The sequence below is a fragment of the Microcoleus sp. B6-A1 genome, from assembly GCF_036705085.1.
In the GTDB taxonomy this organism is placed as follows: Bacteria; Cyanobacteriota; Cyanobacteriia; order Cyanobacteriales; family Microcoleaceae; genus Microcoleus.
In genome coordinates this window covers 1,585-47,348 of the sequence record NZ_JAUBTU010000055.1, presented here as the reverse complement: position 1 = coordinate 47,348, position 45,764 = coordinate 1,585, and the positions used below count along the sequence as shown (strand labels likewise).

General features: G+C 45.5%; 38 protein-coding genes, 2 tRNA genes and 3 pseudogenes. 25 read left to right on the top strand and 18 right to left on the bottom strand.

The genetic code is table 11. The annotated features are described in order from the left end of the window. Positions 1-94: 94 nt before the first annotated feature. The 4 genes and pseudogenes from QUB11_RS20075 to QUB11_RS20060 all read right to left on the bottom strand — a co-directional run. Positions 95-384 (bottom strand): annotated as a pseudogene (locus QUB11_RS20075) (transposase family protein); the annotation flags it as partial. A gap of 497 nt (positions 385-881) precedes the next feature. Continuing rightward, positions 882-1,136, bottom strand: coding sequence for an ISAzo13-like element transposase-related protein (locus QUB11_RS20070; protein ID WP_333205668.1), 255 nt, complete (start codon positions 1,134-1,136; stop codon positions 882-884). Positions 1,137-1,154: 18 nt separating this feature from the next. Beyond that, positions 1,155-2,222 (bottom strand): annotated as a pseudogene (locus tag QUB11_RS20065) (ISKra4 family transposase). A 283-nt stretch (positions 2,223-2,505) separates the two neighbouring features. Further along, positions 2,506-2,814, bottom strand: a complete 309-nt coding sequence (locus QUB11_RS20060) for a hypothetical protein (protein ID WP_333205667.1) — start codon at positions 2,812-2,814, stop codon at positions 2,506-2,508. 273 nt (positions 2,815-3,087) lie between these two features. On the opposite strand from QUB11_RS20060, the gene QUB11_RS20055 reads away from it, so the two are divergent. Next, a complete protein-coding gene (locus QUB11_RS20055; RefSeq protein WP_333205666.1) occupies positions 3,088-4,191 on the top strand; it encodes an IS630 family transposase in 1,104 nt (367 codons plus the stop codon). Positions 4,192-4,292: 101 nt separating this feature from the next. Here QUB11_RS20055 and QUB11_RS20050 read toward each other — a convergent pair whose 3' ends face one another. Further along, the gene (locus QUB11_RS20050; RefSeq protein WP_333205665.1) at positions 4,293-5,009 is read right to left on the bottom strand and encodes a GUN4 N-terminal ARM-like repeat domain-containing protein; all 717 of its coding nucleotides are present in this window, start codon (positions 5,007-5,009) and stop codon (positions 4,293-4,295) included. Here QUB11_RS20050 and QUB11_RS20045 point away from each other — a divergent pair. Further along, complete coding sequence (locus tag QUB11_RS20045) at positions 5,008-5,205, top strand: hypothetical protein (RefSeq protein WP_333205664.1); 198 nt, start codon at positions 5,008-5,010, stop codon at positions 5,203-5,205. The two genes, QUB11_RS20050 and QUB11_RS20045, sit on opposite strands and share 2 nt — an antisense overlap. Before the next feature lie 40 nt (positions 5,206-5,245). Here QUB11_RS20045 and QUB11_RS20040 read toward each other — a convergent pair whose 3' ends face one another. Together QUB11_RS20040 and QUB11_RS20035 are read right to left on the bottom strand one after the other, a co-directional pair. Beyond that, entirely contained in the window at positions 5,246-5,818 is a 573-nt protein-coding gene (locus tag QUB11_RS20040) for a hypothetical protein (RefSeq protein WP_333066315.1), read from the bottom strand. 281 nt (positions 5,819-6,099) lie between these two features. Further along, entirely contained in the window at positions 6,100-6,309 is a 210-nt protein-coding gene (locus tag QUB11_RS20035; protein WP_333205663.1) for a hypothetical protein, read from the bottom strand. Between the two features lie 970 nt (positions 6,310-7,279). Between QUB11_RS20035 and QUB11_RS20030 the strand changes: the two genes are divergently transcribed. The 8 genes from QUB11_RS20030 to QUB11_RS19995 all read left to right on the top strand — a co-directional run bounded on the left by QUB11_RS20030 (position 7,280) and on the right by QUB11_RS19995 (position 14,324). Continuing rightward, positions 7,280-9,916 carry an AAA-like domain-containing protein gene (locus QUB11_RS20030; protein ID WP_333205662.1) on the top strand — a complete coding sequence of 879 codons (2,637 nt, stop codon included), beginning with the start codon at positions 7,280-7,282 and terminating at the stop codon, positions 9,914-9,916. A 72-nt stretch (positions 9,917-9,988) separates the two neighbouring features. Then, entirely contained in the window at positions 9,989-10,243 is a 255-nt protein-coding gene (locus tag QUB11_RS20025; RefSeq protein WP_333205661.1) for a type II toxin-antitoxin system RelN family antitoxin, read from the top strand. Next, entirely contained in the window at positions 10,233-10,598 is a 366-nt protein-coding gene (locus QUB11_RS20020) for a type II toxin-antitoxin system RelE/ParE family toxin (protein ID WP_333205660.1), read from the top strand. The genes QUB11_RS20025 and QUB11_RS20020 overlap by 11 nt, the downstream gene beginning before the upstream one ends. Before the next feature lie 21 nt (positions 10,599-10,619). Then, complete coding sequence (gene ruvA / locus QUB11_RS20015) at positions 10,620-11,243, top strand: Holliday junction branch migration protein RuvA (RefSeq protein WP_333156680.1); 624 nt, start codon at positions 10,620-10,622, stop codon at positions 11,241-11,243. A gap of 233 nt (positions 11,244-11,476) precedes the next feature. After that, positions 11,477-11,746 carry a 30S ribosomal protein S15 gene (gene rpsO, locus QUB11_RS20010; protein WP_333205659.1) on the top strand — a complete coding sequence of 90 codons (270 nt, stop codon included), beginning with the start codon at positions 11,477-11,479 and terminating at the stop codon, positions 11,744-11,746. A 95-nt stretch (positions 11,747-11,841) separates the two neighbouring features. After that, a complete protein-coding gene (locus QUB11_RS20005) occupies positions 11,842-12,315 on the top strand; it encodes a PAM68 family protein (protein ID WP_333205658.1) in 474 nt (157 codons plus the stop codon). A 206-nt stretch (positions 12,316-12,521) separates the two neighbouring features. Further along, positions 12,522-13,583, top strand: coding sequence for a 3-deoxy-7-phosphoheptulonate synthase (gene aroF, locus QUB11_RS20000; RefSeq protein WP_333205657.1), 1,062 nt, complete (start codon positions 12,522-12,524; stop codon positions 13,581-13,583). 180 nt (positions 13,584-13,763) lie between these two features. After that, positions 13,764-14,324 (top strand): Uma2 family endonuclease, encoded by a 561-nt coding sequence (locus tag QUB11_RS19995; RefSeq protein ID WP_333205656.1) that lies wholly within the window; start codon positions 13,764-13,766, stop codon positions 14,322-14,324. A 148-nt stretch (positions 14,325-14,472) separates the two neighbouring features. Here QUB11_RS19995 and QUB11_RS19990 read toward each other — a convergent pair whose 3' ends face one another. Continuing rightward, the gene (locus QUB11_RS19990; protein ID WP_333175392.1) at positions 14,473-14,790 is read right to left on the bottom strand and encodes a hypothetical protein; all 318 of its coding nucleotides are present in this window, start codon (positions 14,788-14,790) and stop codon (positions 14,473-14,475) included. A 218-nt stretch (positions 14,791-15,008) separates the two neighbouring features. Here QUB11_RS19990 and QUB11_RS19985 point away from each other — a divergent pair, with 218 nt between their 5' ends. Genes QUB11_RS19985 through QUB11_RS19975 form a run of 3 tightly spaced genes read left to right on the top strand, consistent with a single transcriptional unit; the run spans position 15,009 to position 18,295 of the window. Continuing rightward, complete coding sequence (locus QUB11_RS19985; RefSeq protein ID WP_333205655.1) at positions 15,009-16,403, top strand: NB-ARC domain-containing protein; 1,395 nt, start codon at positions 15,009-15,011, stop codon at positions 16,401-16,403. An 8-nt stretch (positions 16,404-16,411) separates the two neighbouring features. Further along, positions 16,412-17,020, top strand: coding sequence for a tetratricopeptide repeat protein (locus QUB11_RS19980; RefSeq protein ID WP_333205654.1), 609 nt, complete (start codon positions 16,412-16,414; stop codon positions 17,018-17,020). Between the two features lie 36 nt (positions 17,021-17,056). Continuing rightward, the gene (locus QUB11_RS19975) at positions 17,057-18,295 is read left to right on the top strand and encodes a tetratricopeptide repeat protein (protein ID WP_333205653.1); all 1,239 of its coding nucleotides are present in this window, start codon (positions 17,057-17,059) and stop codon (positions 18,293-18,295) included. Between the two features lie 91 nt (positions 18,296-18,386). Here the strand turns inward: QUB11_RS19975 and QUB11_RS19970 are convergent, their stop codons facing one another. From QUB11_RS19970 to QUB11_RS19945, 6 genes are all read right to left on the bottom strand, one after another. After that, positions 18,387-19,106 (bottom strand): DUF2786 domain-containing protein, encoded by a 720-nt coding sequence (locus tag QUB11_RS19970; RefSeq protein ID WP_333205652.1) that lies wholly within the window; start codon positions 19,104-19,106, stop codon positions 18,387-18,389. Positions 19,107-19,280: 174 nt separating this feature from the next. Next, on the bottom strand, positions 19,281-20,498 hold the full coding sequence (locus QUB11_RS19965) for a DUF790 family protein (protein WP_333205651.1): 1,218 nt from the start codon (positions 20,496-20,498) through the stop codon (positions 19,281-19,283). A gap of 15 nt (positions 20,499-20,513) precedes the next feature. Continuing rightward, positions 20,514-20,975 carry a DUF3598 family protein gene (locus tag QUB11_RS19960; protein ID WP_333205650.1) on the bottom strand — a complete coding sequence of 154 codons (462 nt, stop codon included), beginning with the start codon at positions 20,973-20,975 and terminating at the stop codon, positions 20,514-20,516. Positions 20,976-21,245: 270 nt separating this feature from the next. After that, a complete protein-coding gene (locus QUB11_RS19955) occupies positions 21,246-23,948 on the bottom strand; it encodes a C2 family cysteine protease (RefSeq protein WP_333205649.1) in 2,703 nt (900 codons plus the stop codon). Positions 23,949-25,138: 1,190 nt separating this feature from the next. After that, on the bottom strand, positions 25,139-25,315 hold the full coding sequence (locus tag QUB11_RS19950; RefSeq protein ID WP_333205648.1) for a hypothetical protein: 177 nt from the start codon (positions 25,313-25,315) through the stop codon (positions 25,139-25,141). Positions 25,316-25,404: 89 nt separating this feature from the next. After that, positions 25,405-26,943: a DEAD/DEAH box helicase family protein gene (locus QUB11_RS19945; protein ID WP_333205647.1), complete on the bottom strand. Its 1,539-nt coding sequence runs from the start codon at positions 26,941-26,943 to the stop codon at positions 25,405-25,407. Between the two features lie 308 nt (positions 26,944-27,251). Here QUB11_RS19945 and ald point away from each other — a divergent pair, with 308 nt between their 5' ends. Next, complete coding sequence (gene ald, locus QUB11_RS19940) at positions 27,252-28,340, top strand: alanine dehydrogenase (RefSeq protein WP_333205646.1); 1,089 nt, start codon at positions 27,252-27,254, stop codon at positions 28,338-28,340. A gap of 277 nt (positions 28,341-28,617) precedes the next feature. Here ald and QUB11_RS19935 read toward each other — a convergent pair whose 3' ends face one another. Then, entirely contained in the window at positions 28,618-29,514 is an 897-nt protein-coding gene (locus QUB11_RS19935; RefSeq protein ID WP_333391544.1) for a Uma2 family endonuclease, read from the bottom strand. Between the two features lie 255 nt (positions 29,515-29,769). On the opposite strand from QUB11_RS19935, the gene QUB11_RS19930 reads away from it, so the two are divergent. The 5 genes from QUB11_RS19930 (at position 29,770) to mutT (ending at position 33,452) form a co-directional block, all read left to right on the top strand. Next, positions 29,770-29,851: transfer RNA gene (locus QUB11_RS19930), tRNA-Leu, on the top strand. 73 nt (positions 29,852-29,924) lie between these two features. Continuing rightward, complete coding sequence (locus QUB11_RS19925) at positions 29,925-30,722, top strand: RNA methyltransferase (RefSeq protein WP_333391543.1); 798 nt, start codon at positions 29,925-29,927, stop codon at positions 30,720-30,722. Between the two features lie 600 nt (positions 30,723-31,322). After that, the gene (locus QUB11_RS19920) at positions 31,323-32,282 is read left to right on the top strand and encodes an RNA polymerase sigma factor, RpoD/SigA family (RefSeq protein WP_333342007.1); all 960 of its coding nucleotides are present in this window, start codon (positions 31,323-31,325) and stop codon (positions 32,280-32,282) included. 221 nt (positions 32,283-32,503) lie between these two features. Next, positions 32,504-32,845, top strand: coding sequence for a DUF760 domain-containing protein (locus tag QUB11_RS19915; protein WP_172187001.1), 342 nt, complete (start codon positions 32,504-32,506; stop codon positions 32,843-32,845). A gap of 202 nt (positions 32,846-33,047) precedes the next feature. Further along, positions 33,048-33,452 (top strand): 8-oxo-dGTP diphosphatase MutT, encoded by a 405-nt coding sequence (gene mutT, locus QUB11_RS19910; RefSeq protein ID WP_333156657.1) that lies wholly within the window; start codon positions 33,048-33,050, stop codon positions 33,450-33,452. A gap of 49 nt (positions 33,453-33,501) precedes the next feature. Here the strand turns inward: mutT and QUB11_RS19905 are convergent, their stop codons facing one another. Beyond that, on the bottom strand, positions 33,502-34,740 hold the full coding sequence (locus QUB11_RS19905) for a histidine kinase (protein WP_333156656.1): 1,239 nt from the start codon (positions 34,738-34,740) through the stop codon (positions 33,502-33,504). An 88-nt stretch (positions 34,741-34,828) separates the two neighbouring features. Between QUB11_RS19905 and QUB11_RS19900 the strand changes: the two genes are divergently transcribed. From QUB11_RS19900 to QUB11_RS19890, 3 genes are all read left to right on the top strand, one after another. Beyond that, positions 34,829-36,517 (top strand): DUF2079 domain-containing protein, encoded by a 1,689-nt coding sequence (locus QUB11_RS19900; protein ID WP_333391541.1) that lies wholly within the window; start codon positions 34,829-34,831, stop codon positions 36,515-36,517. A gap of 250 nt (positions 36,518-36,767) precedes the next feature. After that, positions 36,768-37,955, top strand: coding sequence for a glycosyltransferase family 4 protein (locus tag QUB11_RS19895; RefSeq protein WP_333391539.1), 1,188 nt, complete (start codon positions 36,768-36,770; stop codon positions 37,953-37,955). Positions 37,956-38,267: 312 nt separating this feature from the next. Continuing rightward, the gene (locus QUB11_RS19890) at positions 38,268-39,512 is read left to right on the top strand and encodes an MFS transporter (RefSeq protein ID WP_333391546.1); all 1,245 of its coding nucleotides are present in this window, start codon (positions 38,268-38,270) and stop codon (positions 39,510-39,512) included. A gap of 270 nt (positions 39,513-39,782) precedes the next feature. Here QUB11_RS19890 and QUB11_RS19885 read toward each other — a convergent pair. Next, a tRNA-Arg gene (locus tag QUB11_RS19885) sits at positions 39,783-39,856 on the bottom strand. A gap of 78 nt (positions 39,857-39,934) precedes the next feature. Between QUB11_RS19885 and moaC the strand changes: the two genes are divergently transcribed. The 3 genes from moaC (at position 39,935) to QUB11_RS19870 (ending at position 41,169) form a co-directional block, all read left to right on the top strand. Beyond that, complete coding sequence (gene moaC, locus QUB11_RS19880) at positions 39,935-40,456, top strand: cyclic pyranopterin monophosphate synthase MoaC (protein WP_333391537.1); 522 nt, start codon at positions 39,935-39,937, stop codon at positions 40,454-40,456. An 88-nt stretch (positions 40,457-40,544) separates the two neighbouring features. Further along, positions 40,545-40,802, top strand: coding sequence for a 2TM domain-containing protein (locus QUB11_RS19875; RefSeq protein ID WP_006633890.1), 258 nt, complete (start codon positions 40,545-40,547; stop codon positions 40,800-40,802). A 64-nt stretch (positions 40,803-40,866) separates the two neighbouring features. After that, positions 40,867-41,169 carry a DUF3181 family protein gene (locus QUB11_RS19870; RefSeq protein ID WP_006633891.1) on the top strand — a complete coding sequence of 101 codons (303 nt, stop codon included), beginning with the start codon at positions 40,867-40,869 and terminating at the stop codon, positions 41,167-41,169. 65 nt (positions 41,170-41,234) lie between these two features. Here the strand turns inward: QUB11_RS19870 and QUB11_RS19865 are convergent. After that, positions 41,235-45,764: pseudogene (locus tag QUB11_RS19865) on the bottom strand (hypothetical protein); the annotation flags it as partial.

The window sequence follows — 45,764 nt, the reverse complement described above, 5'->3', positions numbered from 1 at the left end:
TCTTATTTTTGCGGGTTCGGTGGCCCAATCTTTGAAAAATACTCGCTCGCGCGATCGCACCTGCGGAATGTGGGATAACTTCTCAAGAAAAAACTTTCGGGTCTAGCTTTTCAAACACCCGGCGAAATGTATCATCACGCTTGGATGCCATTGGGTAACTCTAAAAATTATTCACGCCCATTGCTGCTTGCTGAGTCCATAATTTTCGATGTCTTCCCACCCCTGGGCACCGGCGATCGTAGCTAATATGGTAATGACCAGAATGTCTTTAAGTAAATGTTGTTTTGTTCGGTCTACTCTCGGATCTGGTATGTCATCAAAATAAGTTGAAGGCGCAGTAAGTGTTGCAGGGAGAGGGGTTGAGACCTGTCGGGTTTCGGTGATGATTTTGCCTCATTCACAACACGCTCGAATCCTTTCTCCATTGATTTTTCCTCACCATTCGTGACACAGATGAAGCAGTATTATAGAACCAATTTGACATCTTTGAGGCTGCGAGTCGATCGCCCGTTGTCTGTCGGGCGTTGCTTAATCAGGGATGGGTTCAAAGAGCCGCTATTGACAGGATGCTCTTTTATATCTTGCCCTTTTTGTCAAGTACAATTTATACCAAATTAGATGAGCTTACCCTGAAAAAAACGCTTAGCTATTGCTTTTTGTGAGATGGGTTCAGTATGATAAGTATCTAGGATTTTTGGCAGAAAATCAATCGAGTAAGCTTTCATTTTTAACAAGGTATGATGTTTGGTACAAGTAAACGTGTTGTGAGTCAAGCATCGCGTACTTTCAAAAAAATGTTATGATGTGTGGTATCGCTTTCGCGTGGCTTTACTCAACCATATAATTATAGTTCATTTGATCCGATATTCTCTGTTTTACCCTCACGAGTGAGGGTCAGTAACATTATACCTCATCTTTCTGAGAAAGGCTGTATATCGTCGGTTTTGTTGAGAATCATAAACCCCATGCGGAATCACTTTCCCGTGACCTAAACTCCAAAAATCATGATCGAAAGTAGTGACAGGTTCCTTTGTATAGAGAGTTCCCGGACGATACAATTTTCCTAAAACTTCTTTCTTTTTGGTGTCAAGACTAATAATAGGATTGCTGGGTTCTCTATACTCTGTAGGGTGCATCTCACTTTGGCAAATACATCAAATTGAAAGTTGACCGTTGAGATAAGCACAGCGAAGAGAAAGGATAGAGGGAACGCTCTCAATTTTCCATTGCGCTCCTGATATTTTTACCCTGAACCCAATTCGTTTAATAATTGATTCAACTGTTCCCGAACCTATCGAACTTATGGACTCTTCTTTATAGTATTGGTAGTTGACTATTCGGCACCGATGGGTCTCTAAATAGTTACAAAATATTTTGAATCCTTTTTTTTTCATCTCTTTAAATAGATTAATAACTTCATCTATTTTACCTTGCCACAACATATTTTCGGCTAGTTTTAAACGTTTTAGCGAACCTCCTACCTTGTAAAGATTTTCTTTCAGATGATACCAATCTAAGATTTCTTGTCTTTGTTCAGTATCTCCTATTTCTTGAAATATTTTCCAAATTCCCGCATGACCATCTCAACCGTCAATACATAGGATGTAGTAAGTTTTGGCTATTAGTCCAATCAATTAAATCTTGATTATTTTGAAAAAAGGCTCCCGAATAAACATTATCTAAACAAATGGCTTTATAGTCTTTCCAGTAACAGCCCTCGCCTTTGGTGTCGTTGCGTAGCCTGACTTTCCCGCCATCTAATGTAATTTCTTGAACTCCTTGTTTAGATGTAGGTAATTCAAATTCTTGTCGTTTGACTAATCTTTGTAATGTACTATGAGAGACTTTGATCCCCGTGAAAATCTCTAAATCTTTTTCTGCCATTTGATAAGATTCGTTGGCACTGATTAAAAGACAGCACTTTTCCATCATTGGACTGAATTGACTATACGCTTTCAATCCAAAATATTTCGCTTGATTGTCTGTAATTTCGAGCGAACCGACTATTGATTTTATTTTTCTGGATTTTCCTGTTTGAATCCCTGATACTGCTGAAAAAAAAAGCTACCTAGTTCTGGTCCCACTTGTTCTAGCATTTTCTGACGGAGAGATTTTTCTATGCTATCAAAACTTTCTAACTCGGTTGGATCTGTATTTCTGTAAAGAATGGATGCTGCCGCTTTTAAGTAGGCTTTTAGCTGTTCTTGGTCTGAGGGTGTCATTTTCTTTACCTCATATTTTTTGGCAATTTTACTAGCTTTTCCATTTTAACCCTTTTGCGACATATTCGCCAAAGCGAGATGCACCCTACTCTGTACTCTGTATCCAGTCGCGCAATATTTTTAAATTGAGCGTCCCGATTTTTGTTAATTCCTATTGTTTGTTTTTTTGGGCTTTTCTTTTCACATATCCATGCTTTTTTAATAGCTTGGCAACTCAGGGTAGACTAATGGTGAAACCTGCCGTTCGTAGTCCAGAAGCTATTTCTTTATGCGTCAAATTAGTTTATTTGATTAACTCATTCATTGGGTCTCCGGCTGTGTGATTTTTTAAAACTTCTAAAAAGGCTGCCTCAATACCGATTTGAGTAGACCCAATACTTTTTCTTCCCCCTCCTTTCTTTCTGATCCTGGAACTATTTAGTGTCTCTGAGTCCATTTTCTCTAATTCTTCCAATCCCTTGATTATGGTATTTCGGCTGCAGCCCAAAAGTTGCATTACATAGCTAATTCCACCCCATCCTAATTTTTGAGATTCTATAGCTGCATACCTTCTTTTATCCTTTTCTGATAAGGATTTATAAAAAATTTTCATTTCTGACTCAATTGAACTCGAATAAAACATGGATTTAAAAGTAAATTAGAATAGTTAAGTAGAAAAATCCTTTGTGAGTTGATCTCTGTAGGAGCCAAAATTGCAATAAGCGCACTTTTTTCATTATAACCGATAACTCATCAACTTATTTATTTTTCATTCCTTATTCAGCAAGCCCTATCTATGTTCTGACGGGGTTGTTACTGTCATAAGCTGTTCAGCATCTAAAACGCATATTGCATAGTATAATATGATGATATTTATAAAAAGTCAATGCCTACTAAAAACTTCCTCAGTTCCGAGACAAGGGAAAATCTTCAACAAGTATTAAAGGAGCATGAGCATCCAGACATTCGGCAAAGAGCCTTAATTTTTTTATTGCTAAATAGCGGAAATACACAAGCTCAAACTGCTGAACTAATAGGATGCTCTCTGAGAAAGATTGCTTATTGGAGCATTCATGGTGATCCTGATAATTTAGACACTTTTAAAGATAATAGGATGAAGGGTAATTACCGAAAAGCCACAGAAGAATACATTAATTTACTTTTAGAAACAGTTGAAGTAGAACCTGAGAAATATGGCTATGAATTCGGGAAATGGACAACAGCTAGACTTGCCATATATCTAGGAGAGAAAACAGGAATCGAGTTGAGTAGTACCCAAGTAAGGAGAATTTTAAAATCAAAAAAGTATGTTTACCTTTGGGCTAAATACAGCTTGAAGGATAAGCAAGATGCCGTAGAAAGGGGTTTATTTAAAGATAAATTAGCTGAGTATTTAAAAGTAGAAAAAGAATCTCCAAACCTATTGCAGGTATGGTTTTGGGACGAAAGTGGATTTAGTTTAAGAGTAATTAGACGGAAAACCTGGTGTAAAAAGGGGACTAGAAGTAATAAAAGAGGAGACCGACGAAAAGGTCGTATTAATGTTATGGGTGGAGTGAGATACTCAGACAAAAAAAGATGGGTAGATTTTATTCCATCTGGTAATTCTGCTAATTTTTATGCTGTGCTGAAAACTTTTTATGAAGATTTAAAATCCGAGTGGATATTGCAAGGAAATTTAGCGGAAGAATTTGAAGATAAAGGCTGTAAATTTGTGATAATCTTGGACAACGCTAGTTTTCATAAAAAAGCAGCGACTTTGCAGAAAATAGCGTCAGAGATGCCGAATCTAATCATAGAGTTTTTGCCCAAGTATAGCCCGGACTATAACTTAGTTGAATTAGTCTGGCATTCTGCCAAGGAATATGTTGCTAATAGATTATTTGAATCCATTGAAAAATTAGAAGCACTGTTACATAAACTGTTAAATGAAGGAGGACTAATTATGAAATGGAACCGAAAAATAAAAAATAAAGGTAACGCGAGTTAATGCAGTTTAGATGTTTGACAGCTTATCCAACACCCCCTCACTAACAAATGTCGGGCCGAACATCCCGCCGGCCCCGCCTTCTCCAAAAGCCCGAAAACCATTCACTTCAACCAGGCACGGTGAGCCATCAAAGCTGCAAAAGGCTGCACTCCCCGCAACTGATTCGACAGCGGCAAATGACCCCTAGGCGCGCTCAAATCCCAAATAAACTCTTGCGGATACCGCGTCCAATTATTCCCCTTCTTCCAGCCAATTAGCGGCCACAACTTATCCCAATTCTTGCCCGAACTCAGCCAAATTTCCCGCTGCACCGAAAAGCCAAATTTGCCTTCGGAATGAACTTTCCACAGCGTATTAATTGTTTGCAAATCCGCCACTGGCAAACTCTCAACTTGCGTAAAATACAGCCACTTTCTCATGGAAGCTGTCTCACCCGCTAATTCACAAAGCTTGTCTAAAGTCAAGCGATCGGCTTCTTGAAATTCCTGTAACGCCAATAATTGTTGCAGTGGAGTGTAATCAATGTTAGAGTCCGATCGCAGCGGCACAACCCCAGTGGGAAAATTCGCTTGCAAAAACTCCGCCGCTCTCGGAGAATTAGCACTGTAAAGAATTTGGTAAGCCTTACCCATTACCGCAGTCGGTGCTTCTGACTTGCGCTCTAATAAAAATTCCATCAATACATCCCAACCGGAATCTGCTATTTGTTGTTGTAGCAGTTGCAGTTGAGCTTTTTCCGAACCCGACCTCAACTGAGAGCGGAGTTCGGCTGTATCGGCCGCCGAGTCTAGAGGAGAAGTAGAAATCGAGTCAGTCATGAGAAACTATCAGCTATCAGCTATCAGCTATCAGCTATTAGCTGAAGCCCTGGTTTTCCTCCATTGTACAATGGTACTGACTCCGATTCACTTCTCTGTACTCGGATGCCTGCGCGCCACGCTGCCTAGTTTAGCCTCAAGCCCGCACGCACCCTCTTCGCCAATGGCAGCAATAGCAAATCAGTCTACCATCTGAAATTTACGATCGATGCCATGTCAAAGAGTTTTTCTTGAACCTAGTCGTCCACGATCGAAACCCATGCAGAGAAGGAAGGCGGAAAAAAGTTTATGTCATATTCCGAGTCTTCCCATTCTTTGACCCAAAGCGGTACCGCGCCGGGGCGAGGAGTAGCAGAAAATGTGCGTTCTTTGACTTCGATCGAGTGAAATAGCTGTTTTAAAGTATCTCCCCGATCCAAAGCTTCGCTAAGGATGTCGTCCAACTCAGGATCGACCCGTTTGACACGGTTTTTGTCCTCCTCCAGCCACAGAAGTTTCAAAGACTTCAGATCTCTCGGACTGAGGATGCTCTTGTAGTACACGCGCTTAAGGGTCGCTACGGGCTCCAATGAACGTTCGATCCGGCGAATTTGCTGAACTCGCAGGTAGTGCCATTCTGCTAAACGCTTGCTTTCCGAAGGCGGGAGAGTACCCTTGCCCGCTGCGTGTTTGTAGTCGTATTTAATCAAACTGCAAGCCATATTGGCTAGCAGGTGAATCAACTGTTTTTCTTTGGGTGTTGCCTGACGCCGTTCCTGGGTTCTTGTCAATACGCGCTGTCTGCGGGTAGTTTCGAGAGTATTTTCCATTGGGTTTTTACGAGATGAAATACGATTGTGCCAGATCCAAATCCCGAACATCAGAAGGTAAGGAAGTTGATAGGCGGGGAAACTCCACCGACAGACTCGCCTTACCTGTTTATTTTCCCATTCACCGTTCTCTGAAACTGACCCCCACCCCCGGGATTAGGTAGACTGATATTGGGATCTAGTTTTAACCACCTCGATTAGAGGCCCTTGCGACAACAAATACCACCACAACTACAACCACAACCACAACCGCACAAGAGCGAACCACACAAGAGCGCCAATTATTTCCTGCCTTTACCCGTTTTTACCTCTTCTTGCTCCCCATCCTCATTCGTTCCAGTGTAGTTAAAGTCGGGATTAATCTCCCAAGCCGTCAAACTGCTGGCTGATGAATGTTGTGGGGTGATCGCTAAAGCGCTGGCGCTGCCTGCCTGGAAAAAGCCGAAGCCAGCCGAGGCAATTACCCCTAATACTAAGATGCTGTTTTTCATGTTCGATGACCCTGATTTCCGTAGATAGACACTTTTTGGCTAACCCGATCTGTCAGAAATGGGTTGATGCAATAGCCCACTTGTCTTCTGATAAATCTGCCTGCCATAATCAATTCAGACAGGCACACCCGCTTGCGATCGGAAACGCCGGAAGTGACGTGTTACTAATGTCCACGATCATCCACCAACCCGAATTTTTTGGGTAGTGGAGCGAAAGCCATCAGGGCGTCGATCCATCAGGGAGTTATGCCATCAGGGTGCTAATCCATCGGGTAGTTAAGCCATCAGGGCGCATCTTCTACAATTAGCCACCGACTTAACTTTTATAGTTGAGTGAGTGGTTAGCCTGGTACTGACAAAGCCTTTAAGAATTAAACTTTTTGTGGATGCATCCTGAAAAGTTTGTTCTTAGGAATCCCCGAACGCGAAAGCCCGGGGAAAGTCAGCAGCATGGAATTCCATGCAATCTAAGTCAATTAAAAAAACGCAGATTAACGATATCTCCCACTCAAGCAGTCCTCAGCTAAACGCTGGGGTTTTTTATTGGCAGCCATTCCGAGCGCGTTTTTCTCCGGCATCCGGGAGGCGGATCAGAAGGCAGAAGGTTGACGGCGTTCTGTGGTTAGGAGTTTCCCTGCCCACATCATACCACCGGGTGAAATTTAAAGTATTATTGTAAAAAAATGTGAAAAAATGGGCGTTTTAGCGTTCTAAATCCGATCGAGTGAAAATTCATCTAATTATGTGAACGAGTGTAAAAAATCCAGGGGCGGGCTACAATTGGGCCGAGCGTAGGATTTGGGGCGAACGCTTGCAAAGATACGGTAAAGATTGACGAGAAGAAAGCTGAGCTAGTAGACAATAGAGAAAGAGGAAGAAAAATTTTCCACCATAGTAAGCGGGCAATAATTGTAATTTGTAACCTTTCGATCGCACAGCATAGGGGCGTAGGATCTTGATGAATTCCCAGATGAGAGCAGAAGTCAACTCAACGTACCAATATCAAGTTGGAGGATATTTGCCTGCCGGGGCGCCCACCTATGTCAGGCGATCGGCAGACAGCGAACTCTACGAAGGACTCAAAGCCCGAGACTTCTGCTACGTGTTGAGTTCGCCACAAATGGGAAAGTCCAGCCTGCTAGTGCAAACGGCCAAAAGGTTGCAAGCCGAAGGTACAGTTTTTACCGCCATCAACTTGAGAAGCATCAGTAGCCGAGATATCTCCCCCCAGAAGTGGTATGGCGCAATCATGTACCGCATGGCAAGCAGTTTACACATCACAAACAGGTTTGATGCCATGAAGTGGTGGAACGATCGCGAACTGCTATCGCCGGTGCAGCGATTGGAGATATTTATCGAAAAAGTTTTGCTCAAGTCACTTCAGCAAAATCTGGTAATTTTCCTAGATGACATTGACAGCATCAGCAGCCTAAATTTCAGTACCAGCGATTTTTTTGCTTTGATCCGGGCTTGTTACTCCAAGCGGGCAGAGCAACCGGAATACGATCGCCTGACTTTTGCTGTTATGGGAGTAGCAGCCCCCTCAGAATTGATCCGAGATCCAAGATGCAACCCTTTTAATATTGGACGGCAGATTCATTTAAGTCGATTCCAACTGCACGAAAGTTTGCCGCTAGCAAAAGGATTAGCCCTGAAAGCTTTTCGCCCCCAAAAAGTGCTCCAAGAAATATTAGCTTGGACGGGCGGCCAACCGTTTCTAACTCAAAAAGTTTGTCACTTGGTACTTGAATACGGGCCTTTTATTGGCCGAAATTCCGAAGCTCAGCAAGTTGAAAAACTGGTCAAACACAGAATTATTAAAAATTGGGAAGAAGAAGACGAACCCCAACATTTGATAGCAATTCGCGATCGCATTTTCCATAACCCCTGTGACCTCACGCGGCTGTTAACGCTGTACCAGCAAGCTTTGCAACCCGCCAAGGCAACAAAACGGGGGGAACTGCAGGCAGTACCAGCAGATTACTCTCCCGAAAAACTCGAATTGCAACTGTCAGGACTGGTTGTTAAATCTCACGGTAAATTAATAGTTTCCAACCTAATTTATCAGTCAGTTTTTAATCAATTTTGGGTAGAAAAAGAGCTGGGAAAATTGGCTCCGTACCGATCCGCCCTAGCAGCATGGCTGGCTTCAGACCGCGAAGATGAATCGCTGTTATTGACAGGAGAAAGTTTGCAGTCAGCTTTGGATTGGGCTGCGGACAAACAATTAAGCCAAGAACACTATTGGTTCTTGAATCCCGATCGAACTTTTCGGGAAAAACCGACAGTCGTTGTCGCACAAGTTGCAGACAGCAGCGTAGACACAGATGCAGACAGCAGCATCCTCACCCCGCCCTCAGATAGTGTTCCAACAGGCAGCAACGAACAGAGATTGTACGATCACATCGTCTCCTGCGTGGAAACAGAATCCCCCGCACAGGTGATCGAGCGGTTCCGAAAGCTATTTATCGACGGCATGGGCTATCCCGATCGAGAGATTGAAGCAACTTTGTACAGTATAGTCTCCGTCAAGCGATCGGATCAGGACTTTAAATATCTCCTCCACCGCTGCTGCTACATCCCGATCAACCGCTGGCAATTGCAATCACAAAATCAGTTCGCGATCGCCAAGTTGGTAGCTTTATTTAAGCAGACTTCTCCCCGATTCGGGATGGAATTTTACATAGTCAAGCGCTTACAAGAACAAATAAATTTCTTTACTAAAAGTGAAGAATTCCAGACCATAGAGCGCTTAGTAAAAGCCTTAGATAGAGAGGCGGAACAGCAGAAACAAGATACAGATTCTCCTTTGGGCGAATTGATATGTCGGTATCCTTATTTGTACGGCTATTCTCTACTGAGCAAGGACAGCATTGAGGAAGACCAACAAACCATCCAAAAACTGGCATTTCAAAGACAGCGACAATTTGAAACACATTTGTCTAAATATTTGAATTATATGGTTGAACCGAGAAATACAGAAATAGGAATTGTGCAGCGGGCTGCTAATCCCACACTTTTGAACGATGCAGAACTGCACTTAGCGGTGAGGGAATTTGCGGGAAAAGTAGCAGGCGATCGCAGCTACAAAGAAGCGGCTCAATTTTTTCTAAGAGATTCCCGACAAACTCCATCTTACGCATCATTTAAAGGAGATTTATATGAATATTTAATATCCTCGGTAGAACCAGAATACGGGGGGCGTCAATTTAATGACCGTTTGTACAAACAAATCAAAAATACATTGCGAGAAAATGACTCGGTGAAATTCAATAATCGCTTGTTAGTTCGTACTTGCAGCCAGTTGTTCAACTTCTTAGTAGTGGAAAATTCTCAACATCCCAGCCACTACGTTTTTTACGACTTGGTGTACAACCTCGGCGCTAGTAGGACAATGGGCTTACTGCTGAAACTTGTGCTGCTTTCGGGCAAAGTCAAACCAGAGTTGGAAAAGCGATTTTCTATTTTGTTCAATCACTATGAAGGTAAAGCTTCTAATGAAATTATGTGGTTTGTCAAATCGTTGGAAAATTTCAATGTGGCTTTGGTTGTGAATTTTGGTAAGACGGATTTGTCTTTGGTTAAACAGCAGCTTATTTTGACTTGAGAATAACAAAATCGCTCGAACTCGAACAGGGTTATATAATAGTATTAATTGAAAAAAATACAGGAGAAACAAATGAAAGCCTTTGAAGTCACAGGAACGATCGACGAAAAAGGTCAATTAATTCTCGATCGACCTTTAACCGCAGAAACTCCCGGCCGCGTGCGAATCATCGTTCTTCTTCCCGAACCTACAGATGAAGATGAAGACGACCCCGACGATACTCCAGTTGCAGAAATAAAAGCCAGTCTCAAAAGAGCGTTGCAGGAAGCTAAAACAGGGCAGCGAATACCTCTTTCTCAAATGTGGGAGGGCATCGATGTCGAATGAATCCGATGATCTAGTTCAAATCGATTTAACGCCTGAGTATAAACGAAATTTGCGTGAATTATCCAAAAAGTATCGACAAATCCGGCTAGATACTCAGCCCGTAATAGAACAAATACAGGCTGGCAATTTTATTGGCGATCGCATTCCCGGAATGGGCGAAGATTATATCATCTTAAAAGTCCGGGTGAAAAACAGCAACATCCAAAAAGGAAAAAGTGCAGGGTATCGCATGATTTATCAAGTCGAATCGCCCGTCAGCGTACTTTTGTTAACCATTTACTCAAAATCAGATCGAACAGATATTAGTCTCAACGAAATCCGCAACATCATCGCCGAGTTTGATGAAAACGAATAGCGGTGTATTATTATTAATTTTATGATTAGCTATCTCAAAGGCACAGTCGCCGATATCGCCAAAGGCAGCAACCGCGTCATATTGACTCTCGAAGTCAATCAAATTGGCTATGAAATCCAAATTTTGCCCCGCGTGACCGGTCAATTGCCAGCATCCGGCGAAGTCGCCCAAATTTTTACCCACCAGCAAGTTAAGGAAGACCAAATCGTATTGTACGGTTTTGGCAGCGCGGCCGAACGCGATTTGTTTCGGCAGTTGACGAGTGTTAGCGGTGTCGGTGCTCAACTGGCGATCGCACTTCTCGATACTTTAGGATTGCAAGATTTAGTCCAGGCGATCGTCGGCGGTAACACCCGCATCCTCGCCAAAACACCGGGCGTGGGTACCAAAACCGCAGAACGTCTCGCCCTGGAACTCAAAAGCAAACTCTCGGAATGGCGACAGCAAGCAGGTTTGACAACTTCAGTCGCCGCCGGAGTCCCCCCAGCTATTCAAGAAGAAGTCGAGATGATCCTGCTGGCGATGGGATACACTGGGGCGGAAGTTTTGCAAGCGCTGCAAACCCTCAGTCAAGACAGCACTTTGTCCGCCAAAGGTGATGCGGATGATTGGATACGTGAGGCGATCGCCTATTTGAGCCGATAATCCCCTACAATATCTAGCCGCCGGGAATAAACACCCAGGACGGGCGGGACGCCCATCCCACAATTTTTTTCCTGTGGGATGGGCGTCCCGCCCGTCCTAAGTATGTTTACAATTCAAGTCTATTCTGCTCAAAAAACAAACCCATCCTTGGCAAAAATTTTATCGTTGTTATGCTTCCCCTGTGATAACATTGGAGATTGTGACAATCGTACAAAAAAAACTAAAATCAATTCATGGCTCTTACACAACAGCGCAAACAAGAAATCATGGGCGACTTCCAAACCCATGAAACCGATACCGGTTCAGCAGATCTCCAAGTCGCCATGCTGACCGATCGCATCACCAAACTCAGCGCCCACCTGAAAATCAACCAAAAAGACTTCGCCTCCCGGCGCGGTTTGATGATGATGATCAGCCGCCGCAAGCGCCTGCTGGCATACATCCAAAAGCAAAATGTCGATCGCTACAAAGCATTGATTGCCCGTCTAGGCATTCGCGGCTAAACACCTAAGCCAAAATTTGCGACAATATTCTTTAATCTTGGGCAAACACCAAGACTTATTGAAAAATGTTCGAGATTTCAGGTTAGAGATAAAATATGTCCTCCGAACCACCCCGCAAGCGCTTGCCCTTTGAACCGGCAACGAATCGTAAAAAAACGCCTAAAAAGCCCCCAGAGCCCCAAGCAAGCATAGCCTTAGAGTCGGATTCTGCCGACAAGCAGCCGAAAGCTAACAAAACCGGAAAACAGGCGCAATCCATCCCAGAAGTAGTCAGCCAACGCATGATATCCCGTATAGCGGTATTCTGTGGCATACCGACAATCCTGGGAATTTCCACATTTTTTGTCAGCTATTTGGTAGTCAGCAAGGGCTTGTTTGATCTGCCCAACACAGCAGTATTGCTGGTAAGCATGGGCTGTTTTGGTCTAGGCGTTCTGGGATTAAGCTACGGAGTCCTCTCGGCTTCCTGGGATGAAGAAGTTTCAGGAAGCACTCTGGGGTGGGAAGAATTTAATACAAATTTTGGACGGATGCGAGAAGCGTGGCGCGCCGCGAAGCCAAAAAGTTAGTCATTAGTTATGAGTTATAAGTCATTAGCTAAAAACTAAGCTGTTAACCATTAGCGAGTTTGTATTTGGGGAGGGAACAAGAACCCGCCCCACAAAAATGCTAATAATACTGATATAAATAGATTCTCGATCGCCATTGCATCTATTTTTCTCAGTGCATCAGAGTCATGATCCGTTTCTAGCCCAACTAAAAAGGCAAAAAAAATATGATTATAGTAATGAAAGCCGGCACTCCAGAAGCCGAGATCGATCGACTAGACGAAGAGCTCCGCACTAACTGGGGTTTGATACCAGAAAAAATCGTCGGCCGTTACAAAACCGTCATGGGTTTGGTGGGCGACACCGTTGAGCTCGAACCGATGCAACTGCGCGAAATGAGCACCTGGATTGAGGAAGTGCTGCGGGTGGAAAAACCCTACAAACGCGCTTCTCTCGAATATCGCCAAGGTGAACCCAGCGAAGTAGCGGTTGCTACTCCTTTAGGAACTGTAATGATCGGCTTGCATCACCCGATCGCGATCGTAGCAGGCCCTTGCTCGGTCGAAAACGAAGAAATGATTGTCGAAACGGCAATGCGCGTCAAAGCTGCTGGAGCTCATTTTCTCCGTGGTGGCGCGTACAAACCGAGAACTTCCCCCTACGCTTTCCAAGGCCACGGCGAGAGTGCTTTGGGATTGCTAGCGGCGGCGCGGGAAGCTAGCGGTTTGGGAATTATTACGGAAGTTATGGATGCGGCCGACTTAAGTGCGATCGTAGAAGTAGCCGACGTAATCCAAGTCGGGGCGAGAAATATGCAGAATTTCTCACTATTGAAGAAAGTTGGAGCTCAAGACAAACCTGTTTTGCTGAAGCGCGGCATCTCCGCCACCATTGAAGAATGGTTGATGGCTGCTGAGTATATCATGGCTTCTGGCAATCCGAACGTGATTTTGTGTGAGCGCGGAATTCGCGGGTATGACAGGCAATATACACGCAATACTCTCGATTTGTCGGCGGTTCCAGTGTTGCGGACTCTGACTCACTTACCGATTATGGTTGACCCCAGTCACGGCACCGGTTGGGCGCAGTTTGTACCGTCAATGGCGTTTGCTTCGATCGCCTCTGGTACAGATTCGCTGATGATTGAAGTGCACCCGAATCCCAAAAAAGCTTTGTCTGACGGGCCGCAATCTTTAACACCGGATCAGTTCGACAAGTTGATGGAAGAATTGGCGGTGATTGGTAAAGTCATGGGACGTTGGCCGCAGCCCGTGCCAGTTTTGGCATAAAAACAGGCGAAACGCCTAACCTAAAATGCAATCGCGGTTAAATCCCCGACTTCTTTAAGAAGTTGGGGATTTTGTTATTGTGTTTTTGGAATAGAGACCCAGGGGCGATCGTACTTCTAGGAATATTGGGAAATTTTGTATAATTGATATTTGAGTTAATTAGCGAGAGGGCTGGGAGTCATGGTAGGCATCGGAACCAAACTCACTTTAGCAGAATTTCTAGCTTTGCCCGACGGAGATATATATTGTGAGTTTGTAGATGGTGAAGCAGTTCCGAAAGTGTCTCCAAAATTTTTTCATTCCAGTTTACAGGGAGCTTTGTGTCGCCTGATTCGTGTATGGTGTAAAGGACGCGGGCGAGTGCTTCCAGAATGGGCAATTTTGTTAAAACGTCAGGATAAAGATTGGGTACCTGTTCCTGCTTTGACCTATATTTCTTATGAACGTCTGGCGAAAAGCTGGCGGCAAAATGAAGCTTGTCCTGCAATTCCTGAACTGGTGATTGAGATTATCTCTCCTGGTCAAACGATGCAGGGATTTGAAGAGAAGGCGAAAGATTATTTGGCGGCGGGCGTTCCGCGAGTTTGGGTAATTGATCCACAAGCTATTTTAATAAGAAGCTTTTTCCCCGATGGTTTGAGTCAAGTTTATACGGATAATACACTAATTTTGGATGAGTTGCTGCCTGGTTTGGAGTTGACGACTAGACTGATTTTTGAAGAAGCGGAATTGATTGATTAATTGAGGGCGATCGTACTCTGTGCAAGATATCAGTCGTAGGGTGCGTGACAACGGGAAACTTTAACTCGCGGCGGTGGGACTATTGACTGTCACGCACCGCACGCGGGCCAAGCATTAAATAATACGCTCTCACCGGAAACGAGATCACTTACACTTCGAGACGGATTTTGACTGTTGTGCCAAACGCTTTTCTGAAAGCTGATTCAACATCGGGAAGTTTTTGAATTGCCATTAGCAAAAGTGGTGTTGAGGAAACTTTAATTCTTGCTTCTCTATCATTGAGAGCCATCAGTTTTCCATGCTGTCGCATCAGTTCTTTAGTGCTGCGTGGTGATATCTGAAGCAGCACAGTTTTCCATGTTAGGTCTAGTATTCCTTGCATTGCTTCTTCTATTTGTTTGAGGGTGTCGTTTTTTTGAGGTAAAACGCCTGGTAGTTCCAGTTGAACGAAATTTTGTGCTTGCATAGTCTTACTCATGATGAAGAAATGATTGTTTTAACTGGGAAATGAGCGATATCGCCTAACTTGCTTCCCATCTCTATATTCCTTGAACAGCAAAGGTTTGACGGCTCTCTTTCAACGCAAATCTGGCGCTGTATCCAAAAGTGAGCCAAAATAGAGCCGCGCCACAAATTGGCAGATGTTATAAGTTAAATATGGTTACTGAAGGTTAAAAAATCAGCATGGCAGCTAGTCTAAGAGCATCTGAATCTGGGTTGGAAATAGTCGATCGGGCTAGGCGAAAGAAAGGCTTGGAAAAACAAGCTTCTAGCTGGTGCGGAGATGCCCAAACTTCAGTCGCAACTTTAAAGCGGTTTTGGCGGCGGAAGCCTATTCAGCATGAGGTTTTTGTCAAGATTTGCAAGGCTGTAGAATTGGAGAACTGGGAAGATATTGTGGATGATAGTCCCTTATGTCAGACTGATTCGAGAGCAGAGTTTTTTGCTTGTGACGATGCTTGGGTTGGTCGAAAAGACCTGATTAGTCAACTCGCCCAGAAGGTTCAGGGTTCGTGCCACTTGTTAATTCTTCTTGGCATCGCGGGAATTGGCAAAACGGCTTTAGCTGAAAGATTGGCGGTGGAGTTGCAAGACGACGGTCGTAAGTTTCATCAGGAGAATTTTGAAAACCAGCAGCAAGCTTCGGATTTTGCTAGTGTGGCGATTCGATGGTTGGAAAAGTGGGGAGAACGCATTACGCCAGATGACCGCAAAGATACACAGCGGCTGCTGAATCGATTAGTCGAGCGATTGCGAGAAAATCGGTATTTGGTCGTGATAGATTCTCTGGAACTGATTTTAAAAGGAAATGAAGAAGCGGGCTGGAATGGTTTTCAGGATGAGTTGTGGGCAAAATTTTTTGATGGTTTTTTGGCAGTAGGATCTTGCCAAAGTCGTATCATCGTAACATCGCAGGATTTGCCAGAGCAAATTCCGGCCCGTTATAAAAATTTTTGGTATTGTCAAGAATTGAAGGGACTGACAGCATCAGAACAGTTAGACTTGTTCGATAAAACTGGACTAGAGGTGGAAATAGATTCACCAAACAAACCTTATTTAGAACGAATCGGGACTGCTTATGAAGGGCATCCATTGGCTTTGCGGGTGATTGCTGGGGAAATTGGCAGTAAGCCTTTTTATGGCAACGTGGCTGGTTATTGGAATAAATACGGGCATGAAATTGAAGAAGTGGAGAAGGCAATTGAGGAAGCTAAGACCAAAGGAATAACGGCATCAGCAGATGACGACTGGCGACTGGATCGATATACTCGCGAACTGCGAAAAAATGTGCGATTCCGGCTGGAAAAGACGTTTGAGAGATTGAAAAAAGATGTTTTGAATGCCTATCGATTGCTTTGCGAAGCTTCTGTGTATCGCTGTGCCGTACCGGAAGAGTTTTGGCTGAGTCATTTGGAAGATTGGGATTGCGATGACCAGAAGCAAGAGTTAGCGTTGGATGCGTTGCGCGATCGCTTTTTGGTAGAAGAAGAATTAATTGACGATGAGATACACTTGCGACAGCACAATTTAATTCGCAGTGTAGCATTAGAGCATTTGAAAAATTTGACAGTGAGGTAGTGGACAATATGAAGAGTGATTTTGCTGAATTTGATTTTAAAAGTCAAAATAGTTTGGAAGTTGACATCACGCCGCCGGGAGAGTGGATGCTGGCTAATCTGGGAATTGATCTAGCAGCACCGGAGTTTAGGGAAATGCCCCCTTGTAAACGCGCTCAGTACAGAGCGGTTAAAAATTGGCTGACGAGGTACAAACTGAAGCCGGATGCTTCCAATCTTGAGAAAGTTCGGGGATACTTGGAAGCATTTCACCATCTCTGCGAAGTCGAAGACTGGCAAAGAGCTTGGGAAACCCTTGTGATTCGCCTCAATACTCCTATTAAAGAACAATTACACAATCAATTTGGTATTTGGGGGTACTATCGCGAACAAATTGAAATTTATGACCGAATATTAGGTAAATTAAACCAGACAGAAAACACTATTTTATTCAATGTTTTCGCTAATGCTTATCAAGCATTAGGAGACCATGAAACAGCGAGGAAATACTACCAACAAAGTTTGAATAGTGTAATGGAATTCCCAAACCGTAAGCTAGAAGCCACGGTTTTGGGAAATATTGCAAATACTTATTTATCTCAGAGAAAGTTTTCCAAAGCCCTAAAGTGCTATCAATAAAGTTTAGAAATTAGCCAAAAAATAGCAGACAGATATGTGGAATGCTCGACGCTAGCAAATTTAGGTGATTTTTACCGTATTCAGGGCAATTATATTAAAGCAACAGAGTATTTAAAGCAAAGTTTACTTATTGCACAAGAAATTTCAAACCGCCAGCTTGAGGGAGCAGTATTGGGAAAGTTAGGCGTAGTTTACCGCTGTTGTGAAGAGTATACAAAAGCTATGCAATACCAGCAGTATAGCTTAAATATTATGGAAGAGATTCAATACTCTAAAGGTGTAGAAGCATCTCTAATGAATGTGGGCGCAATTTACCGTCGCCTCAAAGATTATACTAACGCAGTTGAGTGTCACAGGCAGCACTTAGCAATAGCGCAGGAGATTCAAGATCCATTGGGTAAGAGACAGGCGCTAGCAGATTTGGGAAGAATTTATTATCTCCAAGAATACTACTCTCAAGCTATTGACTATTACCAGCAAAGTTTAACCATTGCACGAGAACTAAAAAGTGACGTTGTAGGAGAGTTTTTTGCCATTTTGGGTTTAGGATTAGGTTACGCAGGATCAAAAGATTATGTCAAAGCAATTGATTGCTATCAGCAAGCTTTACTCCTTGCCCCACAAATGGGAAACCAGCAAGAAATAGCTGTTTTATTGGGTATTGCAGAAGCTTATAATTTACTAAAAAGCTATTCTCAATCTATCGAATATTATCAGCTAATATTAATATTCTTAAGTAGGCTTAGTAACCGTGAAGCAGAAATGTTTACTCTGGTTAATTTGGGCAGTGTTTATTCGCAGCAAAAAGATTACTCAAAAGCAAAAGATTGTTACGAGCAGATTGTATTACTGGCACAACAAACTGGCACTCGTCACATGGAAATGGTAGCATTGGCTCGTTTAGGATCTACCAATGCTAAACTAGGATGCAAACCACAAGCTGTTGAATTATACGAGCAGACATTACCAATTGCTAAAGAACTTGGGGAATATGGACGAGAGATAGCAATACTGATTAGTTTGGTTCTTTTGTATTTAGAACAGCAAAGATATTCCAAGTTATTTAAATCTTTAATTCGACTTGCATTTAAACATTGGTTGGTTATACCAATCTTTATTGGATTATTATTTTCCTTAGCCTTAATAGGAATATTTTCTGTTATTCTATCAGTGATAATTTGGGGATTGGCTGCACTTTTTCTCAGCGTAATTGTTACATTTATCTTGTGGGAAGTTTTCAAAACTCTTAAGAATAGTCAGGATCAAGGTGCATGATCCTCAACTTTTCAGTACGCCAACTGACCTAATTTGTAATTTGCTTTAATTTTATCCCAGTTTGGATTATCCATCAATTACTATCGAGAACTCAAAGACATTCATTAAGTTGCTTCATATCCCCTTGCGGCTGCACTTGCTTGTGCAAACTAATTTTATCGCCCACTTCATACCCCGAATTAAAACCCGCCGCGCTGCTGACTTGAGAATCTGTTCTAGTTCTAATTTTAACCCCTCGGCCCTCTAGATAATCCGCGATCGCCTGTTGATTTTTCTCAAACATCGATCGTACTACAATCCCTGGAGTCGCCGCCACATCCCCCGAACCCGGAATCCCCGACTCTTCCATCTGCTGTTTTTGTTCCAACAATCTTTGTCTCAACCTTGTCGCGCATCCCACCCGAAAAGCATTCAGATACGCCAATCCCCTCCCGTTTCCTTTGCGGTATTTAGCCCTTTTTTCAATCGCCGAACTCAAATACTCGTACAGATGTTTGCAAACAATCAGGTTTGTAGAAGTTCCCACCAAAAACATACTGCCATTATAAGTGTTTCGCATGGCAGTGCAACCGTTAGCGTCGGCAATTCCCGAAAGCAGCATCATTTTCCAAGTTACAAATTTCGATGTTGTTTCAACAGAGTTTTCGTCAATCTCTTCTTGGTGATTTGGCCCTAAATCCGCGAGGCTGAGATTGTACTGTGCCAGTAAAAGGGAAGCTTTTTCGGCCGCAGCAGTCGATTCGTTTTCATTGGATGAGGTGGCGAGGGCTAACAGCTTTTTGATTCTTTCGACAATACTTGTGTCTGGCATTTTTCAATCGATTTTAGGGTGAGAGTATGCGGTGGCAAGGATTTGGGTGAATTCCTATTTTAGTATAGCGTGCAAGGTGGGAGGTTTTTTGAGGAGGATTTTTTTGAACCGCAGAGGGCGCAGAGGCCGCAGAGAGAGAGAAAGAAAGGAGTTTGCAACTGATGCGCGGATTGGTTACTCTTCGAGGACTTCCAGGACTGATTTGGGCAGCAATTTATCTTTAAACCAGACTACTTTTGCTGGCACATCATTTACATTCACCCCGGCTTTTTCTAAATTCAGCCGTTCGGAAATAGCTAAAATCAAGTGATCGCATTCAGACTTCTGTACTTGTGAAAATTTCTTTTGCAAATACTCCGGCCGCCAATAACCAACTATTTCTAATAAAAACACTCGCCCGTCGGGATGCACCAACCGAAAATCGGGAATCATCACACTACCTGGAATCGGAATTAAATCAACTTCTCGCTCTAGTTGCCACTCGGTTTTTGTGGAATTCCATCTTTCAGCAAAGGCGGCTTCTAACATACTATCATAAGGCTTGCCAGGGGGATAGTGGCTGACTAAACCGCAATCGGAATTTAGGGTGAATTTACCTGTTTTCAAAACGCCACTAAAAGGGTCTTTTGTGTGCAGTGTCGAGTGCATACTCCATTTGGTAACGTGCAGCAGTGCGGGCAGCATTTTCGCCAGGGCTAAGCCGTAGCGGGTGCTGGGTTTGAATAAGCTTGTAGGGCCGTCTATTGTCAGTGTAAAACCGTGGTCTGCATCGCCTTCGATGTAAGTCATTAATTGAAATAGTTTCAGATAGCGAAATAAGAGTTTGTATTCTCCTGGATCGTTGCGGTGCGCGGTTAATTGGACTTGACTTGCTCGGTAAAATATGCCTTGAACTTGAGAAAGATTGTATTTGTGAAGCAAGTTTTCGGGTGTTGGTGCATTAAACTCAGTGAGGATTTTGTTTTCGTTTAAATCCGCGTATAAACCTGTAGTGATTTCGTGAGGCAAAACTTCTCTGTTTAACTCTTGGCTGAGTTCACTTGCTACTTTTTCCAGGGTTAATTGGGTGGATTGAGGGCTGGGAGTCGATCGCGCGGACAATGCAAAAACCCGCTGTCTCAACTCTGAGGGTTCTAGGGGACTGATGACTTCTAAGGTGCAGAAACCGCCTTTCAGCAGGTGCGCTAATCCCCGTTTCAGCCGATAATCGGGGCTGTCGCCTTCTAATTCTAGCAAGCGTCCGTCGAGTTCGCCTTGGGTTTTGCCGATCGCACTTTGAAAGCAATCAATCATTTCGGTAGCTGCTTCTAAGTTTTTAGCATCTATCTTGAGGCGGAGAGGAATAATTGATTCTCCGTTTTGGCGGTGACTTAATAAATCAGTGGGTAACATAAGCAGTGAAAAGTTTTACTCAATTCTTCGTTCAACAATCACCAGAACTCCCCTAAGTTTTCCCTCTTCTGTCAAGCTTTGGGTAGTCCGAATTCGCCGATCTGAACTGACAAGATGGATGGTTTCAACAGCCCTCATAAAGCCAGTTGCTTTGTCCCATACTTGAAAAATTATCAAATCCTCTCCAACTTCTGTCGCTAGTGTATTGTAGTTGGAAAAAACCGAGTCCAGACCTTCAATTTGCACTTGCCCTTCGCCGACAACATAACCCACAAAATTTTGGGTTTCACTCTGACCATTGGCATAAGTTTGAAGGTTAGTTTGCCTCCACTCGTTATTAACTATTTTCTGAGTTACCACTGCTGTAAAACGCCGGGTTTCTTTGCAGTCGCCATCGAGTATTGTCCAGTCTCCCTCCCAAACTCCTGTATGTTTGGGGAAAATTTTAAAGTTAGTTAGTTGTGCAGTTTCGCTCATTTTTAGGCAATGTAAATTAGTTGTTGATGATATTTTATTCCAGCTTCCTCTAATTTTACTGTAGCCAAAATCATAGAAGAGGATATTACTCAAAGACCTCTAATTGAGGTGCAGCCCAAAATTGCGTGTCGGTAGGAGTTGGAACCAATTGCGTAGATTGGGTTGACAATAAGAAACCGAACAGCCCTTTACTAGGTTGGGTCTCGCGAAATGAGACCCAACCTACATCTGTTCCAGCTTAACAGTTGGGTTGTGAAGAAGCGATCGGTACTATGCCTGGGACAGACTCACCCCCTGAAAGTTCTTCAAAAACGCATCAAATGTGATGGTTATAAACCCATCATTATCGTTACTCGGATCTTCTGCTGCCTTCACGAGACTACGGTTCTCGCCATTAGTATTATCGATCCCGTGGGGATTCCGCAGCAAGATCAGCTTTTGCCCATCTTCTCGTTCATAGGCATTGTGGATGCTGTAGGCATGGCTTTGGTATAAGACCCCACCATATAATAGCTTTGAGTCATCCCCGCCGCCGGGTGTCCCAGCAGCGACGTAGCCTCCATTGTCCAACGCAGTTTTAATGCTGTCAAAGACTTGATCGGTCTCAATAGGGTCTCCTGGTGTGACAAAAAACCTACTCTCAATTGTTGCATCGGGTGTAATCGTGCTCGGTGTAGTCTTCTCTGTAAGATTAGAGGGATTCCATTTAATGAAGTCGATCGATTTGTTCGTGAGCCGGCTGAGGGCATTTCCGTAAAAACCACCATTCCCTATGGCATCATAGCCACCCCGAAACTTTGCATAGGCTCGTTCAAAAATGGGAGCCCAGATGGGTTGACCATTTGCGTCTGTTGCCCCGACATTGTTATTGGTCCATTTGGCTCCAAACAACTTACCTTCAGAGGTAACCACCTGATTGTCCACGACGATATCCTGGGTTTGTTTCTTGTCGAAGAACTTGATGCTGTAGTTCGTGTCCTCGGTAGAAATCGCACTTTTGAGCACCGTACTCTCCTTGGATTTAGCATCGGAAAGGTCTTCCTTGATTTTGCCGAACGTAGCCGTCATGGCTGCCAAAAAGTAGCAATCGCCAAATAGATTCTGGTTCAATTGGTCGATTCGGATTGAACCAGGGTCGATCTGACCATTATCAAGAGGGGCATAGGTAAAATTAGTAGTGTTGCCCTTATAAGTAAAGACCGGTAGTGGTAACGGAGTGTCAGCACTCGCACTGCGTAACGCGTTTGCAATCGGCGTTCCCGTCACCGTCGCATTCAGAGTATAGTCACCCAAGCCCGGAGCATCCACACTGGAGGCAAACACCACATATTGAACCCCTGGCTCCGTGGTGAAACTCACCCTGGCATTGAAGTCTCCACCGTTGGTGTTGATATCATCGTTTTCAGCCACCACTTCGCCCGTGAGCTGATCCACCACTGTTAGAGAAGCATCGAAATCCTGTGATTCTTGAGTCACAGTCACCGTTAACCCAGCCCCCAGTTCCGACAGCAGATAGGGATCGGCGTAGTTTTCCTGATCGTTGGGATCGAAGTTATCGTTTTGAGTCAGGGTGCCTGTCGTGGGGATACCGGGGAAGAGCGGGTCATAGTTTTCAATGTCTACCCGGCTGCCCGGTTCGGAGATGGCAGCAATTTCGTAGGGCGTTGGAGCACCGGGCGCGCTGACATTGACGTAATAGGTACCGGGGTTGATGTTATCCTCCTGGATTTCATTTGTCCCCTGGGCAACAATCTCATCCGCATCCAACTGATCGTTGCTATTACGATCGCTCCATACAGTAAGGTTTAGATCCGCCTTCCGGTTCTCGGTAAACAGATCCAAATACCCCGCGTTGAGCACTTCCAGGCGATAGGCATCCACTGCATCAGTCCCGCCCACATAATCGTGCAATTCCACTTCACCGTCTGGCGACAGCAGGCGTGCCGTGCTGGCTCGATCGCCCGCCAAATCTTTTGCTACAGTTCCGGCAACACCTGCCAAACTCAGGCTGTAGTTGGTGTTTCCTTCATATGCCTCCACCGATAGGAAATATTTACCCGGATCTAAGGTGACGTTCTCAATGGTTTCATTCGCAGCGCCCGATTTTGTGGATGCGGAGATGATTTCATCTCCCCCCAATTCCCCATCATCGTTCAGATCCTTATATAGTGCCACATCCGCATCTGCGCTCATCCCACTCAAGCCCAAGTTAACAATGCTCGTTTCCGTTACCTGGAATTGGAAAAAGTCGGCATAATCTTCATCGCCCACTGCCCCCTGAAGGTTAGCTCCTCCCGGTATCGAACCCAGCACTGTAGCCCCCGGTTCCGTATCGTCCAGTGTCGCTTTGACGGTACTGAATAAGCCTGTCAGGCTAGCAGGGCTGACTCCCTGCACCCGCGCCAAAATCCCACCAGTTGCTTTCAGCCGAATGAATGTATCGGTGCCATTCGCTTCCAGCGTTACGTCGGCTTCGGTGAGGGCATCGCCTGCTCCATCCGTCAGAGCAATGACATCGCCCTCTTCATCGCTGAAGTCGGCGATCGTATCGGCGAGAGCCGGATTAGTTAGAGCATCAGCGACATTCAAAACAAAAGCATCGGAACCGTCGCTGCCAATTAGACTATCAACTCCAGCACCCCCGGCTAGGAAATCGTCTCCCTCTTGACCGATTAATGTATCGTTGTCTTCACCGCCATAGATAACATCATTACCGCGTTCTCCCTGGAGATAATCATCTCCAGCATTGCCCAACAGCAGATCGGCTCCGCGTCCGCCTTGTAGGCTGTCGTTCCCGATTCCACCGGAGATCGAGTCCGCTCCGTCATTCCCATAGACCAAATCCGGGCGATCGGAGCCCACAATGGAATCTGCTCCTGCGAGCGAGCGAATCCCAAAACCGGCCGGAACTTTGGAGTCGATCGTAAAAATATCGACACCGCTGGTCAAATCAAACAAGTTATTGGATGACATTAGTATATGAACCCTGAAAGATGAATGTACGAAGACATGAAAAATCCCACCCGCAATACCTAGGAATTAGTTAGAGCGGTGAATTAGTTGTTGAGCCCAAATCCGGCTGAAATACCCCCTCGATCTCTTAGTCTGTCCCTGACTACGTTCGAGGATAAAGTTCGGCAGACGTTGTAGTTGGCTCTCGTGAGTTTTAGGTGATCCTAAAAATAAAACTTCCCGTGGTACAGCCCGGAAAGCCTGCGTGAGCGAGACGCTCACACTACCGTTTCCACCACAAATCCAGAACAGCCAATTTATTCGTCTACTATAGAGTGCTAAGGATAATATTGATGAGCTATTGCATCTTTATTAACTCTTATCTTACAAAAATATCATACCTTAGATAGATGACAAAGCAATACTTTTTATAACCGCTTGGTTAATCAGTGGGAAAACTAAACACTGTATGGGTTCACCGAAAAACGAGCCCGGCGTGCCCCTGGCTTTAGACACGGGGAGGAAGTCGGCTGCGGTTTCAACCGCCTTCAATATTTCTTTACACAACTGATTGAAAGGTTGTATTAGAATTAGATTGCAAGTAAAACAACCATCTACGTGTTGAAACACGCCTTGTATCGGAGAAATCCCGGCGAGCGTGAGCCACCACACTCTTGAGGAGTAGTAAGCCTGTACAACTGACAAGTAATGACAGAGTGTGAAGCGTACCTATCTCGCAAAAGTGATGGATTATGAAAGCAAACACAATTTAAAAGTAAGCGCAATTGCAATACCCTTCGTACTGGTAGTTGTTTTGAGCGTATAGAGGTGCTTTGATAACGCCTTTGAGAGTTTTCGGATTCATTCAAGAATCCCCGTGGCTTCAGCCGTGGGGAGTATCAAGAGGTGACAACCCCATCAAACTCATCAGCTTCCCAAAAATCGGTGTAGCAGATGGCACAAGGGCGGTAAACTGCCTTTAAGGATTGCCAAAGCCCCGCCTTTCCTGAGTTTTAGGTGATAATCAAAATAAAACTTTCCGTGGTACAGGCCCGAAAGCCTGCGTGAGCCAGAGGCTGACACTACCGTTTCCACTACAAATCCAGAACAGTCGTGTAGTTTGAGATCAAAATTTTTCAAGCCCCTTTTCCATAAAGGGGGTAACGGAGCCGAAGTTGGCATTCTAAGGCTATACACTAAGTTGGCAATATTCAATCTTTATTTTCTTCGTCATAATTTTCTCCCCATTTGGCTGGTGATTCGGCTGCTTTTTTGGTTGTCTCCCGGTTGACTCCGTAAATGGGTGTCGGTTTGACAGTTTCTAATTTCTGATATTCAGGCTTTGGCGGTTCTATTTGTGTTTGTGGTTGGGGTTTGTGAGGCTGCATTCCTCCTCAGCGGCGTTGGGATGTTCTTCGTCGCGAAGAACGCGAAGGGAAGAGAGAGAAAGAAAGTGTTTAGAAATAGTTTAGGCTTGCTACCAGGGAATTTCATCATTGTCTTCTCCCCATTTTGCGGGTGATTCTGCTGCTTTTTTGGTTATCTCTCGGTTGACTCCGTAAATGGGTGTCGGTTTGACTATTTCTAATTTCTGATATTCTGGTTTTGGCGGTTCTATTTGTGTTTGTGGTTGGGATTTGTGAGGCTGCATTCCTCCTCGGCGGCGTTGAGAAGTTCTTTCTTCGCTAGTGTCTTCGGTGACGACTTCGTAGAGAATTGCTAACTTATTTACATCGCTGCTTTTGCGGAGAACTCGACCCAATCGCTGGATGTATTCGCGTTCGCTGCCGGTACCTGACAATATGATAGCAATTCTGGCGTCGGGAACGTCCACTCCTTCGTTGAGGACGTGGGAGGCGACGAGGGTTTTGTATTCGCCGCTGCGAAAGCGATCGAGGATTTCGTGGCGTTCTTTGACAGGGGTTTGGTGGGTAATTGTGGGGATGAGAAATTCTTGGGAAATTCGGTAAACTGTGGCGTTGTCTCCGGTGAAAATTAGCGTGCGCTGGGGAGAGTGTTCTGCTAGTATGTTGGCTAAAATTCGCAGTTTTCCTTCGGTACAAAGGGCGATTTCTTTGGCTTGACGGTGGGCTAGCATGGCGCGCCGTCCCAGGGGCGATCGCGCGCTTGCCATGATAAACTGTTTCCAACCTTCGAGGCTGGATATTTTGATGTTAGACTGTTTTAAGAAGTCGTTGCGAATGTTGATTAATTCGGCGTAGCGAGATGCTTCTTCTTGTGACAGTTTTACCATAATTTGAACTATTTTATGGTCGGCTAAAGCATCCCCCGCCAAATCTTCTGGTCTTTTGCTAAATACTGTCGGGCCGATGAGAAAATGTAAATCACTGTGGCGGCCATCGGTGCGATCGGGTGTAGCTGTCAGTCCGAGTCGAAAAGGCGCGATCGCATATTCGGAAATTACTCGATAAAAGTCCGTTGGCAAATGGTGGCATTCGTCAAAAACCAGCAAACCGTATTTATTGCCCAAGGTTTCTGCATGAATACTTGCACTGTCGTAAGTGGCGACTAAAATTGGCGTTTTGTCCCGCGAACCTCCGCCCAACAATCCGATTTCGATGTCGGGAAAAGCTGCCTTTAAATTAGCATACCACTGGTGCATTAAATCGAGAGTTGGTACTACAATTAATGTACTGCGACCAGTGACTTGCATGGCTAATTGTGCCAGATAAGTTTTGCCGGAAGCTGTGGGGAGGACGACTACTCCTTGGCTTCCTGCTTCTTGCCAAGCTACGAGGGCCTGTTCTTGATGTGGGTAAGGCTGCATTTCCACGCTGGGTACCAGTTCGAGTAGTTCGTATGCCCTAGCTTCGTCGGTAAAGTGAATGCACTCGGCTTGGAGGCATTCTACCAGCGGGCGGTAGTGAATTGCTCGAATGCGGTATTTTTCCACGCGATCATCCCATGTCGCAAAGTCCACCCAGTCTCTGCCTTTGGGCGGCGGGTGCAGCAAGAGAGTTCCGCGATCGAATGTTAAAGTAGGTATGCGTGGCATTTGTTTAGATAGGGGGCGAGTTATGCCTGTTAAATTATAAGTGACAGATCAAATATATTGACTCTTCTTGAAATTATCTGCGTTACTCTGCGTTAATCGGCCCTACATCTGCGGTCGATCTATCAATCAAAAAATTATGTAATTCAAGTCTCAATTGAGGAAATTGCGATCAATCTGGCGAAAAATCCAACAAAAATTCTTCTAGCCCAGCCGGATTGCCAAATCTAAAATCTACAAGAGTATTGTCCCCCTGGGGATTGTTTTTAGGTTAGATTCGATCTACGTATGCCTGAGATTAGAGGTTATAGATGGAAATAGGCGTCCCCAAGGAAATCAAGGATTTAGAGTTTCGAGTCGGGCTTAGCCCCACAAGTGTCCGGGCTTGTTCGGACAAAGGCCACACAGTTTTTGTAGAAACGAATGCTGGTGCTGGGGCCGGTTTTGCGGACGAGGACTACGTTGAAGCAGGGGCTAAGATTGTTTTAAAGGCTTCAGATGTCTGGAATCGCGAACTAATTGTTAAAGTTAAAGAACCGCTGCCTGCTGAGTATCCGCTGATTCAAAAAGAGCAGTTGCTGTTTACATATTTGCACTTGGCGGCCGATCGCACATTAACGGAACATTTAATTAGCAGCGGAGTCCAGGCCATCGCCTACGAAACCGTCGAACTCCCGGACAGAAAATTGCCGCTGCTGACGCCGATGAGTATTATTGCAGGGCGTTTGGCCGTGCAGTTCGGAGCTCGGTTTCTGGAACGACAGCAAGGTGGCAGGGGCGTACTTTTGGGTGGCGTACCGGGGGTAAGACCGGGTAAAGTTGTGATTTTGGGCGGCGGAATTGTCGGCACAGAAGCAGCCAGAATTGCTGTAGGAATGGGCGCCAGAGTGCAGATATTAGACGTAAATGTCGATCGCCTAGCTTATTTAGAAACTCTGTTCGGTTCCCGAGTAGAATACCTCTACAGCAGTCCTTTGCAAATTGAAGCAGTTGTTCCCGATGCTGATTTGTTAATCGGTGCGGTTTTGGTCTTAGGTAAAAAAGCTCCAGTGCTGGTTTCTCGCGAATTTGTTGCGAAGATGCACCCAGGTTCTGTGATTGTTGATGTCGCTGTCGATCAAGGCGGCTGCGTCGAAACTTTGCGGGTAACTTCTCACACAAATCCCACTTATGTTGAGGAAGGAGTTGTGCATTACGGCGTGCCGAATATGCCCGGTGCCGTGCCTTGGACTGCGACTCAAGCTTTGAATAACAGCACTTTGCCTTATGTTTTGCAGTTGGCAAATAACGGGATTAAAGCTTTGGAAATGAATCCGAGTTTGGCGAAGGGATTGAACGTGCAGAATCACCGATTGGTGCATCCGGCCGTGCGCGAGGTTTTCCCCGATTTGGCCGATTAGATTCCCATTTTTTTAAAGTAAGCTATCCCGCATCTAAATTGTATTTTGGTGCGGGCGCGGCGCCCACTCCACAAGCAACTTGATGTGTTGTGGAATGGGCCGGAGAGCCCGTTCCTAAGAAGATCACAAGATGTGAGTTATATCAAATCCGTTAGCATCGGAATAGTAAATTCGAGTTCACTGTTCACTGTTCACGGCGTCAACCGTCAACCGTCAACCGTCAACATCACCTGACGGTGTAACCGGAAATGATATTACTACGAACCTTGTTGTAAAATTAGGGTTGATAGATTTGCCGGATTTCATCGAGGTTGTTGGCTGCTTGCATATAAGATGCGATCGCCTGCAAAACACCAACATCAGAAATTCCCGAAATCTCCTCAAGCAGCAGCAATCCTTCGTCTCCGAATTTGAGCTTTAAACCGAGTTCGATCGCCTGGATAAATGCTTGTTTAGTGCGCGCCTGTTCCTCCAGTAACTGAGCATCTTTTTGAGATAACTGAGCATCTTTTTGAGATAACTGAGCATCTTTTTGAGATAACTGAGCATCTTTTTGTGCCGCCAGTTCGTCGCCTGTAGGAATGGGAACGCCACTAGCATAGCACCAGCGCAACCAAGTACCACCGACATTTTCAAATTCACCTTGCCACAGAGTTAGTCCCAAACCGACTTCGGGAAACCAAGCATCACTTTTGGGTACGTAAGATTGATTCTGCAATTCAAAGACTCGCAGCGTACTCCCTTTCAACTCGCGTAGCGGATCGTACACGACATAATACGGGATTCGCATTCGAGCGTAATCTATTAACTTGCTGCCCAATTCGTTGCCCGGAGTTGGGGAAACAATTTCGATCGCAATTTCGGGAGGCTTGCCAAATTCCCAAAATAAATACGATCGCACTTGTTTTTCCCACCAATCCTCAGCACCAGTAATATTGATACTGAGAAACACATCCGGGGCGATTCCAGGTAGACGCACGCTGCTGAACAAACCGACATTTGCAGCCGCAATGAAGGGAACGGTAATACCTGTATCGCCACCGCTATATAAAACCGTTGTCAGCAGCCGCTGCTGTTTTTCGTTGATGAAACTGTCCAAAGGAGTATCGTCTTCTAAAACTAAGTTGCTAATATCTGGCAACTGACTCGGATCGAGGGTTAATGGCTCAGACATAGGTAGCCGACGTGATGAGAAATATCTGCCAAATGAATTATAACAGAATGGGAATTGGGCATCGGGCATCGGGCATCGGGCATCGGGCATCTTCGCCTTTATAGAATTGGGAGTTGGGAATTGGGAAGAAGGAAGATTTTCTTCCTTCTCCCTTTGCTAACGGGTTTGGTATTACTCGCAGCCCAGAAAAAATAAATTCCCCAAAACACTTGACATATCGGCGAACATATGGCAGAGTAGTAATTCGTGACCGATGCGGAACTGGCGGAATTGGTAGACGCGCATGATTCAGGTTCATGTGGTGCAAGCCTTCCGGGTTCAAGTCCCGGGTTCCGCATTCCCAAGGCAGAAGGAAGTTTGGGGTTAACCCGATACAGGCAATAACCCCATTCGCTCTGCTGAATTAAACAATGCTGACAAGTATTCAAAACCCCCTAGTTAAAGAAATTCGCAAGCTGCACAGCTCGAAGGGACGCAGGGAACAACAATTATTTTTACTCGAAGGGACGCACTTGCTCGAAGAAGCTTGCGCGGCAAAATACCCGCTAGCAACGGTTTGCTGCACTCCCGAATGGCTGGATCAGCACGGGGAACTTTGGCAGCAAGTTGGTAATTTAGCCGATCGCACAGAATTAGTAAGTGCAAAAGTGTTAGAGTCGATCGCCACTACAGTCCAACCCGACGGCATTGTCGCCACCGCACCCCGCACCGCAACAGAGCCCGCAAAATTGTCAACTTTAGGAATAGCCCTAGAAACAATCCAAGATCCGGGCAACTTGGGGGCGATCGTCCGCACGGCTGCGGCTGCTAATGCCGACGGTTTGCTACTGAGCGCAGACAGCGCCGATTTAGACCATCCCAAAGTGCTGCGCGCCTCGGCAGGAGCTTGGTTTAAGCTGCCAATGGCAGTCAGTCCAGATTTAACCGCCGAAGTCTCCGGGTATAAAAATCGAGGAATGCAAATTTTAGCAACTGTCGCCGGGGCCAGTTTAAGTTATTGGGAAGTAGATTTGCGAGTGCCGACTCTGATAGTTTTGGGCAACGAAGGCTCTGGTTTGTCGGAAGAATTGAGGAGTTTGGCCGATCGACAAATCCAAATTCCCCTGAGTCGTGGCGTAGAATCTTTAAATGTGTCGATCGCCGCAGCCCTCATCTTGTACGAAGCTCAAAGGCAAAGAAGTCAATCGATTTTAGATTTTAGATTTTAGATTAAAGAATTGAAGCATTGAGCCACGGATAAATTCGGGGGCCAGTTTATCGGATACAGGTTTTTTATTTCTGGACGGATGAATCACGTGGCGGGTATCCTGGATGCTTTCGGTCATTAGTTATTAGTCATGAGTCATTAGTCATTATCTGTTGGGGCGGGTTCATCAATATCTGTAACTTCATATTCAGGGCAGCCACGGGGGGCAGCCCCTACAAGATAATGAAACAGCCCTGCCCCTCTACCAATCTCCCCCTCTGAGATGTGGCGGATTTTGTTTATCTTGATGCAAACTGTAAAGCCAGGAAAGCGGGTACTCTCGTATCAACAGTTCAGGCTGGCATGAAATAAATATGAAGAAGTGTAGCCAACTGCTCTCACAAATGTTAAGATTCTTAACATAACGTAGTATTGTTCACGCCCCAACCAAAACCTAACCTGAGACGGTGCTGACTGGGAGTAGTAGCTAGCTACCATAAAATTAAGCCTCTTTAAATGGAAGGAAAGCGCAAGTCCCCGCCCGCTTTCCTTCCCAGCTAAAGCTAGGGGTTTGCGACTACCGCAAACCTTTAGAGGCACAGATCCTCAGCGGGAAAAGCTCATGAAAACTCTTAAGTCCTCAGATACAGATTCTGTTCGCGCTTACTTGCGGGAAATCGGCCGCGTTCCCTTGTTGACCCATGAGCAAGAAATACTCTACGGGAAACAGGTACAGCGCTCAACCGCACTGCATCAGGAGAAAAATATTTTAGCCGAAGAGTTAGGCCGCGACCCGACGGCGGCTGAATGGGCACAGGCAGTTGGGCTGTCTGAGGCACAGTTGCAGCGGACGCTCGAAAACGGAGAAAGGGCAAAGCGCCAAATGGTGGAAGCGAATCTCCGCCTGGTAGTGTCTGTTGCCAAAAAATATATCAAGCGCAACGTAGATTTACTGGATCTAATTCAGGAAGGCACGATCGGGATGCAGCGGGGAGTAGAAAAATTTGACCCCACTAAGGGCTACAGATTTTCTACTTATGCTTATTGGTGGATTCGTCAGGCAATTACTCGGGCGATCGCCGAAAAAGGCCGCACCATCCGCTTACCGATCCACATCACCGAAAAGCTCAACAAAATTAAAAAGGCTCAGCGCCAACTTGCTCAACAGCTTGGTCGCGCGGCCACGGCTGCTGAATTGGCATCCGAGTTAGAGTTGACTCCCAAACAGATTCGCGAATATCTCGATCGCGCGCGCCTGCCACTTTCCCTGGACTTGCGCGTGGGAGACAATCAAGATACAGAGTTGGGCGATTTGTTGGAAGATACGGGTACTACCCCGGAAGATTTTGCTTTGCAATCTTCCCTGCGGACTGACTTAGACCAGCTAATGGCGGAACTGACTCAGCAACAGCGAGAAGTGCTCGCCTTGCGGTTTGGTTTAGAAGACGGGCAAACCTTAACTTTGGCCAAAATAGGCGATCGTCTCAACATCAGTCGGGAACGAGTGCGGCAAATAGAACGGGAAGCTTTGACCAAACTCCGCAAGCGCAAGCAAGATATCAACGATTATCTAGCCAGCTAGGTAGATTGGGGATTGGCGATCGGGTTCCCCCCACTTGCAATCCCCAATCTAAAATCGTAAAAACCGCCGCTTTTAATTCGGTTGTGCCCACTTGGTTGCTATGACTGTCCTGCTACATTAGTAATTACTTAGTAATAAAGATCAGCAGCCATCAGATAAGGGTTATTTAATTTAACCGCCCGCGTCTAACATAACAAGCTGTCTCTGAAACGGAGGTACTCGTGAGCAACTCATCTAATAAATCCCCAGAATTCTTTGAAGAAGACGGAGAAAATGCCAACTTATTATGGCAATACGTGCAGTCAATGGCTCCCGACACAGTTTCTCAGTTGTCTAAGCCGACTTCTCACGAAGTGTTTCAAGTAATGGAGCGAAATATTGTTGGACTTTTGGGCAATTTGCCTTCGGAACACTTCGGGGTGACAGTTACTACCAGTCGCGAACATTTGGGTAGATTGCTCGCCTCGGCTATGATTAGCGGTTATTTTCTGAAAAATGCCGAACAGCGAATGACTTTTGAAAAGTCCATACAAGCCAGTGAGAGACACGGCTCGGACGATTAGTAGATTCTTAACATTTAAGTAATCCAAGTGTCAAGCCCCCCCTCGCAAGATGGGGGCTTAATATTTTAGATTTTAGATTTTAGATTTTAGATTTTAGAGGGTTGATTTTAGATTAAATAATTGAATAATTATTGATATTATTCTTACATTCCCAATTCCCAATTCCCAATTCCCAATTCCCCATTCCCCATTCCTAATTAATATGTCTGTTTCTCCTGTTGCCCACAAAGTTATCGGCGTTGCTGCAATCTGGAACGATCGCCAACAAATTTTGATTGACAAGCGCCGACAACATGGACTGCACGGGGGTTTCTGGGAGTTTCCTGGCGGAAAAATAGAGCCTGGGGAAACAATCGAAGCTTGCATAAAACGGGAAATTATGGAGGAGTTGGGGATTGTCGTAGAAGTTGGCGATCGCTTGATTACAATTGACCACGACTACACTAAATTTACAGTTAGACTATACGTCCACCACTGCCGCCACGTCAGCGGGGAACCGCAAACGATCGAATGCGATGAAATTCGCTGGGTGACACTCGACGAAATTGACCAATTTACTTTTCCCAAGGCCAACGCACAGATTATTGCTGCACTGCGTTCAAGTTGAGCTGTAATATAAAATTCGGTTGGTACTGAACAACTGACAACTGTTAACTTTATTTTTGTACGGGCAGAGTAAAGTGAAAACAACTGCCTCGATCGACTACGGAGTCTACCCAAATTTGACCGTAGTGGGCGCGGATGATGCCTTGACACAGAGACAGTCCAATGCCGTAACCGTCGGTTGATTTATCTCGCTGCAACCGAAAGCTGTCTTCAAAAATGCTCGCGCAATCTTCTTCAGGAATTCCCGGGCCGCTGTTGCAAATGCTGACTTGAACTTTGTAAGCGGTGCGGTGGAGAATTGAAAGATTAACAGTTCCTCGGTCTGGCGTGTACTTGCTGGCGTTGTCCAGCAGGTTGACTATGACTTGTTTGATGCGATCGGGATCGGCATAAACTAAGGGCAAATCGGCGGGAATGTCTGTTTCTAAGTTCAGACTTTTCGCCTGAAATTTGTCTTGAAACTGCAAGATTACATCTTGACAAATCGGGCCCAGTTCGATTCTTTTTGGTTCAATGTGGAGTTGAGCGTTTGTACCCCGGGCTGCTTGCAGGATATCTGTAATCATACGATCGACAATTCGGATTTGGCGGCGGGCTTGTTTCATCAAATGAGCCGCCAGACTCGGTGTCAAACGCGACTTTTCCCCCTCTTTCACCTTCTGACTTGACTCCAAAGTTTCCAAAGCCAAAGATGCTGCCGTCAAGGGATTACGCAAGTCATGAGCTAGCATCGCAATAATCCGGTCTTTCAACTGCAACTGCTCTTGCAGGTGTTCTTTTTCCTGTTTGAGGCGAAAAACTTCATCGGAAAGCTGCACAAGTTCGGCGGCGCAAGCAACGGAATAGATTGGTTTTGGGTCAGTCAGGCTTTCAGCAAGAGCTGGGGCCGACTGTTGTTGAGCTGCGTATTCCTCTACAGAACGCTTCCAGCGGGGCCACCAGTGTTCGAGTTGGGCGATTAAATTGCTGCCGGCGAGAGTTTGTCGCGGATCGGGATGAATTTTGAGCAGCGAGGGAGTGGCTACAAGTTTAAAGTGTTCGGCTAAATCGGGCTGTTCTCCTACGTCGATGATTTGAAGCTCAAAGTCGCACTCTGCCTTCAAATCCTTTAGGGACTTGCGGATGTGTCTGGTCTGTTCCCTGGAAGAGGGACGCTTGTCTACGAACAGCAAAAGCTGTAAAAGCGGTGCGGGATTTACCGGCTGTTCGGGAGAACAGTCAGTGCCGCTGGTGCCTGGTGTTGGATGGACGCTGTTGAGCTTTTCGATCGGGTGAAAATAATTGAGCATTGCCTAGCCGAGTTATTTCACTTCTACTTTAATTTAATACTTACTTTAGATTTATGCTATTGTCCGATAATTTCATTACGGCGGGCAGATGATATTTTTGAGATGGAAGAAAAATGAGTCGCTGCGGGTGGTGGTTCAAGTGGCGGTCGCCTTTTTTGTGCTGTGCCTGTTGCTGACGCTGCACCGCTACTACAGCTTTTACGCTACTTACGACCAAGGCATTTTCAATCAACTTTTTTGGAACGGCACTCGGGGTCACTTGTTTGAGAGTTCCCTCTCTTCGGCTTTGTCCACTAATGTGGTTCACCAAAACCAGCTCCCGGAGGTATCTTACTACCGGTTGGGGCAGCATTTCACCCCGGCGCTAATGCTGTGGCTGCCAATTTACTCTCTGTTTCCCTCTCCCGTCACTTTGACGGTGTTGCAGGTGACTTTAATTACCGCGGCGGGAGGAGTGCTCTATGCTCTCGCCAGACACTATCTGGAACCAAAGCTGTCGGCGACAATTGTTGTGAGCTATTACTGCGCTAACGCGGTCATCGGCCCGACTATGGGCAATTTTCACGATATTTGTCAAATGCCACTGTATGTCTTTAGCTTGCTGCTGGCTATGGAGAAGCGCTGGTGGCCCTTGTTTGGGATTCTGGCAACTTTAATTTTGGCCGTGCGAGAAGATGGGGGAGTTGTTTTATTTGGCGTCGGAGTTTACCTGATTTTGAGCCGGCGCTACCCTCGGACTGGTTTAGCAGTCTGCATACTCAGTTTTGGTTATATGATCGTCCTGACCAATCTGATTATGCCTTTGTTTTCTGCTGATATATCCCAGCGGTTTATGATGGAGCGCTTCGGCCAATATGCCGAGGGAGATGAAGCTTCTACTCTAGAAATTATTTGGGGAATGGTGAGCAATCCCGGCCGATTGGTGGCTCAGTTATTTACGCCGTTTTTTGGTAAGATTAGATACCTGCTTGGCCAGTGGTTGCCATTAGCTTTGGTTCCTGCTTTCGCGCCTGCGTCTTGGATGATAGCTGGATTTCCGCTGCTGAAGCTATTTTTAGCGAAAGGAGAGTCGGTGCTGGCGATTAATATTCGCTATGCGATGACTGTGGTTCCAGGGCTTTTTTATGGGGCGATTCTGTGGTGGGCCCAGCGTCAAAAGGAAGAAGATAGAATGGTGAGAGAGGAAAGAATGTTTTTGCGTTTTCCTTCTGCTTTATTTCCTCTGCCTTCGTCTTCAAAATTTCGCCGCTTTTGGGCGTTTTGCATCTGTTTGTCGCTATTTTTTACCTTCACTTCTAACCCAAATCGGACTTTTTCTTTGATTTTGCCCGATGCGATCGATCCTTGGGTGCAGGTTCCTCTCGTCAGACAATGGCAGCACGTTTTGCAAGTGCGGCCGCTATTGGCTCAAATTCCTGCTGATGCTAGCGTGGCAGCGACGAATACTATTGTGCCGATTTTGTCAAGCAGGCGGGAAATTCTCAGGTTTCCGATGTTGGAACTCCGCAATGATGCAGGGAAGGCAGTGAAGATGCAATATGTAATTGCCGATCTCTGGCAGTTGCAGCAGTATCAGGCTGCGTTTCGCACGGAACGGGGACAGTTGCGGGAGATCGTACCGGCGATCGATCGAATGTCCAAATCTGGAGAGTACGGAATTGTTGGCTTTGAAGACGGCGCGATTTTGATGCGTCAGGGTGCTGTTTCTAATTCTGCATCGGTTGCTGCTTGGACCAGTTTTCGCCGCGAATTGGAGCCGATTTTGAAGAAACGGTAAGCCGATAGCCACGATCGCCATTGCTGCCCTCAGTGGCTCAAATCTTGAGGAAACCTGTTTTTTTCAGGTAATGGCGATCGAGCAATTTCATGCAAGAACCAGGTTTAGGCATGATTTTCTGTCTTTGTTGCTGCCAAAAGTCAGGCATTGGGCATCAACTGGCGATCGACTCAAATTTGAGGCAGATAATTTTACAATAAATCTGTTAATCCTAAACATTAAGTTATATAAATTATTTGGAGGGAGAAAGATGAAAATTTTGGTATTGGCATGGGAGTTTCCTCCCAGAATCGTAGGCGGTATCGCCCGCCACGTATCGGAACTATATCCAGAATTGGTGAAGCTGGGACACGAAATTCACTTAATTACAGTAGAGTTCGGCCACGCGCCGATGTACGAAGTGGTGGAAGGAATACGTGTGCATCGGGTGGTGGTGGGGCACGCCAGGGACTTTTTTCACTGGGTGGCGAATCTCAACCAAAGCATGGGCCACCAAGGTGGCAAACTGATGCTGGAGGAAGGCCCCTTTGATATCATCCACGCTCACGATTGGTTAGTAGGAGATGCGGCGATCGCCCTCAAGCATACCTTTAAAGTACCGCTAATTGCCACCATCCACGCCACCGAATACGGGCGCTTCAACGGCATCCACAATGACGGGCAGCGCTATATTAACGCCAAGGAAAACGACCTCGCTTACAACGCTTGGCGAGTAATTGTTTGCAGTGATTATATGCGGCGGGAAGCCGAACGGGTACTAGCGACTCCGTGGAACAAAATAGAGGTAATTTACAACGGAATTAGACCAGATAAAAAGCCCCGCTGGCACGAATTTGACGCGATGGAGTTCCGCCGCCATTTTGCTGCTGATGATGAGAAAATTGTCTATTATGTAGGAAGAATTAGCTATGAAAAAGGCATAGGTGTATTTTTGCAGGCTGCACCTAAAGTAATTTGGGAAATGGGGGGTAAAGCGAAAATTGTAATTGTTGGCGGTGGCAATACAGACCATCTCAAACATTTAGCTTGGCATTTAGGAATTTGGAATAAGTGTTATTTTACTGGGTTCATGTTTGAGGAACATCTCGACAAATTCCAGACGGTGGCTGACTGCGCGGTTTTTCCCAGTCTTTACGAACCTTTTGGGATTGTAGCGTTAGAAAGCTTTGCTGCAAGAGTGCCTGTGGTGGTTTCGGATGCGGGCGGACTTCCAGAGGTGGTGCTGCACACTAAAACTGGCGTTGTTACTGAGGCAAACAATCGGGATTCTTTGGCCTGGGGAATTTTGGAGGTTTTGAAAAATCCGGGTTACGCGCAGTGGTTGGTTGACAATGCTTATCAGGATTTGGAACGCCGATTTAGTTGGCCGAAGTTGGCGATAGAAACCCAGTGGGTTTATGAACGGGTGGTGGAGGAAAGGGCTGAGGTTGATTGGTAAGAATGCTCTTTTTTGACAGTTGACAGTTGACAGTTGACAGTTGACGGTTGACAGTGAGTCGAATATGGGAGCATCTCATATTTGTAAAAACACTTCTTCTGGCTCCTTCCTTCTTCCTTCTTCCTTCTTCCTCTTTTCTCCTGGCTCCTGACTCCTGACTCCTAACTCGAATTTCTCGCTTGGCGGCAAAAGTGAGATGCTCTCGTCGAATATCAACTTTTTTGGTGCAAATCTTAAGAATTTGTAACACAATGATAGAGACACTCGAACTTACTTTGAGTGCACTCAGAAGATTTAAAGGGAATTAGCATCTTGAATATTTTTAGGGAAATCGATCCCCAACCCAGACGCAGCTTACTGATTTTATTCACCGCAGGCCTGCTATTCTGGTCGAGTTTGGCTTCGCTACTGCCAACTTTGCCGTTGTACGTTCAATTTGTGGGCGGCACAAAACAGCAAATTGGCTTTGTGATGGGTGCATTTGCGATCGGACTTTTGCTATCGAGGCCGCAGTTGGGTAAAACAGCCGACAGCAGGGGGCGAAAACAAGTTTTGCTTCTAGGCGCGTCAGTAGCTGCGATCGCCCCTTTGGGCTACCTGTTAGCTCAATCTATCCCCTTACTCTTACTTATTCGCGTTTTTCACGGCCTTAGTATCGCCGCTTTTACTACAGCTTACAGCGCTTTGGTAACAGATTTGTCGCCGCCAGGAAAGCGGGGCGAATTAATCGGTAACATGAGCTTGGTGAATCCTATTGGTCTAGCAGTTGGGCCGGCTATTGGCGGATTTGTGCAAGCTTGGGTTGGTTATACTCCTTTGTTTGCGATGTCGGCGGCTTTCGCTGCAACGGCTGTATTTTTTACCTGCCAAATTGCGGAACCTAATTTTGCCGATTTAATAAAATCGGACTCGCTATCTGAGGACAAAAATAGCCAAAAATACTGGAAAATGCTCTGGAATCCTAGAGTGCGGATTCCGGCTTTAGTGTTATTGGTGGTTGGTTTAGTATTTGGAACTTTGAGCACTTTTATGCCTTTGTTTATCCAAGAAACCAAGGCTAATTTGAATCCTGGATTATTTTATTCTACGGCGGCTATCGCCAGTTTTGGTATGCGCTTGGTCACGGGACGGGCTTCGGACAAATACGGTCGCGGCTTGTTTATTTCTGGCGGCTTAATCTGTTATGCCGTATCTATGTTATTGTTGTATTTTGCTAACAACAGCAGTGCTTTTTTAATAGCAGCTTTGGTTGAAGGTTGCGCGGGCGGTACGGTTTTGCCCATGATGGTAACGCTGATGTCGGACAGGTGCGAACCTCATGAAAGGGGCCGCTTGTTTTCGCTTTGTATTGGCGGATTTGATTTGGGTATTGCGATTGCGGGGCCGACTTTAGGCTTTGTGGCGGAACAAGTTGGCTACAGAAATATGTTTGGTTTTGCGGCTGGACTCGCTGGCTTGGCTTTGCTGATTTTTATTACTCAGTCTAGCAAGGGCTTGTCTAATTCGATGAAATTTGCGATCGGTCGAGGCAAAGATGTTTATGCTTTGAACCGATGATATTACAGAAGCAAGAAGGAAGAGGCAATCATGGGACTTACCAAAAAAGTCGGTTTCTCCCAAAAATCGTGAATCTATGCGACAGATATTGAGGCAGAAACCGGCTTTTTGTCCCCGCGCACCATTCTTACAAACAGGCAAGATGCCTGTTCCACAAAGAGTGGGTTTTATGTAAAACGTACAAATTAAAAAAGTTATGAGTCTTGAAGGTTGAGTTGGATTAATTTCTTAATTCAAAACTCAAAACTCAAAATTCATAACTTTTAGTAGTGGGCTTGGAGGGATTCGAACCCCCGACCTCATGGTTCGTAGCCATGCACTCTATCCAACTAAGCTACAAGCCCCTGTTGAGTTAAGATTTAATCTAAAATTGATTAAGTTCTTTTCTCACAGAATCTAACAGTAACATCATTACCAAAAAAATGCAAGACCTTTCGCAAACTTTTTCTAAATTGCCCGATCGCACACAGCTAACTCACCTCAACAACAGCGGAGAAGCCCAAATGGTGGACGTTTCGGCGAAAATGCCCACTGTGCGGCAAGCTGTGGCGGCTGCCAGGGTGCGGATGCTGCCGGAGACGTTTGCGGCGATTGAAGCGGGGAATGCGCCGAAAGGTGATGTGTTGGGCACTGCAAGGCTGGCTGGAATTATGGCGGCTAAGCAGACTGCACATTTGATTCCTCTGTGTCACCCTCTGCCGCTGAGTAGTGTGGAAGTGCAGGTGATAGCGGATGCTGGGTTGCCGGGGTATCAAATTCGGGCGACGGTGAAAATTAAGGCGGAAACTGGGGTGGAAATGGAGGCGCTGACGGCGGTTTCGGTGGCGGCGCTGACTTTGTATGATATGGCGAAAGGATTGGAAAAGTCGATCGCCATTGAGTCAATTCGCCTGGTGAGTAAAAGTGGCGGCAAGTCTGGAGACTATGAAAATGTAGAGGCATAAGTTTCCTGCCGAAAGAGGGATGCAGCATTCAAAAAGCTGCACTTATGATTAAAATAGGCACTGAACTACTAATATCAAGTGAAAAACTATGCCTCCTCGTTGGCCCCGCAAACCCGATCGCAATGATCCAGAGTACCGCCGTTTAGATGACAGGATGAATTTTGCTATCCACGTCGGTCTTTTTTCTGCTACCAATTCTGGGTTGTGGTTTGTTCACAATTTGCAAAAGGCTGATTGGCCTTGGGCAATTTCGGTAACGGGTGGATGGGCTCTAGTAGTTTTGGCCCACGCGATTTACCATTTTGCGATCGCCGATTATTCGCCCCTCACCAAAGATTCGGGCTGAAGGCAGTTGTCGGCGATTTGTTAAGTCTTTTGATTGATAACAAATAACTTTCGGCTTTTTTGATATGGCTAATACTACACAGGCGATCGAATCCTTAGCAGCCGAAATCGGCGAAAATGTCTACATTGACATTGCCAAGTGGCATTTGTATCTCAATGATGCTCACCTGCATACCGTTGTTGCCCAACAACTTTATTCCATGCTGGAAGATGGCAATTTAGATGCTGACAAAGTTGGACAAGTTTTGCAAGGAATTCCAGTCAAGTTGGGCGGCGGCAAGCGGGAAGTGCCGCTTGCCGATTTGATTCCGATGCAGTGTCAAGTTCAATTGATGGATGTGCTTGAGGAATTTCAGCGGAAGATGTAGTAAAGGGCGATCGCCTTTTTTGGTCTTTTTGTACCGAAGGGGCGATCACGCTTTTTTTTCCTGTCCTAAACCAGCATGAAATTAGCCGATGTTATCGCCTCTGCACTCACTCCAACCATCACACCTAACTGCTCCCCTGTCAAGAGATTCTTAATAATAGTTCCCTGAGTATTTTGAGTTATTTCTAACTGACCAAAACTCAAGCCACCGCTTAATCCAATCAAGTCTTGACCGACGGTAAAATCAGCGATAATATCAAATCCTTCACCAGTTGTTAAGGCAAAGATATCGTTGCCGCTGCCGCCAATCAAACTATCATTGCCCATGCCTCCGTCAAGGATATCGTTGCCTTTGCCCCCAGTGAGAGTATCGTTATCTGCGCCTCCGAAAAGAGTATCATTTCCTGCACACCCTCCCAGGATATCTGCTCCTTCATCACCGTTGATTAAGTCATTACCTTCACCGCCGCAGATTGTATCATTTCCCTGTTGTCCAAACAGATTGTCATCACCTTGACTGCCAAGCAGGATGTCGTTACCTTTGCCTCCATATAAGGTGTCATTATCCTTACCACCATCGATGAAGTCATCATCTTTGTTGCCATAAATGATGTCAATACCTTCGCGACCATCTAAGAAGTCATTGCCTTTGCCTCCGAAGATTAAATCGTTGCCAGACTCGCCAAGAACGATGTCGCTTCCTTCATCTCCGTAGAGAGTATCTTCATCTTTGCCTCCGGCGATGAAGTCATTGCCTTGGTTGCCATTAATAATGTCATTATCGGCACCACCGTATAGGTTGTCATCCCCGGATTTGCCCTCGAATATGTTGGCAGCATCGCTACCTAGTAATTCATCGTTTTGGGCAGTGCCTATCTGAATGCTGGATGCGCCGAGTATGGTGTTTTCAACCGAGTTGGGTCGGTTTAAGTTGGGATAGGTAATTTGGTCGCAGATGCACTCATCGTCTGAGAGGTTATTAGTTGTTGGCGTGGGAGTTGCTGTTTCCGATGGTGTCGGTGTTTCCGACGCTGTTTCCGATGTTGTCGGTGTTTCCGAGGCTGTTTCTGATGGGGTCGGGGCGATCGGTGTTGGTGTGACGGGTGTGGTGCCAGTGTCAGTGCCGGTTTCGGTAGAGTCCTCCGAGCCATATTGTACGTTTTTGACAGTCAGGGGGCTTTCAACATTCGCCTCTGCAATCATCTTGTCAAAAGCAGCACCCGTGTTTTCAGCAAGCGCCTCCTCAATGTTCTTCGTACCAGCCCCCACTTGCTGGAGGTCTTTAGCCACCTCAGCTAACATCGCCTTTTCCACTTGAGCGAGGCGAAGCGCCGCCTCTGCGATCGAGATATTACTGGCTGCAATATCGCTGATGCGCTGATTGCCAGCAGCAATGATTTTTGCCACATTGCCTGCTAGACTGGCAACTTCTGGCTTTTGCACGCTTTGGGCAACTGACTCAATCAACTTCTGCAACAGAGCCGGATCGCTCAAGTTTACAGGAGTTCCCGGCTCTACAACCTTAGATAGCTCTCCGATGACTTTTGTGGCAATCTCCACCTTAGAAAGATTGGAAGCACTGGCAAATAAATTGGTCACCAAGACAATTGCAACTTGAACCTGAACGTGCGGGCTGTAGATAATTAACCCAGTAAGTTCATTGTCCCGCATCGCTTCGATGGCATCGTAATTGCCCAAGTCAACATCTGCCGGAATTCCCAAAGCCGCCTGCACCTTGGCTTGAGCCTCTTCTGCATCCATTCCTTTGCGCTCTAACTCGCTGACCAAGGTCGTAAGCGGAGTGATGGTGGTACCTTCAGAAGCAAACAGGGGCGTTTCCAGAGGCAAATTCGTGGCAGTATTGATGCCACCAATTCCCACCACCCGGCCCTCTTCCGGGTCTAGGAAACCGCTTTGGTTAGTATCGAAATTGGGAACAAAAATATCTAAATCATAGGTACCGTCAGCGTTAGTAATCGTAAAGGGTTCGTCGGGATCTAAAATTCCATTAAAGTTGGCATCGAAGAAAACCTCAGCCCCAGTCACTTCACTGTTAAATAATTTTCCAAGGGTTTTACCGAAAGATTTGCCTACCTTAGCGACTGCCTTCACACCACTGCTAAAGCTCTGAACGGTATCCTTAATAGCCGCTTTAGGACCTTGGCTAATCATGTTGAAGGGTAGAGTCAGCACTGAACCCACAACGTTTCTGCCAGTGTTAGCTAACTTATTGATCGGTTCTAATATGGGAGCCGGCAAAATCTTTTTGATAACAGGGTTATCTGTTATAGCAACAGCTAAGTTTAAAGCGCGGTAAGCCGGATTGAAATTCAAATAGGTCTTGCCCGTAGCCTCAGCAATTCCTCTAACTGTAAAGGATTTTGGCAGAACTGGAAAGGGAACAAACACATCGAACAAGCTGGGAGATTTCGATGTCCCTTGAGAGGGGTTGGAGTTTCCAGTTTCCCAACCAAATTTTGCCAGTGGGAAAGTTGCCAGGTTGTTCTCGTACAGGGTTTTCTTTAACGGCCCAATACCTGCTGTGGCTCGAATATCCAACGAACCATTAATTGTGCCGGAAACTGAATTGATGATATTCCAAGGTTGGGCGCTGTTGAGGACAGTATCTATCTCGGAAGCTCGCAATTTTCCATCACTTTTACCTTCTCGCTCTCCAACATCTCGCAAATCGACGTTGACATTTCCCTTGATTCCGCCCAGGATGTAAAAATCGGCTACCTTAATATCTGGGCCAGCTTTGGCAGCGAGATTTGCGGAGAGTGTCAGTTCTGGAACATCTTGGCCAGTTCCGTCAGCGTTCTTGCGATCGCTGACATAAAAGCCATCTCTTAACAATTGGATTTTATCCGAGGCGTAGTTCGTTGCTTTCCACTGTTGCAGTCCGTAGGTGTCATAGCCAAATTTTAGGTCAGCCTTTGCTTTCAAGTTTCCTTCAAAGCCTACACTCACCGGTGGGAAAGGAGGCAGAGGCTTTGTAATATTTATCGGCACATCCAAATCCAGATTGTCCAAATTCAGGGTCACAATTGGGACATCTGGTTTGCCTAAAAGTAGCTGGATGGCTGTTTCTGGCTTAGTGATAATTGGCACGTCCAGTCCATCAACCACCTCTAACGCTGTCAGAAGTGCGGCAGCTTTCGGATCTTTTTTCTTAAGCTCTTCCTTGCCTATTTTAACGATAGCTTTAGCCTGCGGAGATGTTTTCTCGAACTCTTCTATCCGTTTTAACGGGTTGTAATTATCTAGTTTAAAAGAGCCGAGATCCATCAAAATAGTCTCATTGTTTTTGATGGAATCGTTAACCAGCTTAGTCACCCGGTCTAACTTGACGATTGTTTCTATGAAGCCAGTGGATATTGGTCGGCCTGACAAACTGGAAAGGGTAGATACCATTTCGATGACACTGACCCGCTTCCGGTTGCCATCTATATCCTTAAACAAATTCTCCAGCCCGATTTTGGAAAATATCTGCGTGTCCGCATTTAGGAAATCAATAACTGGCCGAAAGGGTTTAAGAACCTGGTCAACCTTAGTGAAAACAGGTTGGGCAATGCCGGTTATAAATTCGCCAAAATCCAGTTTTGCATTATTGACCTCAACATTGGGTATGCTAGCAGAACTGACGGATTTACCGTTGACGTAATCAGCTTTTGGAAACCCGAACTTCATCTCGAAGACCAAGTTGGGGAATGCTTTGCTGACCACATTTGTCCGGCCTTTCAGGCTCAGATCCCCACTGGTGGAGAAGGTAGACTGTGATAAGTTTTGCGGGTTGTAGGAACTATTGAGTTCTGCCTCGGTCAGGCGATCGCCATCATTGATACCTCCCAGATTATCTAAGTCATTCAGCTTGAGCTGATATGTCCCGCCAATTTGAGTGCGCTTGCCTTGGGTGGTATTTTCGTTGAGGGTGGCTGGGAAAAATCCTAGTTTTGCAGAAGTCTTGAACGAGTCATTTAGACCAAACCCCAGGTTAGTCGTCAGATTCGTTTTGGTGGTATCGATATAGTGGCCAAAAGTTTTGCTGTTACCCAGGCTGAAGTTTAACTGATAATCGAGGTTGGCATTGCCATTACCATCGGCGTTAAAGCCAAGGGCAGGCATTCCTAAATCTTTGAGGACGCTAACTGTACCGAGTTGATATTTCCGGCCTACTGCAATATCCCAGGTGCTTTCCTCGTTAGTGGTATTCTTTTGAACCCTAATGTTGAAGTTAGTTCCTAGAGAACTCCGCAGGTTTGTTTGTAACTGCTCTGCCGTTAAATCACTCCCTGTTTTGAGCGCATTAACCAGGCCATTTTTGAAGCTACCAATAAAATCTTGATTGAGGTTCTGGAAGGGACCGATGATGGGAATCTTAATACTTTCCTGTTCTTTTTTAAGAATTTCATCCAGCTTGGTTAATCCAGTTTCTACAATGGAAAAAACCTTAGTATCAGCGGCGACAGCCGTGGTGAAATTCCAAGCAGTTGCACCTGTAGTACCGGCATAATTATTCCCAGCTAAATCTTTAATTGCACCGCTGGCAATTTCAACGTAGTAACCAGTACCGGGCGCTAAATCTGCTGTGGGATT

What these genes read in the sequence shown, in the direction of transcription:
- QUB11_RS20070 (WP_333205668.1), bottom strand. Translation starts at nt 1,136, where the DNA reads ATGCACCCTACAGAGTATAGAGAACCCAGCAATCCTATTATTAGTCTT.
- QUB11_RS20060 (WP_333205667.1), bottom strand. Translation starts at nt 2,814, where the DNA reads ATGAAAATTTTTTATAAATCCTTATCAGAAAAGGATAAAAGAAGGTAT.
- QUB11_RS20055 (WP_333205666.1), top strand. Translation starts at nt 3,088, where the DNA reads ATGCCTACTAAAAACTTCCTCAGTTCCGAGACAAGGGAAAATCTTCAA.
- QUB11_RS20045 (WP_333205664.1), top strand. Translation starts at nt 5,008, where the DNA reads ATGAGAAACTATCAGCTATCAGCTATCAGCTATCAGCTATTAGCTGAA.
- QUB11_RS20050 (WP_333205665.1), bottom strand. Translation starts at nt 5,009, where the DNA reads ATGACTGACTCGATTTCTACTTCTCCTCTAGACTCGGCGGCCGATACA.
- QUB11_RS20040 (WP_333066315.1), bottom strand. Translation starts at nt 5,818, where the DNA reads ATGGAAAATACTCTCGAAACTACCCGCAGACAGCGCGTATTGACAAGA.
- QUB11_RS20035 (WP_333205663.1), bottom strand. Translation starts at nt 6,309, where the DNA reads ATGAAAAACAGCATCTTAGTATTAGGGGTAATTGCCTCGGCTGGCTTC.
- QUB11_RS20030 (WP_333205662.1), top strand. Translation starts at nt 7,280, where the DNA reads ATGAGAGCAGAAGTCAACTCAACGTACCAATATCAAGTTGGAGGATAT.
- QUB11_RS20025 (WP_333205661.1), top strand. Translation starts at nt 9,989, where the DNA reads ATGAAAGCCTTTGAAGTCACAGGAACGATCGACGAAAAAGGTCAATTA.
- QUB11_RS20020 (WP_333205660.1), top strand. Translation starts at nt 10,233, where the DNA reads ATGTCGAATGAATCCGATGATCTAGTTCAAATCGATTTAACGCCTGAG.
- ruvA (WP_333156680.1), top strand. Translation starts at nt 10,620, where the DNA reads ATGATTAGCTATCTCAAAGGCACAGTCGCCGATATCGCCAAAGGCAGC.
- rpsO (WP_333205659.1), top strand. Translation starts at nt 11,477, where the DNA reads ATGGCTCTTACACAACAGCGCAAACAAGAAATCATGGGCGACTTCCAA.
- QUB11_RS20005 (WP_333205658.1), top strand. Translation starts at nt 11,842, where the DNA reads ATGTCCTCCGAACCACCCCGCAAGCGCTTGCCCTTTGAACCGGCAACG.
- aroF (WP_333205657.1), top strand. Translation starts at nt 12,522, where the DNA reads ATGATTATAGTAATGAAAGCCGGCACTCCAGAAGCCGAGATCGATCGA.
- QUB11_RS19995 (WP_333205656.1), top strand. Translation starts at nt 13,764, where the DNA reads ATGGTAGGCATCGGAACCAAACTCACTTTAGCAGAATTTCTAGCTTTG.
- QUB11_RS19990 (WP_333175392.1), bottom strand. Translation starts at nt 14,790, where the DNA reads ATGCAAGCACAAAATTTCGTTCAACTGGAACTACCAGGCGTTTTACCT.
- QUB11_RS19985 (WP_333205655.1), top strand. Translation starts at nt 15,009, where the DNA reads ATGGCAGCTAGTCTAAGAGCATCTGAATCTGGGTTGGAAATAGTCGAT.
- QUB11_RS19980 (WP_333205654.1), top strand. Translation starts at nt 16,412, where the DNA reads ATGAAGAGTGATTTTGCTGAATTTGATTTTAAAAGTCAAAATAGTTTG.
- QUB11_RS19970 (WP_333205652.1), bottom strand. Translation starts at nt 19,106, where the DNA reads ATGCCAGACACAAGTATTGTCGAAAGAATCAAAAAGCTGTTAGCCCTC.
- QUB11_RS19965 (WP_333205651.1), bottom strand. Translation starts at nt 20,498, where the DNA reads ATGTTACCCACTGATTTATTAAGTCACCGCCAAAACGGAGAATCAATT.
- QUB11_RS19960 (WP_333205650.1), bottom strand. Translation starts at nt 20,975, where the DNA reads ATGAGCGAAACTGCACAACTAACTAACTTTAAAATTTTCCCCAAACAT.
- QUB11_RS19955 (WP_333205649.1), bottom strand. Translation starts at nt 23,948, where the DNA reads ATGTCATCCAATAACTTGTTTGATTTGACCAGCGGTGTCGATATTTTT.
- QUB11_RS19950 (WP_333205648.1), bottom strand. Translation starts at nt 25,315, where the DNA reads ATGCAGCCTCACAAACCCCAACCACAAACACAAATAGAACCGCCAAAG.
- QUB11_RS19945 (WP_333205647.1), bottom strand. Translation starts at nt 26,943, where the DNA reads ATGCCACGCATACCTACTTTAACATTCGATCGCGGAACTCTCTTGCTG.
- ald (WP_333205646.1), top strand. Translation starts at nt 27,252, where the DNA reads ATGGAAATAGGCGTCCCCAAGGAAATCAAGGATTTAGAGTTTCGAGTC.
- QUB11_RS19935 (WP_333391544.1), bottom strand. Translation starts at nt 29,514, where the DNA reads ATGTCTGAGCCATTAACCCTCGATCCGAGTCAGTTGCCAGATATTAGC.
- QUB11_RS19925 (WP_333391543.1), top strand. Translation starts at nt 29,925, where the DNA reads ATGCTGACAAGTATTCAAAACCCCCTAGTTAAAGAAATTCGCAAGCTG.
- QUB11_RS19920 (WP_333342007.1), top strand. Translation starts at nt 31,323, where the DNA reads ATGAAAACTCTTAAGTCCTCAGATACAGATTCTGTTCGCGCTTACTTG.
- mutT (WP_333156657.1), top strand. Translation starts at nt 33,048, where the DNA reads ATGTCTGTTTCTCCTGTTGCCCACAAAGTTATCGGCGTTGCTGCAATC.
- QUB11_RS19905 (WP_333156656.1), bottom strand. Translation starts at nt 34,740, where the DNA reads ATGCTCAATTATTTTCACCCGATCGAAAAGCTCAACAGCGTCCATCCA.
- QUB11_RS19900 (WP_333391541.1), top strand. Translation starts at nt 34,829, where the DNA reads ATGATATTTTTGAGATGGAAGAAAAATGAGTCGCTGCGGGTGGTGGTT.
- QUB11_RS19895 (WP_333391539.1), top strand. Translation starts at nt 36,768, where the DNA reads ATGAAAATTTTGGTATTGGCATGGGAGTTTCCTCCCAGAATCGTAGGC.
- moaC (WP_333391537.1), top strand. Translation starts at nt 39,935, where the DNA reads ATGCAAGACCTTTCGCAAACTTTTTCTAAATTGCCCGATCGCACACAG.
- QUB11_RS19875 (WP_006633890.1), top strand. Translation starts at nt 40,545, where the DNA reads ATGCCTCCTCGTTGGCCCCGCAAACCCGATCGCAATGATCCAGAGTAC.
- QUB11_RS19870 (WP_006633891.1), top strand. Translation starts at nt 40,867, where the DNA reads ATGGCTAATACTACACAGGCGATCGAATCCTTAGCAGCCGAAATCGGC.